Below are 57671 nucleotides of genomic sequence, written 5' to 3'. Positions count from 1 at the left end.
GAGCAACAGCAGTTGAAATAGCTGGAAAAGTTTATACTCCTCAAGAGATTTCAGCAAAAATATTAGGAAAATTAAAAGCAGATGCAGAAGAGTATTTAGGAAGTAGTGTTACAGATGCTGTTATTACAGTTCCTGCATATTTTAACGATGCACAAAGAAAAGCTACTCAAGAAGCTGGAACAATTGCAGGACTTAATGTTCTAAGAATTATAAATGAACCAACAGCTGCATCTTTAGCTTATGGACTTGATAAAAAAGGTGAAGAGAAAGTTTTAGTTTACGATTTAGGTGGAGGAACATTTGACGTTACAGTTCTTGAGATTGGAGATGGAACATTTGAAGTTCTAAGTACAGATGGAAATGCATTTTTAGGTGGAGATGATTTTGATAATAAAATTATTGATTGGTTAGCAGAAGAGTTTAAAGCTGAAAATGGTTTTGATGTTAAAAATGACAAAATGGCACTTCAAAGATTAAAAGATGCTGCTGAGAATGCAAAAAAAGAGTTAAGTAGTGCAGAATCAACAGAGATTAATCTACCATTTATCTCTATGGGAAATGCAGGTCCAATTCACTTAGTAAAATCATTAACAAGAGCAAAATTTGAAGCAATGACTGAGAAGTTAATAGATGAAACTTTAGCTCACATAAAAGTAGCTTTAAAAGAGGCAAATCTTGATAAAGGTGAAATTGATGAGATTATTATGGTTGGTGGAAGTACAAGATTACCAAAAGCAAATCAAGTTGTAAGAGATTTCTTTGGAAAAGATTTAAATAAAGGTGTAAACCCAGATGAAGTTGTTGCTGCTGGAGCTGCTGTACAAGCTGGAGTTTTAAGAGGGGATGTAAAAGATGTACTTTTACTTGATGTTACACCACTTTCATTAGGAATTGAGACTTTAGGTGGAGTTATGACAAAATTAATTGAAAAAGGTACAACAATTCCTGCAAAAAGATCTCAAGTATTTAGTACAGCTGATGATAATCAACCAGCAGTTTCTATTCATGTTTCTCAAGGAGAAAGAGAGTTTGCAAGGGACAATAAATCTTTAGGTATGTTTGAACTTTCTGATATTCCAGCAGCTCCTAGAGGTGTTCCACAAATTGAAGTAACATTTGATATAGATGCAAATGGAGTTTTAAATGTAAGTGCAAAGGATAAAGGAACAGGAAAAGAGAATAAAATTACAATTTCTGGAAGTTCTGGATTAAGTGATGATGAGATTGCAAAAATGGTTGCTGAAGCTGAAGCAAATAAAGAGACAGATGCAAAGAAAAAAGCTCTTATTGAAGTTAGAAATCAAGCAGATGCAATGCTTCATAGCACAAGAAAAACTTTAGAAGAGAATGAAAATGCAATAAGTGAAGATGAGAAAAAAGCTATTATTGATGCAGCAGCTGAGCTTGAAGAAGTTTTAAAAGATGAAAATGCTACAAAAGAGCAAATTGAAGAGAAATTGAAAGTTTTAACTGAAAAATCTCATAAATTAGCAGAAGCTATGTATAAAAAAGAGGATGAGCAAGGTCAAGCTCAAGATGGACAATCAAAAGCAAAAAAAGATGATGATGTAATTGATGCTGAGGTAGAGTAAAACTCTACTTCATGCAGACACTTATTCTTCTTTTTACTATTTTTATAGTAATATTACTTCTAATATATATCTTTTTTAAATCAAAACAAAATCGCCTTTTTTCACTTTTAAGTGGTACATGTCCTAGTTGCAAAGAGACAAAAAAAGTTTTTTTTGATAAAACTAGCAATACACACTTTACGCAAGAGATAATTAAACCTAGAGTTTTAAAAGATTATGGATGCTCTGGTGTAAAAGATGTTGAGTTTTTGTGTACAAGTTGTGGTTTAAAAGAGTTATATTCAATAAATTCTCAAATGGGATGTGGTATATGAAAAACTTAATAGTTTTAGGCTTACTTATTTTTTTAATGAACTCTTGTTCAAAAAAAGATGAAACTTTAAAACCAGAATACTCTTCAAATGCTCTTGAATCAAAATATGAAAAAGAGATTTTAAATGGAATGCAACAAGTTCCTTTCTCTCAAATAAAAGGTTTTTTTGAAGATGATCTAAATCATGCTTTAGAAGTATTTAGAAAAGATTGTCAAAAATCACAAAGGTATGAAGAGTTAAAAAATGTTTGCCAAAAAGCACAACAGACAAATGATGGAGCTATGTTTTTTGTATCAAATTTTTATGCATATAAGCTTTATAACAATGATTTTCATGATGAGGGAATGATAACAGGGTATTATGAGCCACTATTATATGGTAGTTTGAAGAAAACTCAAAGATATAAATATCCAGTTTACAAAATCCCTAAAGATTTAGTCTTATCAAATATAAATAGTTTACAAGAGTATAAATCTATTGGGAAAAGAGTTGGTAAAAAGATTATCCCTTACGATACAAGAGCCTCTATAGAAAAAAATCCAAACAACAAAAATCTTGAAGCAATTGCTTATGTGGATGATAAAATAGATCTATTTTTTTTACAAGTTCAAGGAAGTGGAAAAATACAACTTGATAGTGGAGAGATTCTAAATATTGGATATGCAGGACAAAACGGAAGAGCATATACAAGTATTGGAAGATATTTTATTGACAATGAGATAATCTCAAAAGAGGATATAAGTGTTCAAACTATAAAAGAGGAGTTGCTAAAAAAACCATCAACAATAGATAAAATTTTAAATTTAAATGAAAGTTATGTTTTTTTTAAAGTTGCAAATCAAGGAGCAACAGGAGCTCTAAATACTGTCTTAACTCCAAAAAGAAATATAGCAGTAGATAGAACATATATTCCTTTAGGAATGCCTGTATTTTTAAATACACAAAATCCTATCTCTAAAGAGCCTATAAATAAGCTTACAATAGCAGCTGATGTTGGTGGAGCAATAAAAGGTGAAATAAGAGCTGACCTTTTTTGGGGATTTGGAGCTGAAGCTTTAAATTATGCTGGAAGAATGAAAGAGAAAGGGAAGTTATATATTTTAAAACCAAAATACTAAAACTATTTTTTTAAATAGTTTTAGATTAGTTTTTTAGTTGATTAAACTCTATTATAAAATCAACTTCAATACCTAAATCTCTATTTTTCATTAAAATAGGTTTAGAAATAGTAATTGAGTATAGCTCACTATTTATATTTGTAAATAGATTAAATAACTCTTTTGGTTCTTGTATAATTATATTTACACTATAAGTAAAAACTTCAACTTTATTTGCATTGTATGTTTCAATATATTTTATGATTGAGTGTTCTGGCAAGAGTATTTTTAGTTGTTCATAAATACTATCTTTATCAAAAAGTTCATCTTGTAGATAATCTTTTGTAAATATTCCATATATTATATCTTTTAGTTCTATTTCACCTTTTGCTACAACAATTGCCTCAAAATCACTCTCTTGCTTTTCATCTAATTTTTTTGTCTCAATAGTTTGGTAAATACTACTTAAAGCTGTTTTTAATAGGTTTAAATTTTCACTATCTTTTGATTTAATCTTTAGCTCTAAAGTGTTACTTGTAAGAGTTAATTCATTTATAACAATACTTTGTGGGATATTTTTGAAAATAGCTTTAACTCTCTCTTCAATTTTACTGTTATTTAAAATATGGTCAGGGAGTTTTTCAAGTTGAATATTTTTTTTTGCTTCTATTAGATTTAAGTTTACAGCTAAAGATCTAAAATCTATCATATTATAAATTTTATATCCACCATAAAGCATTAAAGCAAATAGAATAAATACAAAAATATATCTTGAATCTCTTTTCTTCTTCTTTTTTCTAGGGACGATAAAGCTTTTTGAAATATTTGTATTTCTTGATAGAGTAAAAAGTTCATCGTGAATATCTACAGAGTAGTCATCTATTTTTAACATAAGCTCAAGGCTTAGGTTTGTTAATTGCTCTTTTGTAAGATTTCTTAAAGCAAATAAGAAAGAGATTTTTTGGATAAAAACCTCTTTTTGGCTCTCATGAAAGTTTTTTAAGATTTTTTGTAAAAGTTCATTTAATTCAAGATAGTAAAGCTCATCAAAAAGTTTTTGACCCTCTAAATTATCTTCATAAAAGTGAGTTCTTTTAACGGCATCGAAAGTTAATAGATCTACAACTTCATTATAAACTATCTTACTATTTTTATCTACTATTAAAATATAAGCTCTATCATTATAGATAAAAAAGAGTAACTCGTTTTTTGAATTTTGCTTTTGAATATGAGCATTCATTATGTGAAAAGCTGAATATATATAATCTACACCAGTTTTTCCAAAATAGTTTTGTGTTTCAAATAGTGTTGTTTTTAATACAACAATATCGTAAATTTCGTTGAAATTTATAATTTCACAATCTTTTACCTTTGGTGATATTGATTTTGGGATTAACTTTGTGGTGTCACTTAAAAGTAGAGTCGATATATAGCTTAAATCATTCTCATTTTGTAGATTATTTAATTTTTGAACAATATTATCAGGAAGAATATCACCATCTAGTAAAAATGTTGAGTTGTCTTCACTTTGTTCTTTGTTATTTATATATTTTTTATATTCAACTTTTAGATTATTATTCTGTTTTACAACATTAATAAACATAGTCTCTTTTTTAAACATTTTTTTTCCTAATTTATATTAAAGAGTGTTGCATCATCTTCTCTTTTATAAAAGATTTTGCAGTTTCAAGTTCCATATCTTCTACACTAAAAGGCTCACTTATGTAGAAATTAATTTTACCAAAAGGTTTTGGTAAAACAAATTTATCCCATGATTTAAATTGCCAATATTTGCTAGGTAAGGCATTGAAACATCTAATTTTTTTTCCACTCTTTTGTGAAATTATTACAACCCCATCTGCAATACTATATCGTGGACCTCTTGGACCATCAGGAGTAATTGCTACATCGTTACCAATTTTTAGCTCTTTTATTGCTCTTATTAAAACTTTTGATGCACCATTTGAGCTAGAACCACGAATTGCTCCACAATTAAAAAGCGAAGCGATTTTTGCAATCATCTCTCCATCTCTATTTTCACTAATCAAAGCTTTTATAACCCAACCTTTTCTAAAGTGATGATAGTTAAAGATTTGTGAAAGTAAATCACCATGCCACATACATAAAACAAATGGTTCTTTGTCATCTTTTGGATGGTGATAAATTTTTTTATTTGTTACATATATAAATTTTGCTATTAAATATAGTAAATAAGGAGCATATTTTTTCTTAAATTCTTTCCACATTATGCTACTATTTCACCTTTTAAAGAAGTTCTTGTAACTTCTGTAATTTTTACATCTACAAATTTCCCAAGTAGCTCATCACTCCCTTTTGTAAACACTAAAAAGTAGTTATCTGTGTATCCACTTACCTCTCCATTTGGTTTTAAACTCTCAACCAAAATATTTACAGTTTCTCCAAGCATATTTGGCATAGAGTTTTCTAAATATCTTTTGTGAAGTTCGATTAGCTCTTCAAGTCTTGCACTACCAACACTATCTTCAATCTCCTGTTCTTTTAGTTCAAGAGCTTTTGTATTTGGTCTTGGAGAGTATTTGAAGTTAAAAATTTGGTCAAACTTCACTTGATTTACAACATCTAAAGTATCTAAAAAGTCTTCATCTGTTTCCCCTGGGAAAGCTACAATAATATCTGTTGTAATTCTTAAATTTGGAATTAACTCTCTCATTTTAAAAGCTCGATTTAAAAACCACTCTTTTGTGTATCCTCTTTTCATAGCCTTTAAAATCTTTGTAGAGCCGCTTTGTAAAGGCATATGAATACATTTAGAAATTTTAGGATTTCTTGCAAACTCTTCTATAAACTCATCATCCATGTGAAGTGGATGTGGAGATGTAAATCTAATTCGTTTTAAACCATCTATTTTTGATATATCTTGAAGTAGTTTTGTAAAACTATATTTTTCTCTATTAGAGCTAAATCTTTTCCCATAAGAGTTTACATTTTGTCCTAAAAGTGCAACTTCAACAACACCATTATCAACTGCTTTTTGTATTTGTGCAACTATCATTTCAGGTGGAATAGATATTTCATCTCCTCTTGTACTAGGAACTATACAATATGTACACTCTTTGTCACAACCAACAGATATATTTACACTAGTTCTAAAGCTGTTATTTTTTGCTATTGCAAACTCATATGTAGAGTCATCGTTTTCAATACTTATCTCTACAGAGCCTTTTATATCAACAACATCTTTGATTTTTGAGATATTTCTAGCACCCAAAACAAAATCAACATAAGGTGCTCTTTTTATAATATCTTTTCCTAAATGTGAAGCAGTGCATCCACAAACTCCAATTTTAGCACCATCTTTTTTCTTTTTGTTAAATTGCCCAATTTCAGAAAATAGTTTCTGAACAGGTTTTTCTCTAACACTACAAGTGTTTATAATAATCAAATCAGCATCTTCAAGAGTATTTGTTGCTGTATAACCTTTATGTTTTTCAAGCTCTGCTTGAATATGCTTACTATCGGTGTCATTCATTTGACAGCCTAAAGTTTGTATAAATAGTTTTTTACTCATATTTTATGGCACTATAAATATTACAGTGCATGAACCTCATACATATACTCATCATCAGCTAATCCAAATTTAATCTCTCTAAAGTAGATATTAAATCCCTCTTTCTCTAAAGATTCAACTAAAGCCATCATATCTTTGTGAGAGTTGTCTCTATCAAAGTAAAATATTTTTTGAGTATCTTTTTTTAACTCATCTTTGATTTTTTCCAACTGTACTTTTTTTGGCTTTTCATTTAATTCATTTCTAGCAATTAATAGTTCCATTTTATTAAACCTTTTTTTTCAAATAATCGTATATTTTAGTGAAAAATTGCTTTAATTTCTATAAAAGGTATTTTTGATATACTATTGCCCTAAAACTTGCATTGAAAATCAAACTTACCATTTCAATGTTAAAAAAACTATAGGATACAATTATGGATAAAATAATAGATATTTTAGACTCAATAGCTTATGAAAAAGGTCTTAAAATTACAGATGTTGAAAATGCTCTAAAAGAGGCTTTGATTAAAACTGCTCAGAAAATGGTTGATTATACTTTGATATTCGATGCAAAAGTAGATAGAGCAAATAAAAAATTAACACTTTTCCAAAAAATAGAAGTTGTAGCAAATGATGATAAGAGATTATTTGAAGATTTACAAAATGAAGATGGGACTCAAATAAATAAAGAAAATTTTATAGCAATAGATGAAGCAAAAGCGATTAATAGTGATTTAGAGCTAGGAGACTCTTTGAGTTATGAGTTAGAGTTTGAAAATATGGGAAGAAATGCCGCAACTATTCTTTCTAGTAATTTTGAGTACAAGCTTCAAAGATTTGTTGAAGAAAATATTATGTCAAAATATAGAGAAAAAGTCGGAAAAACAGTATCAGGAGTTGTTACAAGAGTAGATAAGAATGATAGTACTTTTATTGAAATTGGTGAGATAAAAGGGATTCTTCAAAGAAAAAATAGAATAAAAGGTGAACACTTTAAAGTAGGAGATACTCTTCAAGCAGTTGTAAAATCTGTAAATATAGATAAAGGTTTAGGTTTGATGATTGAGTTATCGAGAACTAGTCCAAAATTCCTAGAAAACCTACTTACGATGGAAGTTCCAGAGCTTAAAGATGAGAAAATTATTATTCAAGCAAGTGCTAGAATTCCAGGAACTAGATCAAAAATAGCACTTATATCTACAAGTCCACAAATAGATGCTATTGGAGCAATTGTTGGAGTAAAAGGTGTACGAATAAATGCAGTTTCAAAAGAGTTAAATGGTGAAAATATCGACTGTATAGAGTATTCTACTGTTCCAGAAATGTTTATATCAAGAGCTTTAAGTCCAGCTTTAGTTAATAGTGTAAAAATAGAAGAGCATCCAAAAAATGGAGAAAAAGGTAAGGCAATTGTAATGATAAATAGTGAGCAAAAAAGCAAAGCCATAGGAAAAGCAGGGTTAAATATAAGATTGGCTTCTATGCTTACTAAATATGATATAGAAATAGTTGAGATTGAAACAGGTGCAACAGCTTCAAATTTTGAAACTAAAAAAGAAGATAAAATAGCAGATACATCAAGCCTTGAGGCACTATTTAAATAGTATGAAAAAGATATATTTTTATGATACATCAAAGAAAACAAAAGTTGAGTTTGTCTCTTTAAAAGATAATTTAGTAAAAATTTATGTTTGTGGACCAACTGTTTATGATAATTCTCATTTGGGACATGCACGAAGTGCTATAGCTTTTGATTTACTTCATAGAGTTTTAAAAGCAAATGGCTATGAAGTAATATTTGCAAAAAATTTTACAGATATTGATGATAAAATTATTAAAAAAATGAAAGAAGAGGGTAAAACTTTAGAAGAGATTACAAATTTTTATATAAAAAGATATAAAAATGATATGGAAATTCTAAATATTTTACCAAACAGTTTTGAGCCAAAAGCTACAGAAAATCTTGAATCTATGAAAGAGATGATAGAGAAATTACTTTTAAAAGATATTGCATATAAAACCGAAGATAGTATATATTTTGATGTTTCAAAAGATAACTCTTATGGCTCTTTATCACACCAAGCAAGTGATGAGAATAGTATAGCAAGAGTTGAAACAAACAATCAAAAAAGAAATAGCTCTGATTTTGCTCTTTGGAAATTTGAAAAAGCAAGTGAGGTCTCTTTCCCTTCAAATTTTGGAGCTGGAAGACCAGGTTGGCATATAGAGTGTAGTGCTATGATTGAAAAACATTTAGCTTATAAAGATGAGCCTTTTCAAATAGATATTCATTGTGGCGGGGCTGATTTACTTTTTCCACATCATGAAAATGAAGCTAGTCAGACAAGATGTGCAAGTGGACAAAATCTTGCAAAATATTGGATGCACAATGGCTTTGTAAATATAAATGGCGAAAAAATGAGTAAATCTTTAGGAAACTCATTTTTCTTAAAAGATGTTTTAAAATCTTATAGTGGAGAAGTTGTTAGATTTTATCTTCTTAGTACTTCATATAGAGCAAATATAAACTTCAATGAAGAGGATTTGCTAGCTAGTAAAAAAAGACTTGATAAACTCTATAGAGTTAAAAAAAGGGTTTATGGAGTAGCTGCTTCAAAAGTAAATGAGAAGTTTGAAACTATGATTTTGGAAGCATTAAATGATGATTTGAATACATCATTAGCACTTGCTTTTATTGATGAATTTATAAATAGTTCAAATGATAGTTTGGATAAAAATCCAAAAGATAAGCTTCTAAGACAAGAGATTGTTGCAAATATTGAGTTTATTGAAAAAATATTAGGATTTGGTGGAAGTGATGCTTATTTATACTTTCAATTTGGAGTTAGTCCAGAGCTTAAAAAACAAATAGAAGAGCTAATTTTACAAAGAGCAGAGGCAAAAAAAGAGAGAGATTTTGCAAAAGCAGATAGCATAAGAGATGAGTTGTCTTCTATAAATATATCAATTATGGATACTGCTTTGGGAGTTGTTTGGGAGTATAGATAGAGTTTTTTATTGAAAAGTTTATATTTTCTCTAACATAAGAAGATTTATAAAAAAATCTTCTTATACTCTTCTTCATTCCAAGCAACAATTAATTTATCACCAAACTCAATAACAGGTCTTTTAAAAAGCATAGGTTCATTTGCTAAATACTCTTTTTTTCCTTGTTCATCAAGATTTAACTCTTTTAAATTCATAGTTTTATATTTTGTACCTTTAGAGTTAAAAAGTATGTTTATATCAACTTTTTGTGACCATTTCTCAACAGTTTTTAAATCTACTTTTGTAGTCTTGAAGTCTATAAAATCAATTTCTATATTGTGATCTTTGAAGAATTTAAGAGCATTTCTCACACTTCCGCAAGTTTTTATTCCATAAACTTTTATCATAGGTTTACTCAATAATCTTTGGAACTATAAAGTAGTTATCTTCACTTTTTGGTGCATTTCTTAAAATACTATCTGAAATCTCTTTACTTGATATTGCAATATCTTCTCTAAAAGGAGTTCCACCTTTTACTGTGCTTGATGTTGCTTCAACATTTGAAACATCTATTTCATTTAGGTTGTTTACAAACTCAAGCATTTGAGAAATATCACTTTTTATTTTATCTTTTTTGTCATCTTCTATTTTCAAACTTGAAAGTTTTTCCAGTTTTGCTATTAAATTATCATCTACAATAATATTTGACATATTTTTCCTTTAAAAGGTTACCTTTTTAACGGTAACCAAAATATTTAAATACTACTTTTTAGTATTAAATAAAATTTAACTAAAAGTAGCAAAATCCTAAAGAGAACAACGAGTTGCTCTTAAAATTTTTTGACTATTTTATCAAAAAAAAGATTTATTTGCCTCTTTTAGCATAAAAATCTTTTTTAAACTCCACCCAATTATCTTTTAAAATAGCTTCTCTAGCCTTTTTCATCAAATCTAAATAGTAAAAGATATTATGTATTGAAGCTAGTCTAAAGTATGTTATTTCACCTGCTCTTAAAAGATGATTTAAATATGCTCTTGTAAAATTTTTACAAGTGTAGCAAGAGCAATTTTCATCTATTGGTCTAATATCCTCTTTAAACTCAGCTTTTTTTATATTTAACCTTCCAAAAGAGGTAAAAAGTGTACCATTTCTTGCATTTCTTGTTGGCATAACACAATCAAACATATCAACACCTCGTTCGATATTTTCTATTAAATCTTCAGGTGTTCCAACTCCCATTAAATATCTTGGTTTCTCTTTTGGCATAAATTGTGTTGTCCACTCTACAGTGTCGTACATATCAATATTTGGTTCACCAACACTTAATCCACCAATAGCAAAACCATCAAAATCACTCATAGCACAAAGTTGTGTTGCACTTAGTTTTCTAAACTCTTTACTAGTTCCTCCTTGGATAATAGCAAATATATTTTGCTCTGTTCCAATACCACGAGCTTTTTGTTCCATATGATAATCAATTGCTTCTTTTGCCCATTTTGTAGTTCTTTCAATAGATAATTTTATTCTTTCATCTGTATTTGGGAGGGCAACCAAATCATCTAAAATCATCATAATATCGCTATTTAGTTCATATTGAGTATCTAAAACACTTTTTGGTGTAAAATAGTGTCTACTTCCATCTATATGAGATTTAAACATTATCCCATTTTCATCTGGCTTTGAGTTATCACTTAGTGAAAATGCTTGAAATCCACCTGAATCAGTAAGAAATGAGTTTGGGAATTTTGAAAAACCGTGAAGGCCACCAAACTTTTTGATTAGCTTACTAGTAGGTCTTAAATATAAGTGATAAGTATTCCCTAAAATAATTTTAGCACCCATTTCTAGTAAATCATTAGCATCCAAAGCTTTTACAGTTCCTTGAGTACCAACAGGCATAAAAACGGGAGTTACTATAGTACTATGAGCTGTCTTAATTGTACATGCTCTTGCACCATTTGAAGTTGCATTAATTTGAAATTCCATAAATATTATAAACCTTTTTTTAATTAAGATTATATTCTATCTAAAATCTACTATTAAACTTTTTAAGATATAATTTCGCCCATGAAAAAGATATTAATTATACTAGATGGAATAGTTGCAAAGAAGCTTTTACAAAGGATTGTAGAGTCAAATACAGGTGATAATAGCTATGATGTTGTATATATGAATGATATTATTTTACCTATTCAAAAACCATCAAATTTTACATTTTATAAGTTTGACCCTACTTCAAACTCAAAATTATCAATGGTTTTAGATAAAAATATCCATAGTGAAGTTTTAATGGCACTTGGCTCAAAAGATGAGATGCTAAGTGTAATTAAAAATATTAGAGAATACAAAAAAAATCTTCAAATTACTATTTTGGATTATTGGGGAATAAATATAAAAGACCCAATGGTTAGTATCTATAGAGGAATTGATGTTTTAGCAAATGGAATGGTTGAAAGATTACCAAATGTACCAGTTTTGGCTCAAAATATTGGTTTAAAACAGGGTGAAATAATGGAGATAAAAATTCCATTTGGAAGCTCTTATGCTTATCGTTCTATTGACTCAATTGAGCAAAAGGACTGGAAAATATTTGGTCTATATAGAAATCAAAAACTAATAAATCTAAAACAATCTTCAGTTTTAAAACCAAATGATTTGATTTTGGTTATTGGAAAACCAACAGTTTTGATGAATATTTATAATGTTATAGGTAAGACTCAAGGTCAATTTCCTATGCCATTTGGTAGTAAAATATATCTATATTTAGATCTCTATTTAGAAGATGAAAAGAGTGTAAAAAAAGCTCTTGATGAGGCAAAATATCTAAATGAGAAACTAAAAAATTCTTTACTTATTGTAAAAGTTACAAGACCTTCAACTGTTGCAATTATGGAGCTTATTAAAACTGAATTGAGATATTTTCCTACAATAATTCTGCAAATAGATTATGCAAATTTAGGATTTAAAGAGATAATTAAAGAAGATAGTAGAAAGTATAATATTGGTTTACTTGTTTTGACAAAGGCTATGTTTAAAGATTTATATAAATTAAACTTTCTTTTAGAGTTAAAAATCCCAATTTTTAAAATAGGAGATGAGAGTTTAAAATCTTCAAAAAATGTGGGAGTTGTTTTAAATGATAGTGGAAGTTATGAACAGATTTCACCAATAATTTTTGATGTTGCAACTCAGTTAAAACTAAAAACTAAAATATTTGATTATGATCCAATAGGACAAAAAGATAATCAGCTAAGTTTACTAGACCACTATGAAAATTTAGCAAAAATATTTAATGAAAAAATTGAGATTATAAAAGGTGTTGAGAATCCAATACGAGAGTTAAAAAAACAAAAAGAGATGTTACAAATATTACCTTTAAAACAAAAAATGTTTAAAAAAAGGTCATTTGTGAAATTTTTCTATACAAATAGTGATTTAGTTGCTTTTGATATGAATAAATTTAATCAAATTTTAATTCCAATTTCTGAAGAACAGGTATAAAATGAATAAAGATGATTTAAACGAAGCTAGAACAAACCCAGATTTTTTAATCTATTTGGAAGCAGCAATGCAAAATTCAATAAAAAATCAAAATATAGAGATGATGTATGAAATTTTGGATACTATGCTCGTTTTAGATTTACAAGAAGATAAAATAGATAGACTTTATGATGAAATCTTAAAGGTTGCTAGTCTTAATCTTGAAGAAAAATTGAAGAAAAATGAGCTGTTAAAGCTTGAAAAAAATGACTTTTTAACTATTAGAGCTTTTTATGAACTTGCTATTGAAAAGTGGTCAAATAGTGATTTTGAACTATCAAAAGCACTATTTTTTACTCTAGCAAATAGTATTGATGATAATTTTTTGAAAAAAAATATGGAAGTTTTGCTTGTGAATTTATCAAAAGAGTTGGACTTTGAATATTTCTATGAAGAGTTTGTTGATAAAAATGAACTTGAAGCTAAAGAAGAGTATGGATATTTTATCACAAGTTTCAATTTTGAAGTAGATGATTTTTTAGAAAACAATCAAGAGTTTTTAAAAAAAGAGTATGAAAATTTAAAACATTTAATTGAAAAAAAGGAAATAAATTGAGAGTTCATTTTATTGGAATTGGGGGAATAGGGCTTTCAGCACTGGCTAGATTTTTAAACTTTGATGGACATAGTGTGAGTGGTAGTGATATGAAAAGCTCAGCTATCACAAAAGAGTTGGAAAAAGAGGGTATAAAAATATCTTGTCCACAAGATGCAAAAAATATTACACCAGATTTAGATTTGGTTATCTACTCAGCTGCAGTTACAGATGAAAATCCTGAGCTAATAGAAGCTAGACTTAATCAAATACGAACAATGAGCCGAAAAGAAGCACTACCTATAATTTTAGGAGATAAGAAAAACTACTGTGTAGCAGGTGCTCATGGGAAATCAACTACAACTGCTATTTTGGCTACAATTTTAGAAAGTAGTGCATTAATAGGAGCAATTCCAAAAGAGTTTGGCTCAAATTTTAGATATATTGATAAAACTGTAGCTTTTGAGGCAGATGAGAGTGATGCTTCTTTTTTACTTTCAAATCCATATTGTGCAATAGTAACAAATGCTGAGCCTGAACATATGGAGTATTATGCTTATGATTATGATAAATTTTATGACTCTTATGAAACTTTTTTATCTTTGGCAAAAGTAAAAGTAGTAAATGGTGAAGATAAAGATGTAAAAAAACTAAAAATAGAAAATGCTACATATTTATACCCGTCAAAAGATATAAAAAATCTATGTTACACTTTAAAAAATGGAGAACCTTGTACCAAATTCACACTAAAAGATTATGGAGAATTTGAAGTTTGGGGATTTGGATTTCATATAGCTTCAAATGCTTCATTGGCAATTCTTGCTGCACTAAATGAATTAAATATTGAAACTATTAGAGAAAATCTTAAGAAGTATAAAGGGATTAAAAAAAGATTTGATATTGTTCAATCAAATGAAAGATTTGTTGTAATTGATGATTATGCACATCATCCAACAGAGATTGAAGCAACTATGAAATCAGTTGAGTTATATGATAATCTTACAAATTTTAATAATAGAATAGTTCTTTGGCAACCTCATAAATATAGCAGAACTAGTGATAATCTTGAGGGGTTTAAAAAGTGTTTTAGAAGATGTGATGAACTTATAATACTACCACTTTGGACAGTTGCTGGTGAGAAAAGAATAGATATTGATTTTGAAAAAGAGTTTGCTTCATACAATCCTATTTTTGCTGATAGAGTGGTATCTTATGAGGGTAAAATAGAGCTTATTAAAGATGATAAAATTATAAAAACTTATGATGAAGGGATATTTTTAGGTGTTGGAGCTGGAGATATAACTTATCAATTAAGATACTAAAATAAAAAAGGAACTATAAAATAATTTATAGTTCCTTTAACTCAATACCAATAATCTGGATAACTTCTATTTTTGTGCAAGTTATTATAAAACAAACTAACAATTACCAGAATTATTGAACCTATTAATGTTGGAAATATTAAATAATCCCATGAAGCTCCCAATAAAAATATTATAATTGGATTTGATCCAGCTGGTGGATGCACTGTTCTTGTTGCTATCATAAGTGATATTGCAATTGCAAGTGCTAATGACATACTAATATAATCATTTCCAATAAAATGTAAGAATAATAGTCCTACTAATGATGATATAAAATGACCTAATATGACATTCCTTGGTTGTGAAAATGCACTTTTAGGAAAACCAAAAAGTAATACACAACTAGCTCCAAATGAACCCATTATTAATAAATTGTCATAAGTCTTTGTAAAATAACCAATAATAGCAATTGCTATAAAACTTCCAACAAATGCAAATAAAATCTCATTTAAAGTTGATTTGGGGACTAACTCAACTTTTTTACCTTTAAATTTTTGTAAATAACTATGCATAAAACTCCTTTTGCAAACAAATGATTGTTTGAATAATATATTAAAAAAAGAAGATTAGATTAAGATAACCAATTCTTTAACAATTTTTATAACTAATGTAATTCCAATATAGAATTTCTTACAATATTTAGATTTGCAGAGCAGTTTGGTATTATGTAATCAATTTCTACTTCTATTAATTTTGAATAATTAAAAGAATCAAATAAATCTAAATAGCTATTGATTAATTCTTTATTATCAATTACTTTTGCTCTTCCATTTACTTTAATTCTAATGTCTTTAGAAAAATCTATAAATAATAATCCAACGTGAGGATTTGATTCTATATCACCAATGGAGTGTAAAATACCATTTCCATTAAAATCAGGAAATATAAATTTATTTTTATTCAAAAATTTTATTAATATTTTTGATTGCGTACCTTTGAAATTTACATTAACTCTACCATCTTTACTAGATGTTGCAAGAAAGAAGTAGTTCATGCTTTCAATAAACTTTATCATTATATCGCTTGGAATTGTTGTATTCATATACTCAAATATATTTTCAACTTGTTTTGTTGTTTTGTATTTTTCTCTTATAAATATATGTTCTTGTGTAAATACTTCCATAAATCTCCTTTAAAAACAAACGATTGTTTGAATAATATATTAAAAAAAAAGATTAGATTAAACTAATCAATTTTTCACCTACTTGTAGATAATTTGAAGAATCATCATATAGATTCATCATCATAATAGAACCTTGAATTAATGCAACATACTCTCTAGCTAAAATTCTTGATTTAGATTCTTCGTACTTGTTTTTAAATATATTAAATAAAGCATTTTCCCAAGCAGTAAAATACTCTTTAATAACTTCTTTAAAATCTATATTTTCACTACTAACTTCTAAAGCTAAATTACCTAATAAACAACCGCCTTTACTATTTAAAAAATACTCATCTGTTTTTTTAACAATTAGTTTTATTTTTTCTTCATCTTTTAAATTCTTATCATATGCAATACTAAATATATTATCTACGAAATAGTTATGTATATATTTTAAAGATTCTATTCCAATTTCATCTTTACTCTTAAAATAGTGATAGATACTTCCTTTAATAAGTCCACAAGCATCTGCAATATTTGCCATAGAACAGTTATAATAACCTTTTAACTTAAAAAGCTTTATAGCTTCTTGTAAAATCTCTTCTTTTGATGTTTTTTTTATTGCCATTTAATTATCCAAACGATTGTTTGATAAAATAATAGTTAATATTTACTTAAAAGAAATTTAAAAATAAATCTAAACTACAAAAACTTTTCCATCTTTGATAGCTATTTTACCATCTAGCTCATACTCTAATATTTTATCTGGATATTTTAGAAGTACTTCATCATAAATTGGGTTACTTTTACAATACTCTAAAATCTCATCAAAGCTATTTTGGAATCCAAAAAGCCCAACTCCAACAATATCTTCTATAAACTCATCAATATCGTAAATTGCTTTTGCTAAGCCTTTTTTGATCAATTCGTTTGTAGCTAAACTCTCATTTATTCTATGTGGTAAAACAAAAATCTCTTTGTTTTGTTTAAGTGCAAACTCTACTGATGTCATACTTCCAGAGTTTAAATCAGCTTCACAAACAATTAATTTTTCACCCAATGCTACAACTATCTCATTTCTTAAAACAAAGGTATATTTCCTTGCTTTTTCGCCTTCTTTAAAATTTGAAATAATTAAACCGTTTTTCTCAATTTCAATTATTTGATTTTTATTAACCAATGGATACCTTATATCTAAACCATTTGCTACAACTGCGATTGTATTTTTTACACCAGCTCCACTATGAGCTATACTATCGACTCCCATAGCAGCACCACTTACTATACAAATATCATTTTGTGATAGTTTTGAAGCAAGTTTATATGTAAACTCTTTTGTATAAGATGAGGGTCTTCGTGTACCTACAATTGAGATTTTTCTTCTTTTTAAAAGCTCACTGTTTCCTATAAAATAAAGTTCTTGTGGATATTTTTTCATAGCATTAAGCTCTGAAATTTTAAAATCAAGTTGAGTTATCATAAAAAACCTTGATAATTTTTATTTTTATTTTAACTAAAATTTTATAAATATGGAAGTTTGTTTAAGAATATTGGTTCAACATCATTTAAAAGGTGTTTAGACTCTTTTAAGACCTTTATTGTAATATCGTATGGATGCCCAATAGCTACTGCATAACCATCTTTTTTAGCAACTTTTATAGCATCTTTTAGTTGATTCTGGATTGCTGTGAAATTTCTATCATTATCTAAAAAAGTGTCTCTTACAATATATGGCATTTGGTATTTTACAGAGAGCTCTTTTGCTACACTATTTGGTGTTGTTTTACTATCTACAAAGATAAAATTATACTTTTTTAAAGCACGAAAAAGCATATCCATAGATTCATAATTTTCTGTAAATACTGAACCTGTGTGGTTATTTGTATAAGTTGCATTTGGATACCAATCTCTTAATTTTTTTACTCTTTCTTCAATTTTTTCGTAGCTATGACTTATATTTAAAGTATCAACTTCACTATTTTTAAAGTTTTTTGAAGCTTGCATTGGAAAATGTATCATATAAAATGGTAGATTTTGTGCTATTTGAGCAGACTCTTTATGTTCATTTGTAGGAGGTAAAAAAGAGATGTTTATTGGATAACCAATATTTAAAATCTTATCTTTTTGAGATTTTGAGACAACATCATCTATAATAATTACTAGTTTGGGTTTAGCTTGTAAGTCATATTTATAGCTATCTTTTTTTGTTACTATGGGGTATTTTTCACTTGTCTTTGCTTCTTTTAACTCTTTTTTATCTTCAATTATCTCTTCTTCTATCTCTTTTGTAGGTTTTTGTTCGATAGTTTTTTCAACTTTTTTACTACTTTCAATCTCTTTTTGTTTCTCTAAAACTTCTTTTTTAATATCTTTTTCAAACTCAAGTTTTTCATCATCTTTCTTTTCTAATATATTATCTTTACTATTTGGATATATATTTTTAAGAACCTCTTCCATAACTTCATCATTTGAATATGTTTTTTGAGATTGTAGAATATTGTTTTTTTCTGAAGGTTTTACTACTTGATTATTTTTACTCAAGAAAAAATAAGCAAAAAGTAGGAGTATAAAAATAAGAGATAAAAGCACAATAAAATTTCTAGCAAGATTTTTCTTTCTTAGGCTTTTTTTTATAGGAGATATTTTTCGTTTTTTTCTTATTTTTTTTGTCATAAATATTAAGTTATTTTAAGAGCAGAAGCTCTTAAAATTTTTAGTTAGTCTCTTGGTTAACTATTTTTTTAGATGCAATCCATGGCATCATAGTTCTTAATTTAACACCTGTTTGCTCAATTAAAGAAGCTTTTGCATTTGCTCTTTCTGCATGCATTCTTGGGTATCCAGCTTGACCTTCAAGGATGAAATCTTTTGCAAATCTTCCATCTTGAATCTCTTTTAAAATCTCTTTCATAGCTTTTTTAGATTCACAGTTGATAACTCTTTTTCCAGATACATAATCACCATATTCAGCAGTATTTGAAATAGAGTATCTCATATCAGCAATTCCACCTTCATACATTAAATCAACAATTAATTTTAATTCATGTAAACACTCAAAATATGCAAGTTCTGGAGCATATCCAGCTTCTGTTAATGTTTCAAATCCAGCTTGAACTAAAGATACAGCACCACCACAAAGAACTGCTTGTTCTCCAAATAGGTCAGTTTCAGTTTCATCTTTGAAAGTTGTTTCAATAATTGCAGTTCTTCCACCACCAATTGCACTTGCATATGCTAAAGCAACTTGTTTTGTATCTCCTGAAGCATCTTGATGAACTGCAATTAAATCTGGAATTCCTCCACCTTTTACAAACTCACTTCTTACAGTGTGTCCTGGAGCTTTTGGAGCAATCATCATAATATTCATATTTGCATTTGGGATAATTCTTTTGTAGTGAATGTTAAATCCATGTCCAAATGCTAAATAAGCACCAGCTTTAAGATTTGGTTTAATCTCATTTTCATAAATCTCAGATTGACTCTCATCTGGTAAAAGTATCATAACTACATCAGCAATTTTTGTAGCTTCAGCTACTGTTAATACTTTAAATCCTTTAGCTTCAGCCTTTTTCCAAGAGCTTCCATCTTTTCTTAAACCAACAACAACTTCAACACCACTATCTCTTAAGTTTTCAGCATGTGCGTGTCCTTGTGAACCAAAACCAATCATTGCTACTTTTTTTGATTTGATTAACTCTATATTACAATCTTTGTCATAGAATACATTTATTGCCATTTATCTACCCTCTGTTTTTTAAAAATTTAGCAAGATTATACAAAAATATAGATAAATATTAGATTTAAAAGAAAAACTATATAATAGTGCAAATAAAAGGATAAGAGTTGTTAAAAGATATATTTACAAAAATTGAAAAGAAGATATTTGATTTTTCTCAAGATGAAAAAAGAGTAATTAATAGCTATATAAAAGATGAGATTATTATAAAAGTTGGTGAAGATTTTGAGATAAATTCAAAGTATAAAATAGGGATTTTAAAAATAGATAAAAATTTTGCTATTTTAGAAGATTTACTAAATCCTATAAAAAATATAAAAATAGAGTTAGATTATTTAAATGGAGCATTTAACAATGATTTAGTTTTGGCAAAAAGAGTTTTTAACCCAAGAAGTAAGATTAAAGCAAAAGTTACAAAAGTACTTGATGGGAAAAAAGCTGAAATTTTAGTATATGTTGAAGATAGTTCATTTTTTACATTAAAAGAGAATATAGAGTTAGCTAGTAAAAATACAAAAACTTATAAAAATGGTGATGTTTTAATAATAGACAACAAAGAGTTTAAAGAGATTAAGTTTATTGGGAATTTAGATGAGCCAAAGATAGATGAATTTATTAGTTTGTACATTTATGAAGAACTTTATAGAGATGAGCAAAAAATTGAAGTAGATGAGTTTATTGAAGATGAAAACCAAAGAGTTGATTTAAGAGAGCTGCCATTTTGTACAATAGATCCAAATAGTGCAAAAGATCATGATGATGCAATATATTTTGATGAAAAAGATAGCACTCTTTTTGTTGCAATTGCAGATGTTTCATATTTTGTAAAAGAGGGTAGTTCTTTAGATACTTTAGCATATAAGAAATCTTCAACTATATATTTACCAACTAGAACACTTCCTATGTTACCATCAATTTTAAGTGAAAACTTATGTTCCTTAAAAGAAGGTATAGATAGATATGCATATGTTTTTAAATTAAAACTGGACTTAAAAAATCTAAAAGTAAAAAGCAGTGAACTTTTTACTGCTATTATAAAAAACCATAGAAATTTCTCATATGGGAGAATTGATAGGGTTTTAGAAAATAATTTTGACCAATATAATGAAAATGAGAAGAGGATTTTTGACTATCTTCTTCCTCTTTATGAAGTTACAAAAAAGCTTAGAAAAGATAGACTTAAAAAGGGTTATGACTTTAGGTCTCAAGAAAATAGGTTAAAGCTAAAAAATCAACTTCTTCAAAGTGTTGAAATTGAAAAATCAACAGCTTCTCATCAGCTAATAGAGGAGTGTATGTTATTAGCAAATATTGAAGCTAGTAAAAAAGTTGGAACTTTAGGAATTTTTAGAGTTCATGAAGAGCCAAATTTTAAGGCTCTATCAAAGCTAATTGATGATGTAAATATTCTTGGAGTAAAAGCAAAAATCAAAGATGATGTTCACCAAACAATAGCTCATATTCAAGAAGAGGCAGATAAATTACTTCTAAGAGAAGAGATTGATGAGCTTATTATTCAAAGCCTTACACAAGCAAAATATTCCTCAAAAAATTTGGGGCATTTTGGTTTAGGTTTTAAATCATATTCACACTTTACAAGTCCTATTAGAAGATATTCTGATTTGATATTGCATAGAATTTTAAAGAGTAAGAAATTACCAAAAGAGATAGATGATATCTGTACACATATTTCAGAACAAGAGAGAAATATAGATAAACTTGTTTGGGATTTTGAAGATAGAACTTATGCAAGATGGGCAAAAGATAATATTGGAAATGAAATTAGAGTAAAAATAGTTGATGTAGAAAGAGCAAAAGCAGTTTGCATTGATAAAATGTTTGGGCTTAAAGTTGTAATTGAAAATTATAAAGGACAGAAACTATTTTCAAAACATAAAGTAAAAATAGTATCGAGTAATTTAGCAACTAAAATAATAGTTGCTAAAATATTATAAGCTTATACACTTATTCAAAGAGGCTAGATATGGTTCAACCTTTTCATTTGTAACATATTGACCAACTAGTTTCTCTTTTTCATTTATAAAAATTGGAGAAACTAGATTTATAATTGAGTGTTCAATTGGATCTTGTGAAACTAAAATAAAATGAGTAGAGAAATCATCTTTTGATTTTATTTTTAAAGCTTCTAAAGTTTTATTATCAATTTGAAAATCAAATGAAACTTTATTTAAAATATTTATATTTACAATAGATATTTTAGAACCATCTTCAAACTTTAAAAAAGCAACAAACTCATCTACCTTTTCAACATCAACTTTTGAAAAAGCTTCAAATCCTAAAATAGGAAGAACAATTTTATACATAACAAACCCCTTTTTAATTATTAAAATTAATAAAAATTATAATAAAAGTAAACTTAGGGTAATATTTTGCCTATGTATAAAAGTGAATTTGATAAATATTTAAAGGCAAACAAAAGATTTAGTTCTTATATGTTTTATGGTCAATCAACATTTTTGGTTGAGCAATACTCATATTTAGTTTCAAAGTTAATAGCAAAAGATGAAGAGATAGAGAAACTATATTTTGAAGAGTATAACTTTAAATATACAAAGGATAGACTTCTTCAGTCATCTTTATTTTCATCAAATAATGTAATTTTGGTGAAAATAGATAAAAAAATTCCAAAAAAAGAGCTAGATATTCTAGTTGAAGCTGCAAATACAAATAAAGATAGTACTCTTATTTTGGCTTGTATGGGAGATGTAGATTTTAAATCTATGGAGAGTAGTTTTAGTGCTAAACAAAATGCTTGTGCAGTTAGGTTTTTTGCTTTAATGACAAATGAAGCATTAGCTTTTTTACAAAATGAAGCAAAAAGATTAAAAATAGATTATGATGAGAGTGCATTAAATCATCTCTATTTTATGCATAAACAAGATATCTCTCTTAGTACAAATGATTTAAATAAATTGCTTATTTTAAATGAAAAAGTTACTACAAAACTTGTTGATTTACACTGTTTTGGAGTAGGAAGTGTAAATTTTGATGATTTCTTATATGATTTAATTGCTTTTAAAGATATAGGGAATGATTTAGCTCTTCTATTGGAAGAGGGTTTAAATGAGATTTTTATTTTAAATCAAATTAGCTCATTTATTCAACAACTATTTATGATTAGTTCTCATGCTAGAATTTTTTCTGTTGTAAACCCTATTGAGGTTTTGGGATACAATCCTCCAAAGCATATTTGGGAGAAAAAATCAAAATTAGCAATAAATATAAAACCAAAACAATTTTTGGGGATGTTAGAGTATATTTTAAATTTAGAACTAGCTATAAAAACAGAGAAAATAGATAATATAAATTTATATTTACAAGCAAGTTTAAGAAAATTTATAGTTTTATTTAGATAAAATCCCAAACTTTACAAATAAATATCCTTGCTGATGAAATGGAAATGTAAAGAAAATCGGCACAATCTATAAGGAGAACGAATGTCAAAATTAAAACATTATGAAACAATGTTTATTTTAAAGCCTACATTAACTGAAGAAGAGACTGTAGCACAACTTGATGGGGTTAAAGCTCTATTTGAAAAAAATGGTGCAGAGATAGTTGCAACTGAAAATATTGGTATTAAAGAGTTAGCATACGAAATCGAAAAATGTAAAAGAGGTTACTACTATGTAATCTATTTTAAAGCACCAGCAAACTCAATCGCAGAAATTGAGAGAAACTATAGAAACAACGAAGAGCTTATTAGATTTATGTTTATTAAATATGAAACTAAAAAAGAGGTTGGTTCTTGGACTAAAATGAGTGAAGAAGCTATAAAAAGAGCTTCAAAATAACATTTTAAAATAAGGAGCCTTTTATGTATAACAAAACAATTATGGTTGGAAATCTTACAAGAGATATTGAGTTAAAATACCTACCTAGCGGTTCAGCAGTTGCTAAAAGTTCAATTGCTTCATCATATAAATATAAATCACAAACAGGTGAACAAAAAGAAGAAGTTTGTTTTTTAGAGTTTAATATGTTTGGAAGAAGTGCAGAAGTTGCAAACCAATATTTAAAAAAAGGCTCTAAAGTTTTACTTGAGGGAAGATTAGTTCTTGAACAATGGACTGCACAAGATGGAAGTTCTAGAAGTAGACATAGTTTGAGAGTTGAAGAGATGAAAATGTTGGATAGTAAAGGTTCAAGCGAGAGTGGTTCTTATGGGAATAACTCTTATAATCAAGCTCCAAAAGAGCAATATGCTGAACCATCTTATAATCCAAATCAAGGTGCAGGGAGAGTAACTCAAGCAAGAGTTGAGCAAAATATTCCTGAAATTGATATTGATGACGAAATACCGTTTTAGAAAATAAGGAGTTAAAAATGGCTGAAAGAAGAAAATACGGAAAAAAATCTTGTAAATATACTGAAATGAAAGTAGATTTTATTGATTATAAAAATATTGAGCTTTTAAAAATTTCTATGAGTGAAAGAGGTAAAATTATGCCTAGAAGACTTACAGGAAATTCTAAAAACTCTCAAGAGATGGTAGAAAAAGCAATTAAAAGAGCAAGACATATGGCACTTGTTCCATATATAGTTGATACTCAAAATGTATCAGATAGTGCATATTCAAAATCATTTTTATAATATTCTTTTATGAAAATAGAAAAAGGCTAGAAGATTTTCTTCTAGCCTTTTTTATTATATAACCTTTTATAGATATTAGTTAGAGCTACTTGCTATTAAAACATCTTCCATCATTTTTGTAATATCACCATCTAAAATAGCTTCTACATTTGAGTATCCTATGTTACTTCTACTATCTTTTACTTGTTGATATGGTTGTAGTACATAAGATCTTATTTGATGTCCCCAACCAATTTCACTTTTATCTCCACTATCTTTTGAAGCTCTTTGTTTTTCCAGTTCAAGTTCATATAGTTTTGATTTTAACATTTTAAAAGCACTATCTTTATTTTTATGTTGAGATCTATCATTTTGACATTGAACAACAATACCTGTTTTTATATGAGTAATTCTAATTGCACTTTCAGTCTTATTTACATGTTGCCCACCAGCACCACTTGCACGATATGTATCAATTCTAATATCTTTATCTTCAATTACAATATCAATATTATCGTCAATTTCTGGGCTTACCATAACTGATGTAAAAGATGTATGTCTTTTTGCATTTGAATCAAATGGAGAGATACGAACTAATCTATGAATTCCATTTTCAGTTTTTAAATATCCATAGGCATTTTCACCTCTAATAATAAAACTCACATCTTTTATACCAGCTTCATCTCCAGCTTGATAATCCAATACTTCAACTTTAAAATCATTTCTTTCTGCCCATCTTAAATACATTCTATATAGTATTGAAGCCCAATCTTGGCTCTCTGTTCCACCAGCTCCTGGATGTATTGTAACAATTGCATTTAAAGCATCATCAGGATTTGAGAGCATTACAGATATTTCAGTAGATTTTATCAAAGCCTCTAAATCACTAGCTTCTTCATAAAGTAGTTCCATAGTATCTTCATCTTTTTCACTATTTGCCATCTCATAAAGCTCATTTGTTCCATTTAAAGACTCAAAGGCTTTATTGAATTTATTTAATTTACCTAAGATTCTATTTTTCTCAATACCAATTTTTGTGGCAGTTTCAACATCACTCCAAAAATCTTGACTAGCTTCTAGCTCTACTATCTCTTGTAATCTTTGATTTAATAAATCAGGTTTTAAAATACCTTTTATGTTGTTTAGTTTTGTGTTAAGTAGTTTTAATAGTTCGCTATATTCATAAGCATCCATCTAGTTTTGTCCTTTTGTTTTTTATATTTTGAAGTTTTAAATAGTTGAGTAGATAGATAAAATATAATTTTAAAGAGCAGATGCCCTTTAAAATTATTGAATACTATCTAAATAAGTTTTTATACCTTTTATGCTTTTGTTATTTAAATAATTAATATGTGCAGGTCCATAAATAGAGCTTCTTTTCTCTTCACTAATTCCTAGCTCATAATCTTTTAATGCTTGTTCCATATCTTTTTGGCTTAAATTTTTAAGCTTTGAATCACCTTTTGTTTTATCACCTTTTTCTCCATGACAACTTTGACATTGAGTTGTGTATAAATCTCTAGCTTCTGATAACATAGCTTGATTCTCTTTTATTATAAGAGCTTCCTCTTCCGCTTCTTGTTTTGCTTCAAGCTTAGCAATTATGTTTGCTTCCATTTGCTCTTGGCTGATTCCAGATGGTGCAACTCCAGCTATAGCTTTACCGTGGTCTTGAGTCTTCAAAATATAGATATAACTAGAACCATTTATTTTAATATCATCAACAAGCCAGCCTTTTTTCTTCATATCATTTATAGAGAATTTCCCACCACAAGCTCCACCTTCTAATGGTACACTCTCAATAGTAGACATAGATGGATGATTTTCTTTAAAACACATAGTCGTATCTGCTAAAAGATAAGTTCCAGACAATAAAGCACAAGCAACAATAATTTTTCTCAAGATAAAATCCTTTTTTTAAAAATGAAGGATTTTACCATAAAGTTACTAAATTTTTTTAAGAAGAGAGGCTTACAATACAATTTTTTAAGATATTTGGTTTTGATATTTTTAATTTTATATTTTTTACACAATAGCTATCTTCAAGGAGTTTATTAATTGTTATTATAGCATCTTCAAGAAGTTCAAATTTATTCTCTTTCATAGTTTTCTTTACAAGATTTACAACTTCTGCATAATCAATAAAATTGTTTTCACTAAAACTATAATCAAAACTAAGATTGATTATAACCCTTTGTTTTTTTTTTCTTTCAAAATCCAAAATTCCAACAATACATTTAAAAGTAAGGTTTTCTACCTCTATTGTCATACTACTTTTTTCTCCTCACCTTTTAAGAGTCTTATAATATTTGGAATATGTTTATATACAATAATAAATGCAATTATGTACATAGGTGCGTTTGAACCAATATCTAAACCATTATTTATAAAAATAGAGCTAATGATTACTGCAATTAGAGCTAAAAGAGATGATAAAGATGATATTTTTAAAAGCTTTGCAAAAATAAACCAAACAATAGCACCAATAAGTGTAGATATAGGAATTAAAACAATATAAACTCCAAGTCCAGTTGCTACTCCTTTTCCCCCATCAAGTCCTAAATAGATAGAGTAGCAGTGTCCTAAAACACTTAAAACTGCCATAGTCCAAAGAGTTTCAGCACTTAAATTAAAAATAAACATTCCAACTAATAGTAAAATTGTACCCTTAAGAGCATCTAAAATAACTGTTGCTATTCCTAGTTTCTTTGCTAAAGTAGGGTTTGTTTTTTTTACCACTCTTAAAACATTTGTTGCACCAATACTTCTGCTTCCATCATTTTTTATATCAACTCCAGCAAAAGTTTTTGCCAAAATTAGACCAAAAGGGATAGAGCCTATAAGATAAGCTAAAAGATAAAAAACTATATTTTCATTTGTAAAAAAATCCATTAATAACCTTTGTTGTTTATAATTAAATGAGATTATAACTAAATTTTTGATATATTCCCACTTAATAAAATTTTTAGAAGGTAATATTATTGAACTATAAAGAAGAGATTTTAAAATTAAAACAAGAGTTAGATGTTGTATTAGTGGCACATTTCTACCAAAGAGATGAGGTTTTTGAATTAGCTGATATAACAGGAGATAGTCTTGAGTTGGCAAAAAAAGTTATGGAGAGTAACAAAGAATTTGTCGTATTTTGCGGAGTTGGATTTATGGGAGAGAGTGCAAAAATTTTAAATCCGCAAAAAAGAGTTTTGATGCCACGAATTGCTTGTTGTGCGATGGCTAGAATGATAGATGAGGGATATTTCTTAGAAAATTTAAAAAAGATGAATGAAGCTGGAATTTCAAATGATGACATTTTACCAATTACATATATAAACTCAAGTGCTAGTGTAAAAGCAAGAGTAGGAGAGATGGGTGGAATGGTTTGTACATCTTCAAATGCTTATAAAATTATTGAAAAAGGTTTAAAATCTGGTAAAAAAATATTTTTTGTACCAGATCGTTGTTTAGGACAAAACTTTGCAAAAAGCTTAGGATTAAAATCAGCAGTTATTGGAGATGGAAGCGATTTAAAAGAGGCAGATATTATTTGTTATAATGGATTTTGTAGTGTGCATCAACAGTTCAATATTGATGATATAGATTTTTATAGAGAAAAGTATCCAGATATTTTGGTTGCAGTTCATCCAGAGTGTGATCCAGCTGTTTGTGATAAGGCAGATTTTGTTGGTTCAACGTCACAACTAATAAAATTTATAAAAGAGTTACCAATAGAACAAAAAGTTGTTGTTGGAACAGAGTTTAATATGGTAAATAGATTAAGAGAGAAAAATACATATATTTTAAGTTCAACAAAGCCAGAGTGCCCAACTATGAATGAAACAACTTTAGAACATGTTTATTTAACTCTAAAATCGATAAAAGATAATAAAATTAGTGAATTAACAGAGATAAAAGTAGATGAAAAAACAAGATATTGGGCAAAAATAGCATTAGAGAGGATGTTTGAAATATGATACATATTAAAAAATTTGTTAAATATGCAATTAATGAGGATAATGGAAGAGGAGATCTCTTTTACGATATAGCTCCTATTGGAAAATTTACAGCAAAAATAATTTCAAAAAGTGATGGAATACTAGCAGGTGTTAAATATGCAGAGATTTTAGCTCAAACAGAAAAAATAAAAATAGAGTTTCTAAAAAATGATGGGGATATTATAAAAGCTGGAGATATTTTAGCAAAGCTTGAAGGTAGAGCTTCAAAGCTTCTTTCAAGTGAGAGAACTTTTTTAAATATGCTTCAACATGCAAGTGGAATAGCTACTATGGCAAATAGGTTTGTAAAAAAACTTGAAGGTTTTGATGTTGTACTTTTAGATACACGAAAAACAAGACCTCATTTAAGAGATTTTGAAAAATATGCTTCAAGAGTTGGTGGAGCAATAAACCATAGATTAGGGCTTGATGATTGTTTGATGTTAAAAGATACACACCTTAGAACTATAGAAAATCTTAAAGAGTTTGTACAAAAAGCTAGAAAAAGAATATCTTGGGTTACAAAAATAGAGATAGAGTGTGAAACTTTTGCTCAAGTAGAAAAAGCTATGGATGCAGGGGCTGATATTATTATGTGTGATAATATGACTTTTGAACAAATTAAAGAGGTAGTAGCATTTAGAAATAAAAACTATTCTCATATTTTGTTAGAAGCTAGTGGGAATATAAATCTAAATACGATTCAAGATTATGCAAAAACAGGGGTTGATGCGGTTAGTAGTGGAAGTATAATTCATCAAGCGACTTGGCTTGATTTTTCAATGAGAGTTGATTGATTTTGAAAAAAGATTTTATTTTAAGCAATAAAATAGATATGAGTTTGTACTCAAAGGCTTTGGAGCTTATAAAAAGAAGTAGGTATATTTTAATAATTACTCATGTAAACCCAGACCCTGATTCTATTGGAAGTGCTTTAGCATTTTCAAACTTATTTGCAGAGAATAAGATCAAACATAAAGTTTTTAATATTAGTTCAGATTTACCAAAAAATTTAGATTTTTTAAATAGATTTGATAAAATTACAAATATTTTGCCACCTTTTTATGATTTGGCTATTAGTGTTGATTGTGGAACTTATAAGAGATTGGGGTTTGATTTACCCAAAGAGGTACCACTTATAAATTTTGATCACCATGTTTCAAATAATAATTTTGGAGAGATAAATTTAGTAGATCCATATAAAAGTAGTACAGCTGAGATTGTTTTTGAGTTCTTTAAGTATAATGGTTTAAATATATCAAAATATAGTGCGGAGTCTCTTTATTGCGGAATATATGATGATACTTTGGCATTTTCTTTAGGAAGATGTGATGAAGAGACTTTTAAAAAAGTGAACTTTTTAGTTGAGAGTGGAGCTAGTCCATCATTTATTGCAAATAAGCTTTTAAGAAGAGATAGTTTAGCAAAATATAGGATTATTCCAAAAGTTTTAGATAGCTTAGAACTTTATAAAGAGGGAGAAATAGCAACAATTTATGCTCTTTCTGAGTGGTTTAAAAGTACAGGTGCACATTCCAGAGATTGCGAAGATGCTCTTGATATGATTATGAGCATGGAGATAGTAAAAGTTGCATTTTTTATAAGAGTTATAAATGGAGCTTGTAGAGTATCTTTGAGATCTAAAAATGATATTGATGTTTCAAAAATAGCTTCTATTTTTGATGGTGGTGGGCATTTTAATGCATCAGGTTGTACATTAGAAATAAAAGATGTTGAAGAAGCAAAAAATTTAGTGTTAAAGGAAGTTATAAAATATTATGGATAGAAAAAGTGGATTATTATATATAAGTATTGCAGTTATGCTAGTTGTTGTTATTATTTTAGGTGTTATTTTAACTTTAGATAGAGATGAACCTACTATTTATGTTCAAACAGAAGTTAATCAAAAAAATATTTATTGGAATTTACAAACTCCAATTAAGGTAGAAGTTTCAGATAAAAGTAAACTAAAATCTTTTCAAGCTATTTTAATTGATAATCAAAAAGAGACTATTTTAGAAAGTGAATTAGTAAATCAAGATGAGGCTACTGGGATTTTAACTTTTGAAATAAAACCTTTAAAATCAGTAGAGGGATTTAAAGCTACAGAAGCTATTTTAAGGGTAAAAGCAAAAGATAGTAGTAGCTGGAATTTTTTTGATGGAAATGAAACAATTAAAGATACAGATTTAATAATAGATAGAAGGCCTCCACAAACTAGTGTTATTTCAAACTCATATATGATAAAGCAAGGTGGTAGTGGGATATTAATAGCAGAAATAAATGATGAAAATTTAAAAGATTATTATGTAACATTTAATGATGAAGTTATTTTTGAATTATTCCCATTTCACAAGAAAAATTTTTATATATCAATTATTACATGGCCAATAGATTTAATAGATTTTAAGGGAGTAAAGGTTGTTGCTATTGATATGGCTGGGAATAAGTCATCTACAAAAGTTCCTTTTTATTATGATAGATTTAAAGAAAAAGTTGATAACTTAAGTATTAGTGATGATTTCATATATGGTGTTAGTAAAAATGTTTTAGAGTTAAGTAATATGGATATTCCAACAACACCACAAGAGATTTTTGTAAAAGCAAATAAAGATTTAAGATCAAAAAATCTAACAACTATGAGGAATGTTGTAATAAAGAACTTTGCGGATAGCCAAAATATGCCTTTTGATGTTAAAACTTTTATAAGAATGACAAATGCAAAGACTTTTGCAATGTTTGGTGAGAGAAGACACTACTCTTATAAGAATGAAAAAATAGATGAAGCTTGGCATTTAGGAATGGATTGGGCTAGTGTAAAAAGAGCAAGTATTGTTACAACTAATCCAGGGAAAGTTATATTTAGAGGATATTTGGGAATTTATGGAGAGAGTATTATTATTGATCATGGTTTGGGCTTAGCTTCATTATATGCACATACAAGCAGTCAAAGTGTTGATGTAGGTGATATGGTTAGTGCTGGACAAGAGATAGGAAATACTGGTTCAACTGGTGCTGTTTTTGGAGATCATTTACATTTTGGAATTTTGGTTCAAGGTATAGAGGCAAATCCTAATGAGTGGTTAGATGCAAATTGGATGAAACTAAATCTTACAAACACAATAAATAGTGCAATAAAAATTATAGATGGAAACAAGAGATGAAACAAAGAACAATAAAAAAAGATATTGAAATTGTTGGAATAGGGCTTCACAAAGGAGTTCCAGTAAAAATGAGATTAGAGCCAATGCCTTCTAATAGTGGAATTATAATATATAGAAGCGATGTAGCTGTCACTATTCCACTTAAAAAAGAGTTTGTTGTGGATACAAAAATGGCAACTGTTTTAGGGAAGGATGGTGTTATTGTCTCAACTATTGAGCATCTTTTAAGTGCAATTTATGCTTATGGGATTGATAACTTACGAATTGTTTTAGATAATGATGAGATTCCAATTTTAGATGGAAGTGCAAGTGGATATTGTATGCTTATTGAAGAGGCTGGAATAGCTGAGCAAGAAGAGAGTAAAAAAGCAATAAAAATTAAAAAAGAGGTTGTTGTAACAACAGAAGATGGGAAAAGAGTAAGCTTAAAACCATCAAATAGAATAGTTTATGATTTTGAGATTAAATTTAATCATCCAGCCATTGGAAACCAAAAATTTCACTTTGATTACTCAATTGAAGATTATAAAGAGAGTATTGCAAAGGCTAGAACATTTGGGTTTTTACATGAGGTTCAATATTTAAGAAGCATAGGATTAGCTCTTGGTGGAAGTATGGAAAACGCTATAGTTTTAGATGAAACAAAGATTTTAAATCCAGAGGGTTTAAGATATGATGATGAGTTTGTAAGACATAAAATTCTTGATGCAATTGGAGATATGGCGCTTTTAGAATATACAATGATAGGTGAGTACGAAGCAGTTGCTGGAAGCCATCATTTAAATCATCTTTTGACAAAAAAACTATATGAAGATAAAGATAATTATGAAATCATTGATTTAGAAGAGGCAAGTAGTGAAGCAAAAGTATTTGAATTGGCATTTGCAAAACAGTTGAGTGCAGAGTAAAAATTTGATAGAAGTTTTAGTTATAACTATTTCTAACCCAATTTTAATTGGAGTTTATAAAGATAAAGAGCTTATTAAAGAGATTGAGATAGTTGGTCTTACTTCTGATAAATTACCAGTATTATTTAAAGATTTATTAGATGAGTATGATATAAAAACTATAATTTATGTAAATACTCCTGGTTCTTTTATGTCTATAAAAATTGCATATATATTTTTAAAAACTATAACTATGATAAAAAATATTGAGTTTTTAGCAGCAAATGGATTCCTTTTTAATAAAAATTCACCAATAAAAGCTTTGGGAAAAAAATATTTTATAAATGAAAATGGAGATATTAAAGTAGATTTTTTGCCAAATATGTGTAAAATTTCGGATTTTGAATTACCAAAGAGTTTAGAAAGTATAACTTTTTCTAAAGATACTTTGCCAATATATAATTTACCAGCTGTATAAAGGCTTTATCTTTGAATGCTTTTAGGTTTTTGCTACTTTTTAATCCTTGCTATAAAAAGTAGAGATAAAAGAAACGGTTCCTTTTTAAATTGGAACCATTTAAAAAGGAGAATATTTGAGAATTAGTGTACCAGCAACTAGTGCCAATTTAGGGCCTGGATTTGACTGTTTAGGAATAGCTTTAAATCTAAAGAACCAAGTAATAATAAGACCATCAAAATTCCATAGTGTATCTTTAAAAGGTGAGGGTTCAAATAATCCAGCTTTAAAAGATAATAATATGTTTATCTCTATTTTTAACGACTTTTACTATAATTTAACACAAAAAAAGAGACATTTTAGATTTGAGTTCTTTAATGAAATTCCACTTTCAAGAGGACTGGGAAGCTCTTCGGCTGTTATTGTTTCAGCAATTGCTAGTGCTTATGCAATTGAAGGAATAAAAGTAGAAAAAGCAAGGCTTTTAAATCTATCTTTAGCATATGAAAGTCATCCTGATAATATTACACCAGCTGTTATGGGAGGTTTTAATGTGGCAAGTGTGCATGAAAATGAGGTAAAATTTATAACTAAATCAATTCCTAAAACTTTAAAAGCAGTTGTTGTTATACCAAATAGACCAATTTCAACTACATTATCAAGAAAAACACTTCCATATAAATACTCAAAAGAGGATACAATTTTTAATATATCTCACTCATCACTTTTAACAGCTGCATTTATGAGTGAAAATTGGGATATGTTAAAATATGCTAGTGCTGATGTTGTTCATCAACAATTTAGGATGAAACATATGCCAGAGCTTTTTGAAGTACAAAAGACTGCTTTGAAAAATGGTGCTTTAATGAGTACTCTTTCTGGTTCAGGATCTACATTCTTTTCAATAGCTTATAGTGAAGATAGCCAAAAACTAGAACTTGCATTAAAAGAGAAATTTCCACACTTTAGAGTAATGAGTGTAGATTTTGATAACAATGGTGTAAAAATTGAAATATAATTATTTTATATTATTAAGAAAAAATTAGGTATAATATTTGGCTAATTTGAAAACAATCTTAAGAACCTGCATTTTTTGCAGAGGAAAATTTGAGCAAAGCGAACTTTTAAGATATAAGTGTTCAGAAAATAGATTATTGATTTATGATAATCAAGGTAGAAGTTTTTATATTTGTAAACCCTGTAAAGAGGAGTTTAGAAGTATGAAAAATGTGAAGAAATTTGAAAAAGCACTAAGAAGAGAGTGCAAAAATATAGGTAACTATGTTATACAACTTGAGGAGATTTTATTAGATGTCAGATAAAGTAAGAGTTTTTGAAATTGCAGAAGAAGCTGCATCGACAAGTGCTGAGGTTATGCAAAAGGCGAAAGAGCTAGGAATAGAGTTAAAAACTGCACAAGCTACTGTCTCTTTTGAAGATGCAGAAGCAATTACACAATATATAATGACTGGAAAGAGTTCTAGGATTAAAGAAACACAAGAGAAAAAAGCGGTAAAGCCAAAAAAAGAGAAAGAGATAAAAACTGAATCAGAAAAAGCTGAAGATAAAAAAGAGAAAGAAGATAATAATTTAGAAAAATTAGAGATCAAAAAACCAGCTATTTCAAAACCTCTTTTAAAAACAGAAGAAAATATATCTATTCAAGATGATGAAGATAATGTAATAAATCCTGTAAAAGTTGTTCCAAAGAGAAAGGGTCTTGTAATAATTAAGAAAAAAAGACCAGAAGAACAAGAGGTAAAAGTAATAAATGAGAACTTTGAAGCTAAAAAAACTCAAAAAACTTTAAGTGATATTTTTGGTGAAAATGAAGAGAGAGTTTTTGAAGAGAAAAACTTATCAAGAGAAGATAATCAAAGAAATCAAAAAGTAAAAAAAGAGAAGAAAAAAACTCCTATAAAAGCTCAAGACCATGGTAAAAAACTAGAAGTTACAAATAATAGTGAAGAGTTTAAAAGTAGTGATGACTCACTTTTAGGAGATGAAGTTGTTCTACTTGATATGGATTTACAAGATAATTTCAAAATTTTTGATGAACCAAAACCTATAAATACTACAAACCACTCAAGAAGTTCAAAACCGGCAGCTTTTGGAAATACTCCAACAGGTCTTAAAAGAGGAAAGAGAAAGAAAAGAGTTGTAAGAACTCAAGAGAAAGAGGATATTTCTTCTATTGTAATTCCTGAAGATATTAGAGTTTATGAATTTGCAGAAGCTTGTGGAAAAACTCCAGCTGAAGTTATTACTGTACTATTTCATTTGGGAATGATGGTTACAAAAAATGACTTTTTAAAACAAGATGAGTTAGAGATTTTGGGTGAAGAGTTTGGAATTGAAGTAACTGTAAAAGATGCGCTTGAAGATGTAAACTATGAGGAAACTTATGATGAAGAGATTGATAAATCTTCATTTGTAACTAGACCTCCAGTGGTTACAATTATGGGACATGTTGATCATGGTAAAACTTCACTTCTAGATAGAATTAGAAGCTCAAAGGTAGCTTCAGGTGAAGCAGGAGGAATTACACAACATATAAACTCTTATACAATTACTAAAAATGGACAAAAAATCACATTTGTAGATACTCCAGGACACGAAGCATTTTCTGCTATGAGAACTAGAGGTGCAAATGTTACAGATATTATTATAATTGTTGTTGCTGCTGATGATGGTGTAAAAGCTCAAACAGAAGAGGTTATTTCTCATGCAAAAGCTAGTGGTTGTCCAATTATTGTAGCTATGAATAAGATGGATAAAGAGAGTGCTAATCCAGATATGGTAAAAGCTCAGATGGCTGAAAGAAACCTAACTCCTGTTGATTGGGGTGGAGATATTGAATTTATTGGAGTATCAGCAAGAACTGGAGATGGTGTTGATGAGTTACTTGAAAATATTCTAATCCAAGCTGAGCTACTTGAACTACAAGCAGATCCAACTGCAAAAGCAAAGGCTACAGTTATTGAAGCAAGTTTAGAAAAAGGAAGAGGACCTGTTGCAAATATAATAGTACAAAATGGAACTTTAAGAGTAGGAGATAATATTGTTTGTGATACTACTTTTGGAAGAGTAAAAGCTATTACAAATGATATGGGAGAGATTGTAAAAGAGCTAGGTCTTAGTGAAACTGGGACAGTTTTAGGTTTAAATGAAGTACCTACAACAGGTTCTAGTTTAGTTGCTATGGATAGTGAAAAAGAGGTTCGTGATATTGCTACAACAAGAGCTGAGCATGCAAGAGCAAAAGAGCTATCAAAATCTACAAAAGTATCACTTGAAGAGATGAGTGGATTAATAGCTGAAGGTAAAATAAAACAACTACCAGTTATTATAAAAGCTGATGTTGGCGGATCTCTTGAGGCAATTAAAGGCTCTTTAGAGAAAATTGCAAATGATGAAGTAAAAGTAAAAGTTATTCACTCTGCTGTTGGTGGTATTACTGAATCAGATATCGTTCTTGCAAGTGCTAGTGAAGGTTGTATAATCTTAGGATTTAATGTACGACCAACAGGTGCTATAAAAGCAAAAGCAAAATCTGATGGAGTTGAGATAAATACATATTCAATTATATATGATTTACTTGATGATGTAAAAAGTGCCTTATCTGGTATGATGAATGCTATTATAAGAGAAGAAAATACTGGACAAGCAGAAGTTAGAGATACATTTGTTGTTCCAAAAATTGGAACAGTTGCTGGATGTTTAGTAACAGATGGAAAAGTAATTCGTGGTGGACATGCTAGAATTATTAGAGATGGAGTTGTAACATACACTGGAAAAATATCATCACTAAAAAGATTTAAAGATGATGCAAAAGAGGTTGCAAGTGGATATGAGTGTGGAATTATGTTTGATAAATTCAATGATATAAAAGTTGGAGATTATATTGAGACATTTATTCAAATAGAAGAGAAAGTAAAAATTGACGACTGATGAAAAGTATAAATCTTCAAAGAACAGAATCCTTACTGATGGAGCTTATACCTCAAGCTCTATCACAATTATCAAATAGTAAAATAAACTCTTTACCAATAACAGGTGTTAATTGTAAAAATGGAAAATATGATGCAGTTGTGTATTTTGATGGTAGTGATTTTGATAAAAATGAGGTAAAAGAGGTAATAGAATCTCTAAAAAAAGCAAATGGAAGAATAAAAAGTGATGTATTGGCAAGTACAGGATGGTATAAATGTCCAAATTTTAAGTTTGAACTTGATACATCTTTGGAAAAATCAAAACATATAGAAGATTTGTTTGCACAAATAAAAAAAGATAAAACAAAAAGTGAAGAAGAATGAATTTAGAAGAACAAATTAAACTAATAGTTGAAAATAGTGGTTTAAAGCTATATGATATTGTTACAACAAAAGAGCATGAAAATAATATTTTTAGAGTTGTTGTTACAAGTAAAGATGGTGTAAATCTTGATAAATGTGCCGAAATCTCAAGATTAATATCTCCTTTATTAGATATAGATGAGCCAATGGGTGGTAAATATCATCTTGAAGTGAGTTCACCAGGAATTGAGAGAAAATTAAAGAAAAAAGAGCATTTTATTGCAAGTATTGGTGAACTTGTAAAGATTAAAAACTTTGCAACAGATGTTTATAGTGGTGAACTTTTAAGTGCCGATGATGAAAAAATAGTGATAAAAACAGAGTTTGGTGAAGAAGAGATAACTTATGATAATATCTTAAGTGCTGCAACTTATTTTGAGTGGTAAAAGAAGTTAGAAATGAAAATTGATGATAATTTCTATATGAAATTAGCCATTGATGAAGCCTGGAAGTTCCAACTTTTAACCTATCCAAATCCTGCTGTTGGTTGTGTTGTTGTAAAAGCTGGAAAGTTACTTGCTATTGAAGCACATAAAGAAGCTGGGCTTTCTCATGCTGAGGTAAATGCGCTAAAAACAGCCTTTCTTACACAAGAACCAAATAGCCTTTTAAAAGTTTTAGAAAAAAGTAGCGAAATTCACGACTTTTTAATCAAAAATCATAATGGTTTCTTTGAAGATTGTGAAATATATACAACTTTAGAGCCTTGTAATCACCATGGTAAAACTCCATCTTGTGCAAAACTTCTATCTATTTTAAAGCCTAAAAGGTTGATTATTGGTTTAATTGACACAAATAAAATAGCAAGTGGTGGAATAAAAACTTTAGAAAGTGAAAATATAGATGTTACAACAAAGGTTTTAGAAAAAGAGTGTGAGAATCTTCTACTTCCTTTTAAATCATGGCAAAATAAAACTTCTATATTTTTCAAAATGGCTCAAACTCTAAATGGGTCTATAGATGGTCAAATTAGCTCACAAAGAGCAAAACTATATGTACATACTTTAAGAGATAAAATAGACCTTCTTATGATTGGTGGAAATAGCGTAAGAGTTGATAAACCAATACTAGATACTAGATATGTAAAAGGAAGAGAGCCAGATGTTTTTATATATAGTAAAAACAAGGCTTTTTCTCAAGCTATTCCCCTTTTTAAAGTTCCAAATAGAAAAGTAATTATTAGTGATGATTTGTTTAAATTGCTTGATTATAAGTTTGTTATGGTTGAGGGAGTTTATACTCTTCTTGATATTTTAAAAGATAAGTTAGATTTTGTAGTTTTAATAATAAGTCCAAAGATTAGAAATGGAGTAAATTCTGTAAATGAACTAAATATTGATTTTGAGATACTACACGAAAACTATTTAGGGGATGAAAAGATAGTCTTTTTAAAAAGAAGAGCTTAATTAAATAAAGATAAAACATTTAAGTCTTGTAAAATAGGAATAGAATAAGAAATATTAGTTATAAAGTAGTGTAGAATTACACTACTTTTAAAGAGAGATTGTTATTTTACTTTTTCTAAGTATTCACCAGTTCTTGTATCAACTCTAATAGTCTCACCCTCTAAAATATGAAAAGGGATTTGAATAACAGCACCACTTTCTAAAGTAGCAGGTTTTCTTCCACCTTGTGAATCACCTTTGAAGTTTGGTGGTGTTTCTACAATTTTAAGTTCTACAACCATAGGAGGTTCAACTGTTATAGCTTTTCCGTTAAAATACATCATATCTACTTGCATTCCATCAATTATCCAATCAAATGCTTCCCCAACTTGTTCATAAGTCAAACCTTCTTGCTCATAAGTTGTTGTATCCATAAATTGTAAAAGTTCACCATCATCATATAAAAATTGCATCTGTTTTTGTTGTAAATTTGGAGTTTCACATTTATCTCCAGCATGGAAAGTTTTCTCAATTGTTTTTCCATTTAAAAATGATTTTATTTTTGCTCTTACAAATGCAGCACCTTTCCCAGGTTTTACATGTTGATACTCCACAATTTTATATGGAATTCCCTCAACTTCAATTTTAAGACCTTTTTTTAATTCACTCATACCAATTGCCATTTTTTCTCCTTAAATCTCAGCATAAGCAACACTAATTGATGCTTCAAGTCCATCAAGTTCACTTATTACTTTTGAATTTGCTTTTTCATCTATTAAGATAACTGCTAAAGCAGTATTCTCTTTTCCACGGCTTAATCTAAAGTCAGAGATATTTATACTATTTTTTGCTAATAGTGTTCCAACTTGTCCAATAACTCCTGGAATATCTTTATTTTTCATTAAAATCATCTTACCTTTTGGTTCAACATCTATTTTGTAACCATCTATATCTACAACTCTTTGTACACTATCTTCAAATACTGTTCCAGAGATAGTTTTTACACCTTTTGAAGTAGTTATTTTTATAGTAACTTTATTTTTATATCCACTATTATTTGTTAGTTTTTTAGTAGTTAGCTCTATGTTTTTCTCTTTTGCAATAAAGTTTGCATTTACATAGTTTACACTACTGCTACTTGCACTTGCACTTAAAACTCCAACACTAGCGAATGTTTGTAGAGAATCAACAAATTCAGCTAACTCTCCCTCTGCACTAACATCAATAGCTCTAATTTCGCTTTTGCTAATTTGTGCTAATAAAAATGCCATTTTTTGAGTAAGTTCAATATATGGTTTTACAAAGTTAGGGATTTTACTCTCATCAATTGGAAGATTTAGTGCATTTGGATAAGCTACTCCTCTTGCACTCTCTATTGCATTATTTGCACTTTGAACAGAAATCTCTTTTTGACTCTCTTTAGTGTTTGCTCCTAAGTGAGCAGTTACAGTTACATTTGGTAAATCAAGAAGTGGATGAGAAGTTGCTGGTTCTTTTTTGAATACATCTATTCCAGCCATTGCTATTTTTCCACTTTTTAAGTTTTCTACAAGAGCCTCTTCGTTATATAATCCACCTCTTGCACAGTTGATTAAAATTACTCCATCTTTCATTTTTTTAATCTCATCGAAACTTATCATATCGATAGTCTCTTTATTTTTTGGAGTATGGATTGTAATAATATCACAAGCTAATATATCATCAAAATTTGTAGTATAAGTAATACCTAAGTCTGTAGCTTTTGTACTAGGAATAAATGGGTCATAAGTAATAACATCCATCTCAAAAGCTTTTGCTCTTAGAGCTACTCTATGACCAATATTACCAAAACCAATAACACCTAGTTTTTTACCATAAAGTTCATTTCCATACCAATCTTCTCTTTTCCAAACTCTATCAATTTTTAGTTGATTATGAGCATATGGAAATTTTCTCATACAAGATAGCATATGAGCCATTGTAAGCTCAACCGCTGCAATAGTGTTTGCAGTTGGAACATTCATAGCAATTATTCCTCTTTTGCTACAACCTTCAATATCAACATTATCATATCCAACACCAGCTCTTATAATTGCTTTTAAGTTAACTGCTGCGTTTAAGAACTTCTCATCAACATCTGTTGAAGATCTAGTAATTGCAACATCTGCATCTTTTATAATATCTAATAGTTTTACCTTATCAACATTGGCTGCAAATATATAATTTATATCTTCTGTTTTTTCTAAAATTTTTAATCCAGCTTCGTGAATATGGTCACAAACTACAATTGTTTTTTTACTCATTAAAATATTCCTACTTTTTGAATTGGTCTTTTATAGCATCACCCAAAGTCATAGACATATCATCATTTACAGACTTTAGCATATCTCTTTCTTGTTGTTGTTCTAATCTTTTTATAGATAATCTAACTCTATTCTTTTTAGTGTCAATATTTATAACAACAGCTTCAATCTCATCACCAATTGTAGCTTCATCAATATTTAATGGTCCAAAATCTTCAGTTCTTACAAGTCCATCTAAATTGTTTTCAAGTTTTATAAATAGACCAAAATCTTTTTTATCTTTTATAGCACCTTTTACAATATCACCAATTTTATATTTATCTTGGAAATCTTTTGCAGGAGAAGTTGCTATCTCTTTGATTGAAAGAGATATATTCTCTTTTTCTCTATCAATTTTTATAATTTTAACTTCAACTTCATCACCTTTTTTGAAAAGGTTTTTACATTTGCTATTTGGCTCCCAACTAGACTCTTCATTGTGAAGTAAACCATCAACATCACCTAAAGTAACAAATGCACCAAATTCAGTTAGAGTTGCAATTTTTCCTTTTAGAATGTCTCCAACTTTGTGAGAGTTTACAAATTTATTAAATGGTTTTTCTTGAAGATTTTTTAAACTAACTCTTAATCTTTTTTGGTCAAAGTTTAGTTCAATTACTTCAACATTGATCTCATCTCCAATATTTAAAATCTCTTTTGGATTTTTGATATTTTTATTCCATGAAAGTTCTGAAATATGTAAAAGACCTTCAATATCATTTCCTAAATCAACAAAAGCACCATAAGACTCAAAATTTGAAACAGTTACAGTAATTGTATCACCAACTTCTAATCTATCTCTTATCTCTTCCCAAGGATTTGATAAAGCAGCTTTTATTGAAAGGCTTAAGTGTTGTTTATTTTTATCATAAGATAGAACTACAACAGATACTGTGTCACCTTCTGCATAGTAGTTTGCTGGATTTACTGGACCTTTATATGATATTTCATTGTAGTTTACAAGACCATCTATTCCACCTAAATCAACAAACATTCCATAAGATGTGATTTTTTTAATAACACCATTTACTGGTACATTATTCTCTAGAATTTCAGCAATTTTACTATCTTTTATAGATTTACTCTCTTCAATTAGTTTTTTTCTTGAAACTATAATAGAGCTTTGATTTTTGTTTACTTTAATAACTTTTGCTTTTACAGTTTTCCCAATTGCTCCAATAGTTTTCATATAAGATTGCGCTAGTGGCATAAAGTATTCACAACCAGTTGAATCCTCAAGAGTAAAACCACCTCTTTGTTTAACAGATACTATTTTAGCTTCAATAGTAACATCTTCAAAGTTTTCACCGTGAGTAGCTATAAAGTTATTAAACTTCTCTTTTTGAAGTACTTTTTTATGTGAAATATTAGGTCTTTCCCCTCTATTCCCCATAAGCATAACAGGAATAGTGTCTCCAACTTTATACTTTACTTCACCATTTGTTGTAATTTCAGATATTGACAATAAACCTTCAATTTTTTGTCCAACATCAATTAAAACTCTCTCATCATTTATATCAACAATTACACCATCAACCACAGAGTTGTTCTCTGCTTGCTCAAAAGACTCATTTAGCATTTGCTCAAAGTCAAAGTCTTCACCTAAATCTATATCTTCCATACGCATTTTGTACCTTCTTTGTTTACCAGATTATTTTAAAATAGCAAGATTGTACAAAAAAATCACTTAAATTATGGTTTAAAGCTCTTTATTTTATCTATAACTTTTTGTATAACCCAATCAGGAGTGCTAGCCCCAGCCGTTATTCCACAGTAATTTTTATTAATAAACCAAGAACTTTCAAGCTCATTTTCGTTTTCTATTAAATAAGAGTTTTTACAATTTTCAAGGCAAATAGAGTGAAGTTGTTTTGTATTTGATGAACTTTTCCCACCAATTACAATCATAATATCAGCTTTTTTTGAAATATCTCTAGCTGCATCTTGGTTTTCAAATGTTGCATCACAAATTGTATTAAAAACTCGTACCTCTTTATTTTTTAAAATAAGAGCATTTACAATTTCAAGATAGGTCTCTTTTTTCTTTGTGGTTTGTGCAACACAAGCAATTTTATTATTTTTAAATTTTACATTTTTTAAATCTTCAGGACATAAAATTACATGAACATCATCTAAATCTGAAGCATAAGATTTAACACCTTTTACTTCGGGGTGCTCAATATCTCCAAAAATTAAGATACTATAGCCATCTTTTGACATATTTTTTACTATATTTTGTGGAGTTGTTACAAATGGACAAGTAGCATTTATAACTTTTTTAACTCCTTTTTTTAGCTCTTTTAAATCATTTTTTGGAATACCATGAGTTCTTATAATAACAGTATCATCTGGTTTTACATCACTTAATTGAGAGTATAATCCTACATTAAAATCTTTTTTTAATCTATTTATTTCATCTTCATTATGAATAAGTGGTCCCATTGTTGCACTGTTTTCGTATTTTTGTGCAATCTCAATAGCTCTTTTTACACCAAAACAAAAACCATAGCTACTTGCTAGTTCAATTTTCAAAATCTCTCCTTAATACAAAGAGTCTAAAATCTCTTTAAAGTTTGGAAAAGATGAGTTTATACATTCCACATCATCTATTTTCATATCACAATTTAGTCCAGCTATTGCAAAACTCATAGCAATTCTATGATCTCCATAAGAGTCTATAGTTGCACTATTTAATTTACCACCTTTTATTTCATAACCATCTTCAAACTCTGTAAAATCAACTCCACAAAGTGCCAAATTATCTACAACAGCTTTTATACGGTCACTCTCTTTTACTCTTAGCTCTTTTGCATTTTTTACTTTTGATTTTCCATTTGCTAAACTCATAGCAATACTAAGCGCTGGAAGTTCATCTATTAGCCATGAAATATTATCAACTACTTCAACACCATTTAACTCATCTCCAATGATTTCAATATCACCAATAGGCTCATAAATATTCTCTTTTTCAATAAAGTTTACTACTGCTCCCATTTTTTTCAAAACAACATAAGCTTCAATTCTTGTTGGGTTTAAAGATGCATTTTTTATTACAACTCTAGAACCTTTTGAAATAGCAGCTGCAACAGCAAAGAAAAATCCACTAGAAGGATCTGCTGGGACAGTTATATTTAAAGGTTTTAAATGTGATGTGAGAGGTTTTATATTTATAAAGCCTTCGTTATCAGTAAAAATTTCTGCTCCCATACCTTTTAGCATTCGTTCTGTATGATCTCTTGTTAGTTCTTCTTCTTTGTATTTACTAATATTTGTTGCTCTAAGTGCTGCCAAAATCATAGCTGATTTGACTTGAGCTGAAGCTATAGGAGAGATATAAGTAAATGGTTTTAGATTTTTTTCTCCTCTAATAAATAGAGGTGCTTTATTTCCATTCTCTCTTCCATCTATGTTAGCTCCAATATTTCTTAAAGGGTTTGCTACTCTATTCATAGGTCTGCTTCGTAAGTATTTATCTCCACTTAGAATAAAACTTCCATCAACGCTTGCTAATAATCCACAAAAAAGCCTCATTGCAGTTCCTGAATTTCCACAATCAAGAACATCATCAGGTTCGCTTAAATTATCAATAGGAGTTATTTCAACACTATTTCCAACTCTTTTTATTTTTGCACCTAATTGCTCTACAATTTTTAGAGTATTTAAAGTATCTTCAGCAGTTAAATAGTTTTTAATATACGAAGTTTTATTTGAAAATAGTGAAAACATAGCACATCTATGAGATATTGATTTATCACTTGCAATATTTTCTATAACAATATCAAAAGGTTTATTCAATCTTTTTATACTAAAACTTGACATCTTTTTTTCCTATCTTAAAGTAATATTTAATTTCTCTTTTAAAGCATCTAAAATTGAGTTTATAACTCGATTTATATCATCATCTTCAAGTGTTTTTTCATCACTTTGAAGAGTAAATCTGATAGTTAAACTTTCAAAATCACCTAATTTTTCATCACTATAGATATCGATTAAGTTATATTGTTTAATTAAATTAATATTTAGTGAATTTATAACTTTTTTAATCTCTTTAAACTCTAAAGATTTTGGAGCAATTATGCTTAAATCTTTTCTTGAGGCTTGGAACTTTGAGTAAGAAGAGACTTTTATTAAGTCATTTTTTATGGCAATAAAATCAATCTCTGCAAAAAAAGTATCACTCAAATCAAAATCATTTGCAACACTTGGGTGAAGCTTTGAGATAAATCCTACAATTTTCCCATCTATTAAAATATTTGCACTTTGATATGGGTGAATAAATTTATTATTAATGTTTATAATAGGTTCTAGTTCAAATTCACCAATTGTATTTAAAACATTTTTTGCAAATGAGAAGAAATCAATATTTTTTGGTTTTCCAGCATTGCTTACATCTTCAATAGTTGAAGCTCCACTATGAACAAAGGCTATTTTCTTACTTTCTACTCTATTTTCATCAAAGATAGTTCCTATTTCAAAAAAACTAGCACTTTTTGTACCTATTTTAAAGTTATTTGAACAGGCTTCAATTAAGTTTAAAAGTAGGGTAGTTCTATATGTATTTAGCTCTTTTACGATTGGATTAATAAGCTCTAATTCATCTTTTACAGTTTTAAAACCATATTTTTCTAAATTTTCTTTTGAAGAAAAAACATATGTTAGTGTTTCAAAAAATCCATTTTCAATAGCTTTATATCTTAGTTTATTTCTTTTTTGTAAATCAAGAGAAGTTTTGTTTACTCTATTTACTTCATCTATAGCCAAAGGTTTTGAAATGATATTGTCAATTCCAACCATTCTTATAACTTCTTCAGCAATATCGGCAATATTTTTAATATCGTGTCTATAGTGAGGAACTTTAATTAATAAAATATCATCAACAGACTCTTTTATCTCAAACTCTAAAGATGTTAAAATTCTCTCTATCTCAATTTTTTCAATATCCTGTCCTATAATAGAGTTTATACTTTTTACACTGATACTAAGAGTTGTTTTCTCAATATCTTCTAAAAACTCTTTTGCTCCAGAGTATATAGTTGCTCCCATTTTAGAAGCAAAACTAGAGAAATAGTTAACTCCATAGTTTATATCAGGATTACTACCTCTTGATGCTTTATAAAATAAATCTCCTGTTTTTATCTTTGTATCAAAAACTCTTTTTGAGAGAATTTCAGGATCTATATAAGATGCTTCAAGCAAAAAATCATTTGATTTTTCATCAAAATCTTTTTGTTCTATACATAATAAGCTAAGGCAGTTTGCGTTTGAATATGAGCAATCAAATCCTTTATCATCTTTTCTTAAATCTAAAACACTAAGCTCGTTTTTTAGTATAAAATCTTCTCTAGGATATGCATTTAAAAGAACACCTATAGAGTGAGTTGCATAAAAAAGAGAGTTTTTAATATGATGATTTTCTTTAAATTTACCAATTAAAGATACTCTTATATTTGTTACTAAATCTAGCTTAAGAGCTGAAAAGTCTATAGCTTTGTATGCTAAAAAAGTATCAATATTTGAACTATTTATCTCAAATATTTGACCAATACTAAGTTCATGGTCATTTGTATTTTTATCAAGCTCCATTAGAGGCAAATCATAAAAAGCTGCTAATTCTCTAGCAACTCCTAAAATACTTAAGCAATCTCCTCTATTTGGAGTAAGACCTATTTCTATAATATCATCATTTAAAATTGGGTAATCTTTTAACTCTTTTCCTAGTTCTATCTCACCAATTGAGCTATCTAAAATCATAATTCCATCATTTAATTTTGGAAGACCTAGCTCTGTTGAAGAGCAAATCATTCCATTTGATTCAACTCCTCTTAATTTTGCTGCTTTTATTTTAAAATCATCTCCTAGAATAGCTCCAATAGTAGCAACTGCAACTATTTGTCCAGCCTCTACATTTGCTGCGCCACAAACAATTTGAGTAGTCTCATATCCTAAATCAACCTGGCAAACATTTAATTTATCAGCATCTGGATGCTTCTCTTTGCTTAAAACTTTTCCAATAACAACTTTTGAAGCAATTTGTTGTTTTTCTAAACTATCAACTTCTAAACCAATACTATTTAATGTTTTACAAATTTCATCTGTACTTATTTGTGAAATATTTATAAATTCTTCTAACCATCTTCTTGTAATTATCATTTAAATTGTCCTAATAATCTTGTATCACTCTCAAATAGAGATCTTAAATCACCAATGCTGTGAATTAACATAGCAAATCTCTCTACTCCTAAACCAAATGCATAACCTGATTTATCTTTATATCCAACTGCATCAAAAACATTTTGATCTACAACTCCACATCCTAAAACTTCAAGCCATCCAGTTTGTGAACATACACGACAACCATTACCTTTACAAAATACACAAGAGATATCAACTTCAGCACTAGGCTCTGTAAATGGGAAATATGATGGTCTAAATCGTACTTCAACTTCACCAAAAATATGTTGTAAGAATTCAACCATTACATGTTTTAAATTTGCAAATGAGATTTTATCAGCACAATCTACCACTAAGCCTTCAATTTGATGAAACATAGGAGTATGAGTAATATCAAAATCTCTTCTAAAAACAGTTCCTGGTGCAATCATTCTTATAGGTGCTTTTTGACTAAGCATTGTTCTAATTTGTACAGGAGAAGTGTGAGTTCTTAAAAGTGTATAATCTTTGTTGTAGAAAGTATCAGCCATGTCTCGTGCTGGATGGTATTCTGGAAGATTTAGTGCTTGAAAATTATGAAAATCATCTTCAACTAAAGGTCCCTCTTCAACTGCAAAATTTAGATTTTGAAAGTATGTAATAATTTTATTCATAGTTTCAGCAACTGGATGAGTTGCACCACTTGTAATTTCATTATTAAATCTTGTAACATCAATTTTTTCATTTTGTAATTTTTTATCTAAAGCTATAGCTTCTAGCTCTATTTTTTTACTATCTAAAGCTTTTGTTACTTGTTCTTTTTGTTTATTTAAATTTTCTGCAAATGATTTTTTATCCTCCGCAGGAATATCCTTCATTTTTGCAAATTCTACAGTTAAAACTCCCTTTTTACCAAGGGTATCAACTCTTAAACTCTCCAGTTCTTCAAGTGTTGAAGCAGATTCTATTTTCTTTATCCAAAGTTCCAATTTTTATTCCTAATCTCTAATTTATTTTTTATAAAATATATATTCTAATCTCTCAAAGTTGCGATTATATCTAATTTTTTATTAGAGTTTGGTTATAATTTATTAGAAAAAATTAAGGAGAAAATATGTGTATTTTTTGCAAAATAATAAATAAAGAGATACCTAGTAATATTGTATTAGAAGATGAAAATTTTTTAGCCTTTCATGATATAAATCCTACAAGAAAAATACATGTATTAGTTATTCCAAAAGCTCACTATAACTCATTTGAAGATACACCATCGTCAATTATGAATGCTTTAAGTGATTTTATAAAAAAAGTTACAAAAGAGCTAAAAATTGATAAAAGTGGATATAGAATGATTACAAATATTGGAGAAGATGGTGGGCAGGAGGTTGCTCATCTTCATTTTCATATAATTGGTGGTGAAAAAGTTGGAAGATTGGTTCGTGATAAAAATGATTTAGGATAAACGAGAGTTTATCCTTTATTAATTATTCAGAGAAAGAGCCTAAATTCATAATTTTTTGATATTTCTTCTCTTGTCTCTCTTTAGGAGTTAATTGTTTAAGCTCCTCTATAGAGTCTAAAAAATACTCTTTTAGTGCCATTACTGCTTCATCTTTTTTTCTGTGGGCACCTATTAAAGGCTCATTTACAATATCATCTATTAAATTTTGATGCTTAAGATTTTCAGCAGTAATTTTTAAAGCTTGAGCTGCAGTTTCAACTTTTGTTGGATCATTCCATAAAATAGCACTACAACCTTCAGGTGAAATAACTGCATATACAGAGTATCTCATCATGGCTAATTTATCCGCAATAGAAATAGCTAGAGCACCACCACTTCCACCTTCTCCAATTACAACAGATACAGTTGGAGTTGTTAGGTTTGCAAATTCATAAAGATTTTTTGCAATAGCTTCGCTTTGATTTCTTTCTTCAGCTCCAAGACCTGGGTATGCACCTGGAGTATCAACTAACATAAGAATTGGAATTTGAAATTTTTCTGCCATTTGTGCTGCTCTTAAAGCTTTTCTATAACCTTCAGGGCTAGGCATTCCAAAGTTTCTTTTTAATTTTTCCTTTGTTCCACGACCCTTTTGTTCACCAATTATTAAAGTTTGTTGTTCTCCAATAAAACCTAAATAACAAACAATGGCACTATCATCTACAAAATGTCTATCACCATGAATTTCATAGGCATTTGATAAAAGAGCATTAATATAATCAAGAGCATAAGGACGGTCTGGGTGTCGTGCTAGTTGAAGTTTTTGATAATCATTTAGGTTTTTAAAAGTTTTTTCAACTTCTTTATCTAGTTTTTTATTCAATATTTCCACAGCAGGTTCATCTGCTCTTGTTTTTGCGATTATTATATCATCTTCTATTTTTTTTATTTTTTCTTCAAATTCTAAGTAAGTAGCCAATATTTTTCCTTAAATAAAAGGGTGAAATCACCCTTTAAGGTTTAAATTTATTTTGTAAATTTTTTAAAAATTACAGAACCATTTGTTCCACCAAAACCAAAATTATTACTCATAACAGTTGTAAGTTCAACTCTTCTAGCAATATTTGGAACAACATCTAAATCACACTCTGGGTCTTGGTTCTCAACATTTATTGTTGGAGGAATAACTCCCTCATTTAGAGCTTTTATCGCCATAATAGATTCAATAGCACCAGCTGCTCCTAAACAGTGACCAATTTGACCTTTTGTAGATGATACAGGAGGACAGTTCTCTTTTCCACCAAACAACTCTTTTATTGCAGCTGTTTCATTTTTGTCTCCAACAGGAGTTGAAGTTCCATGAGTATTTATATAGTCTATTTTTGGATATTTGCCAGTTATGTTTTTTGCCATCTCAAAAGCTGCTTTCATCGCTCTTAGTGGACCATCTATAACAGGTGAAGTTATATGATTTGCATCACCACTTTCCCCAAATCCAATAATCTCACAATAAATTTTTGCATTTCTAGCTAGTGCACTATCTAAAGTTTCTACAACTAAAGCTCCAGCACCTTCACCCATTACAAAACCATCTCTGTCTATATCAAAAGGTCTTGAAGATTTTTTTGGATCGTCATTTCTTGTAGATAGTGCTTTCATCGCAGCAAACCCACCAACTCCAGCGCCACAAACAGCACTTTCAGCCCCAACAACTAAAATTCTATCAGCACCACCTAAAACAATTGTTTTTACAGCATCATTTAAAGCATGAGTTGAAGCAGCACAAGCAGTTACATGACCTAAAGATGGACCTTTTAAATTATGTTCAATAGAGATAAAACCACTTAACATATTTGCTAAAGATGATGGTATAAAAAATGGAGATATTTTTCTTGAACCTTTTGTATCACAAATAGTTGAGTTTTTTTGAATTGTTGATAAACCACCAATTCCTGACCCAGAAATAATTCCAAATCTAGGAGCTATATTCTCATCTACTTTTTTATTTTCAGATGTAACAAATCCACTATCAATCATCGCTTCTAATGCTGCTTTAATTCCCAACTGAATAAATCTATCAGCTTTTTTAACCTCTTTTTTATCCATTACAGTTTCAGGGTCGAAATTTTTAACCTCTCCTGCAATTTGCACTGAAAAATCGCTTGTATCAAAAAGTGTAATTTTATCAATCCCACAAACACCATTTACAACGGCTTCAAAAGATTCGTTCACACTATGTCCAGTAGAATTTATAGTACCTAAACCTGTAATAACAACTCTTTTCATCTAATAATGCTCCAATATTTTATTTAAACTATTCAATTTTCTATTTAAATTTAAAAACTCAACAACTAAAATAATAGACAAAAGAGAGTCTCTTTTATCTAAATATATAAAGAAAACTATTTATTGTTTTCAATGTATGCTATTGCATCACCAACAGTTAAGATTTTTTCAGCTTCTTCATCAGGGATTTCGATATCAAACTTTTCCTCTAAAGCCATTACAAGCTCTACTACATCTAGAGAATCTGCTCCTAAATCTTCGATGAATTTCGAACCTTCTTTAACTTCAGCTGGATCGCAATCTAATTGATCAACTACAACAGCTTTTACATCATCTAATAATGCCATTTTAATTCCTTTAATAAAATTGTCACAAAATTATAGCAAAAAAGTTTTAAAAACTTTTTAATTTGTAGAAATTATAGTTTAAAGATAAACTTTAAACATATAATCCACCATTAACTTTTAGTATTTCACCAGTAATATATGATGAGTGATCACTTAGCAAGAATGCCACAGCATCAGCTATTTCACTTGGATTCCCAAATCTTGAAAGTGGAATATTTTTCTCATATTGTGCTTTTACTTCATCTTTTAATAAATCTGTCATATCCGTTTGAATAAATCCAGGAGTTATTGCATTGTATCTAAGATTTCTACTTGCAGCCTCTTTTGCAAATGATTTAGTCATTGCATTTAATCCACCTTTACTTGCACTATAGTTTGCTTGACCAGGATTTCCCATCTCTCCAACAATTGAAGAGATATTTACAACTGAACCAAAACCTTTTTTTCCTCTTTGTTTTAAAAACTCTCTACAACCAATGAAGGCTGATGTTAAGTTTGCATCAATTACAGATGTAAAATCTTCAACACTCATTTTAAGAGCTAGTTTGTCTTTTGTAATTCCAGCATTGTTTACTAAATATGCTAGTTCTCCATCACTTTCAATAATAGTTTTAATAGCAGCAATAAATTGATCCTCAATAGAAACATCAGCCTTTATAATTGCAGCTACTCCTCCAGCATTTTCAATTTGCTCTTTAATATATTCAGCCTCTTCTATTTTACTTCTATAATTTATCCAAACTTTTAAGCCATAAGATGCTAAATTTTTTGCAATTTCTGCACCAATCCCTTTACTTGCACCTGTTATTAAAACATTTTTTCCACTAAATTTCATATTTTGTCCTTTTATTTTTTTACATATAAAGTTTATTATATCAATAATTTGATTATATTAAACTCCTCTTTTATTATTCCAAATTCTAATATGTAATCTATCAGAGTATTTAAATCCATGTTTAATAGCTAGATTTACAACTTTTTCAGAGTTTGTATCAATAGTTTTAGAACTATCACCTAATGGCATTAGATATACTTCAGATTTTGGAATATCTTTTAAAATATCTTCAATTTCAGATATTGCATTTTCTAAAAAATCATCACCAATTACAAATTTAAGATAAGACTCTTTTGTATTTTCTAAAATTTTTGTTAATGTAGTTTTATTAACTCTCTTTTTTAGAGGTTCTAAAGAGTTACTTAATTTTACACTCATTGAAAATAGAATATTTTTTTGATACTCCTCTTTAAAATCTATATTTAAAGAAGCATTTGTCTCGATTGTAAGTTTATGATTTTTTTCAATATAGTATTTAATTAAATTCTGAAACTCTTTATTATTCCAATATAAAAGTGGTTCGCCACCTGTTATTACAATATCAACTCTATTTTTATAAGAATAATTTTCAAGAAGTTTATCAACTTCATGTATTATTTCAAGATGATTTTCGTAACTTCTCCAACTATCCTTAAACTCCATATCAACTGCATAGTAAGAGTCACAAGCACATTTTTTTTTACCGCTTGGTGTTTCATAAAAAACATTAAAACCTACACATTTAAAATTACATTTACCAAATCTAATAAAAATGGAGAGGTTCCCTACTAATTTTCCCTCTCCTTGAATTGTTGGTCCAAAAATCTCATTAATTTCCAGCATAAAATGTACTTTTACTTTTTGGAGTCTCTAAAAATTCAACCTTTGATACTTTTATATCTAATTTACTCATCTTTTCTTGAACAATTTTTAGAAGCCAAGCAGATATATTTTCACTAGTAGGTACAAAATCTACAATAATGTAACTCTCATACAACTCTAAAAGTTCATTTTTATAATCTTTTAAATTTACAGTTTTATAACCTTCTTTAAATTTTATTAAATATTTTTTATCAATATTTGGTAAAAGAGTCGAAAAAAGTGGATCATTTATATCTAATATAAATTTATGATCAATAATATCATCTAAAAACTTTTTAAACCAATTTAAATGTTTAAAATCTGTAACCATTCCACTTTGTAAACTATCTGATTTTAAATACACAATTACTTTACCTTGGTGACCGTGAAGGTGTCTACACATAAGACAGCTATCAAGAGAAAACTCAATATTTAATGATTGTGACCAAACTCTATGTCCATAACAAAAATCAAACTCTTTTGAAATTTCCCACATATTAACTCTCCTTATAAGGTATAGGATCTTTTTGATTTGCCTCTTTAAATCCATTTAATCTGAGTCTGCAAGAGTCACAAACTCCACAAGCACTTTCTTCTTCCTTGTAACATGACCAAGTAAGTTCTAAAGGTACATTTAGTTTTATTGCTTCTTGAACAATTTGAGCTTTACTTAGATTAACTAATGGAGTAATAATTTTAATATTTGTATTATCTTTTGTTCCTTCATTTATTGCATTTTGAATAGAGCTAATAAAACTATTTGTACAATCAGGATAACCAGAGCTATCCTCTTGTACAACTCCGATATAGATAGCATTTGCATTTTCTTTCTCTGCTATTGCACTAGCAATACTTAAAAAGATTCCATTCCTAAAAGGAACATAAGTAACTGGTATAATCCCTTTTTCAAGCCCATCTACTGGTACATCTATTGACTTATCAGTTAATGCACTAGCACCAATTTGAGCAAAAAATGGAATATCTATCTCATATTTATTTAAAACATTTAGCTTTTTGCAAATATCTCTAAATGCTATTAACTCTCTATTTTCTGTTCTTTGTCCATAGTTAAAATGGACCGCAATTAGCTCATAACCACTATTTTTTGCTATATATGAACTAAGAGTTGAGTCCATACCACCACTTAAAATTACAACTGCTTTATTATTTGAATTATTAATCATAAATAAAAAGATCCTTATAGTTTAAAAAATGTATGAAATATTGAAAATATAAACTTATCATAAGTTGGATATAATAGCAAAATTTTTTAAAAGTGAGATAAATTTTATGGACATTATGCAAGACGCAATATCGACACATATTTATGCTATATATATTTTTTTAGCAATTATGCTTTTTAACCTATACTCTGTTGTAACAAAAAAAGATTTTATCTCTTTGGCAAAAAGATTAAAATTTATGACACCAATTTACCATTTAGCAAATGCAATAGTAATCTATACTGGTACAATAGTTGCCTTTTATTCTCATCATTTCAGTTTTACAATAGCTTTGATGATACCAGCTTCAATATTTTTACTTGTAATTGAGATAAAAAGGTATAAAAAGCAAAGAGTAATAAAAGTTGCAGATATAGAACTTCAAGAAGAGTTTTTTATTTATGCAAAAAAGGTTTATACTATTGAAATTGCAATTTTAGTAGCTATTTATATAGTTAGTAAAGTATTTTAATGCAGTATATTTATGATAAGAATGCAAAAAATGAGTTTTTAAAAGTTGAAAATGAGAACTATAACTATATAATAAAAGCAAGACGGCATAAAATAGGAGATGAGATATATTTTAGAAATTTAGAAGATGATATTTTATATTTATACAAAATATCTCAAATTGATAAAAAAAGCTTGTTTCTAACTCTTTTAAAAGAAGAAAAAAGAGTTGTTGAAAATAGTAAAAAACTTCATCTTGCTTGGTCTGTTGTTGATCCAAAAACTATTTATGAAAATATCTCTAGCTTAAATGAGCTAGGAGTTGATAAAATTACATTTGTTTATAGTGATTTTTCACAAAAAAATTTTAAAATAAATTTTGATAAACTTGAAAAGATTTTGATAAACTCTTCTTCTCAATGTGGAAGAAGCAGTATTATTAAACTTAATATCTATAAAAGTATAGATGAGTTTTTAAAAGATTTTCCAGATACATATATTTTAAATTTTTCAATGAATATGATTGATACTAAAAAAGATAAAATTAATACTTTACTTATTGGAACTGAAGGGGGTTTTTCTAAAAGAGAGATAGAACTTTTTAATGATAGCCTTATTGTTGGATTTGATTCAAATCTAATACTTAAATCTGAAACTGCTATTATATCTGCTAGTGCAAAGATTATTTTATAAGATTTAAAAGCAGTAAATAAAAAAAGCTAGAAGTAAAAACTCCTAGCTTAAATTTTTTAAGATATATTCTTAGTGAATATCTCTCCATTGGCTTGCTTTCCATAAGAATGCAAATATTGCAAAAATCACTAGATAGATTAAGAATTTTGGTCCTAACTCTTCTCTTTGTGCTTTTTTAGAATCTCCAACTTCTTCAAGGTATTTTATAACTTGAGCTTGAGACTCTTGGTTTAAACCAACTCTAGGCATTGCTGTACCTTCAAGTAGTTTTTGTGGATCATTTATAAATTTACCTAAAGAATCCTCTCCTCTACTAATAATATATTGAGATAAATCAGGTGGAAGTTTTCCCATATATTTTGTAATATCATCAGCTGGTGAGAAAGCACCCATAGTTCTTTTTTGCATATCAGCATATTTTAAACCATGACATCTTTGACAAGCATCAACAAATACCTCTTTATTTGTCATCTCTTTTGGAGCAATTGATTGTAAGTAAGCAACCATATCAGCTATCTCTTGTGGAGTGTTCATTAGTTCATAAGCTGGCATTGGATGAACTCTTCCATCTGTAAACTTATGAGAAACCTTTGAACCTAAAGCTGGATTTTTAATAAATGCTACTAAGTACTCTTTTGAATATATTTTTCCAGAACTTCCTAAATCAGGAGTTGAAACACCATAAGCACCAGCTGCTGTTGCATCATCCATAATTTTTGGAAAACCTTTTGATTCAATACTATGACAAGCTGTACAGTTTGCTGTTACTAATGCTTCACCATTTGCAACATTTGGTGTTGCTGCTATTGCTTCTTTATTTGCATCCCAAAACTCATTTATAGTTTTTTCAAAAGTTTGAGCTGCTTCTAAATCAGTTTTTGCACCTTTTATAGCTTTTTCATCTGCTTTTTTTTCAGCTTCAGCTAAAGCTTTAGTAGCCTTTTCAACTGCCTCTTTTGAAGTAGCTCTATCAGCTTCTTCAAAGTTGTAGTTTACAGGATCAACTTGTGGATGCATTTGTGAGTGAGCAAATGGCTCAACTCCCCAGTAAGTAATAAGAGTTAATACTACTACTACTGCTAAAATTTTTAATTCTCTCATCTTTTATCCTCTTCTTTTTTGATCAAGTTTTGTAATAACTGGAAGTAGAACAAATAGTAGTATAAATGCTACTGCAGCAAAGAAACCTACCCAAGCATTTGTACCTGTTGGAGGGAGTTTTCCATAAACAGTTAATACTATTAAATCTACAACTAATAACCAGAACCAAATAAAAAATAGTGGTCTTTTGTGAGCTGGTAAAATTTTGCTATCTCTATCTAGCCAAGGTAAAACAAAGAATATACCATTCGCAAATGCAAATGCTATTAGACCAATATCAAATGCTTTAATTCCTGCAATATCAAAGAAGAAACCTCTTAATACTTCATATGACCATAAGAAATACCACTCAGGGTAGATATGAGCAGGTGTTACCATTGGATCTGCTGGATCAAAGTTTACTGGATCCATCGCAAAGCTATAATGGAAGAATACTAAATAGAAATAGAATATTAGGAATACTCCAAGAACTGCTAAATCTTTTGAGATAAAGATAGGCCAGAAAGGAATAACTTTTGACTCTTTTTTGTTTCCACTTAAATATTTTTCAGCTTCAGCATCAAAATCAATATCTTCAGAAGATTGATTATTTACGTGAGGAATTCTTAATGTGTAGAAGTGTAAACCAATAAGACCCATAATAACTATTGGAAGTAAGAATACATGAAGCATAAAGAATCTTGTAAGTGTTGCATCAGCAACATTAAAATCTCCTCTAATCCAAACAACTAGTGCATCTCCAATAACAGGAACTCCACCAAATAAGTTTGTAATAACCATAGCAGCCCAATAAGACATTTGTCCCCAAGGAAGCATATAACCAGAGAAACCAGCAGCACTAAATGTAACAAATAGTAACATTCCTGAGATCCAAATCATCTCTCTTCCTTGCTTATATGAACCATAATAAATTCCAGTAAGCATATGAATATAGATAATCAAGAAAACAACTGATGCTGCAACACCATGAATATGTCTAAATAACCAACCAAATGCAACTTCTTGCATAATTGTATAGTTTACACTATCAAATGCAAGTTTAATATCTGGTTTGTAGTACATCATTAAAAATAGTCCAGAGATAATTAAAATACCAAATGTAGTCGCAAGTAATACACCCATTGCCCATAGGAAATTAATATCTTTTGGAATCCAATATTCAGTCATCATAACCTTATTAAATGTTTTAATATTTAATCTTTGGTCTAACCACTCGCCAACAGAGTTAGCTTTTTCAAATTGTGCCATCTATTGCCTCCTTATGCTTTTAGTGTTTGTGCAATTTTTTGATACTCAGGTCCTTCGTTTCCTAGAACAATCGTATTCTCTTTTACTTCAAATGGAGGTAAAT

Annotated in this window: 63 protein-coding genes (2 of these 63 running past the window's edge); 28 read left to right on the top strand and 35 right to left on the bottom strand. The window is 28.7% G+C overall.

Annotation, left to right across the window (positions count from 1 at the left end):
- The 3 genes in view from dnaK to mltA are tightly spaced (at most 11 nt apart) and all read left to right on the top strand, a layout consistent with a single transcriptional unit that may run on beyond the window.
- Positions 1–1592: the 3' portion of a molecular chaperone DnaK gene (gene dnaK, locus ATR_RS08900; RefSeq protein WP_115429070.1), read on the top strand. Its footprint begins 292 nt before the window's first position; 1592 of the gene's 1884 nt are visible here — the last part of the coding sequence; its start codon lies beyond the left edge, outside the window; its stop codon occupies positions 1590–1592.
- An 11-nt stretch (positions 1593–1603) separates the two neighbouring features.
- Entirely contained in the window at positions 1604–1906 is a 303-nt protein-coding gene (locus ATR_RS08895) for a hypothetical protein (RefSeq protein ID WP_115429069.1), read from the top strand.
- Positions 1903–3024, top strand: coding sequence for a murein transglycosylase A (gene mltA, locus ATR_RS08890; RefSeq protein ID WP_115429068.1), 1122 nt, complete (start codon positions 1903–1905; stop codon positions 3022–3024). Before ATR_RS08895 ends, mltA begins: the two co-directional genes overlap by 4 nt.
- Before the next feature lie 25 nt (positions 3025–3049).
- Here the strand turns inward: mltA and ATR_RS08885 are convergent, their stop codons facing one another.
- Genes ATR_RS08885 through ATR_RS08870 form a run of 4 tightly spaced genes read right to left on the bottom strand, consistent with a single transcriptional unit; the run spans position 3050 to position 6816 of the window.
- Positions 3050–4624 carry a hypothetical protein gene (locus tag ATR_RS08885; protein WP_115429067.1) on the bottom strand — a complete coding sequence of 525 codons (1575 nt, stop codon included), beginning with the start codon at positions 4622–4624 and terminating at the stop codon, positions 3050–3052.
- A 13-nt stretch (positions 4625–4637) separates the two neighbouring features.
- A complete protein-coding gene (locus ATR_RS08880; protein ID WP_115429066.1) occupies positions 4638–5249 on the bottom strand; it encodes a lysophospholipid acyltransferase family protein in 612 nt (203 codons plus the stop codon).
- A complete protein-coding gene (gene miaB, locus ATR_RS08875) occupies positions 5249–6553 on the bottom strand; it encodes a tRNA (N6-isopentenyl adenosine(37)-C2)-methylthiotransferase MiaB (protein ID WP_115429065.1) in 1305 nt (434 codons plus the stop codon). Before miaB ends, ATR_RS08880 begins: the two co-directional genes overlap by 1 nt.
- Before the next feature lie 20 nt (positions 6554–6573).
- The gene (locus ATR_RS08870) at positions 6574–6816 is read right to left on the bottom strand and encodes an HP0268 family nuclease (RefSeq protein WP_115429064.1); all 243 of its coding nucleotides are present in this window, start codon (positions 6814–6816) and stop codon (positions 6574–6576) included.
- A 152-nt stretch (positions 6817–6968) separates the two neighbouring features.
- Between ATR_RS08870 and nusA the strand changes: the two genes are divergently transcribed.
- Positions 6969–8138 (top strand): transcription termination factor NusA, encoded by a 1170-nt coding sequence (gene nusA / locus ATR_RS08865; protein WP_115429063.1) that lies wholly within the window; start codon positions 6969–6971, stop codon positions 8136–8138.
- Between the two features lie 10 nt (positions 8139–8148).
- On the top strand, positions 8149–9543 hold the full coding sequence (gene cysS, locus ATR_RS08860; protein ID WP_371273098.1) for a cysteine--tRNA ligase: 1395 nt from the start codon (positions 8149–8151) through the stop codon (positions 9541–9543).
- Positions 9544–9587: 44 nt separating this feature from the next.
- Here cysS and ATR_RS08855 read toward each other — a convergent pair whose 3' ends face one another.
- The 3 genes from ATR_RS08855 to tgt all read right to left on the bottom strand — a co-directional run bounded on the left by ATR_RS08855 (position 9588) and on the right by tgt (position 11509).
- Positions 9588–9929 (bottom strand): arsenate reductase family protein, encoded by a 342-nt coding sequence (locus tag ATR_RS08855; RefSeq protein ID WP_115429499.1) that lies wholly within the window; start codon positions 9927–9929, stop codon positions 9588–9590.
- A 4-nt stretch (positions 9930–9933) separates the two neighbouring features.
- Entirely contained in the window at positions 9934–10224 is a 291-nt protein-coding gene (gene gatC, locus ATR_RS08850; protein ID WP_115429497.1) for an Asp-tRNA(Asn)/Glu-tRNA(Gln) amidotransferase subunit GatC, read from the bottom strand.
- A gap of 163 nt (positions 10225–10387) precedes the next feature.
- Positions 10388–11509: a tRNA guanosine(34) transglycosylase Tgt gene (gene tgt, locus ATR_RS08845; RefSeq protein WP_115429061.1), complete on the bottom strand. Its 1122-nt coding sequence runs from the start codon at positions 11507–11509 to the stop codon at positions 10388–10390.
- A gap of 81 nt (positions 11510–11590) precedes the next feature.
- On the opposite strand from tgt, the gene ATR_RS08840 reads away from it, so the two are divergent.
- From ATR_RS08840 to murC, 3 genes are read left to right on the top strand one after another with little or no spacing between them, the layout of a single operon-like run.
- A complete protein-coding gene (locus ATR_RS08840; protein ID WP_115429060.1) occupies positions 11591–13024 on the top strand; it encodes a COG3400 family protein in 1434 nt (477 codons plus the stop codon).
- Position 13025: 1 nt separating this feature from the next.
- Entirely contained in the window at positions 13026–13619 is a 594-nt protein-coding gene (locus ATR_RS08835; RefSeq protein ID WP_115429059.1) for a hypothetical protein, read from the top strand.
- Entirely contained in the window at positions 13616–14920 is a 1305-nt protein-coding gene (gene murC / locus ATR_RS08830; RefSeq protein WP_115429058.1) for a UDP-N-acetylmuramate--L-alanine ligase, read from the top strand. The genes ATR_RS08835 and murC overlap by 4 nt, the downstream gene beginning before the upstream one ends.
- Positions 14921–14961: 41 nt before the next feature.
- On the opposite strand, the gene ATR_RS08825 is transcribed toward murC, so the two are convergent.
- The 6 genes from ATR_RS08825 to ilvC all read right to left on the bottom strand — a co-directional run bounded on the left by ATR_RS08825 (position 14962) and on the right by ilvC (position 19800).
- Complete coding sequence (locus ATR_RS08825; RefSeq protein ID WP_115429057.1) at positions 14962–15474, bottom strand: HPP family protein; 513 nt, start codon at positions 15472–15474, stop codon at positions 14962–14964.
- Positions 15475–15566: 92 nt separating this feature from the next.
- The gene (locus tag ATR_RS08820; protein WP_115429056.1) at positions 15567–16085 is read right to left on the bottom strand and encodes a pyridoxamine 5'-phosphate oxidase family protein; all 519 of its coding nucleotides are present in this window, start codon (positions 16083–16085) and stop codon (positions 15567–15569) included.
- Positions 16086–16137: 52 nt separating this feature from the next.
- Positions 16138–16692: a TetR/AcrR family transcriptional regulator gene (locus ATR_RS08815; protein ID WP_115429055.1), complete on the bottom strand. Its 555-nt coding sequence runs from the start codon at positions 16690–16692 to the stop codon at positions 16138–16140.
- 69 nt (positions 16693–16761) lie between these two features.
- Positions 16762–17544, bottom strand: a complete 783-nt coding sequence (locus tag ATR_RS08810; RefSeq protein ID WP_115429054.1) for a DNA-processing protein DprA — start codon at positions 17542–17544, stop codon at positions 16762–16764.
- Between the two features lie 41 nt (positions 17545–17585).
- Positions 17586–18737, bottom strand: coding sequence for a divergent polysaccharide deacetylase family protein (locus tag ATR_RS08805; RefSeq protein ID WP_115429053.1), 1152 nt, complete (start codon positions 18735–18737; stop codon positions 17586–17588).
- Between the two features lie 40 nt (positions 18738–18777).
- On the bottom strand, positions 18778–19800 hold the full coding sequence (ilvC, locus tag ATR_RS08800; protein WP_115429052.1) for a ketol-acid reductoisomerase: 1023 nt from the start codon (positions 19798–19800) through the stop codon (positions 18778–18780).
- Positions 19801–19907: 107 nt separating this feature from the next.
- Here ilvC and ATR_RS08795 point away from each other — a divergent pair, with 107 nt between their 5' ends.
- The gene (locus ATR_RS08795) at positions 19908–21755 is read left to right on the top strand and encodes an RNB domain-containing ribonuclease (RefSeq protein ID WP_115429051.1); all 1848 of its coding nucleotides are present in this window, start codon (positions 19908–19910) and stop codon (positions 21753–21755) included.
- Here ATR_RS08795 and fliW read toward each other — a convergent pair.
- Positions 21750–22124, bottom strand: coding sequence for a flagellar assembly protein FliW (gene fliW / locus ATR_RS08790; protein ID WP_115429050.1), 375 nt, complete (start codon positions 22122–22124; stop codon positions 21750–21752). The genes ATR_RS08795 and fliW overlap by 6 nt on opposite strands.
- Before the next feature lie 72 nt (positions 22125–22196).
- Here fliW and holA point away from each other — a divergent pair, with 72 nt between their 5' ends.
- From holA to rpsR, 4 genes are all read left to right on the top strand, one after another.
- The gene (holA, locus tag ATR_RS08785; protein ID WP_115429495.1) at positions 22197–23177 is read left to right on the top strand and encodes a DNA polymerase III subunit delta; all 981 of its coding nucleotides are present in this window, start codon (positions 22197–22199) and stop codon (positions 23175–23177) included.
- 81 nt (positions 23178–23258) lie between these two features.
- Positions 23259–23615 (top strand): 30S ribosomal protein S6, encoded by a 357-nt coding sequence (gene rpsF, locus ATR_RS08780; RefSeq protein ID WP_115429049.1) that lies wholly within the window; start codon positions 23259–23261, stop codon positions 23613–23615.
- Positions 23616–23638: 23 nt separating this feature from the next.
- Entirely contained in the window at positions 23639–24130 is a 492-nt protein-coding gene (gene ssb, locus ATR_RS08775; protein WP_115429048.1) for a single-stranded DNA-binding protein, read from the top strand.
- A gap of 17 nt (positions 24131–24147) precedes the next feature.
- A complete protein-coding gene (gene rpsR / locus ATR_RS08770; protein WP_066156531.1) occupies positions 24148–24414 on the top strand; it encodes a 30S ribosomal protein S18 in 267 nt (88 codons plus the stop codon).
- Between the two features lie 75 nt (positions 24415–24489).
- Here rpsR and prfB read toward each other — a convergent pair whose 3' ends face one another.
- The 4 genes from prfB to plsY all read right to left on the bottom strand — a co-directional run bounded on the left by prfB (position 24490) and on the right by plsY (position 27285).
- Complete coding sequence (gene prfB / locus ATR_RS08765) at positions 24490–25587, bottom strand: peptide chain release factor 2 (RefSeq protein WP_115429047.1); 1098 nt, start codon at positions 25585–25587, stop codon at positions 24490–24492.
- Positions 25588–25680: 93 nt separating this feature from the next.
- On the bottom strand, positions 25681–26295 hold the full coding sequence (locus ATR_RS08760; protein ID WP_164966716.1) for a c-type cytochrome: 615 nt from the start codon (positions 26293–26295) through the stop codon (positions 25681–25683).
- 55 nt (positions 26296–26350) lie between these two features.
- Positions 26351–26662 carry a dihydroneopterin aldolase gene (locus tag ATR_RS08755; protein ID WP_115429046.1) on the bottom strand — a complete coding sequence of 104 codons (312 nt, stop codon included), beginning with the start codon at positions 26660–26662 and terminating at the stop codon, positions 26351–26353.
- Positions 26659–27285 (bottom strand): glycerol-3-phosphate 1-O-acyltransferase PlsY, encoded by a 627-nt coding sequence (gene plsY / locus ATR_RS08750; protein ID WP_115429045.1) that lies wholly within the window; start codon positions 27283–27285, stop codon positions 26659–26661. The genes ATR_RS08755 and plsY overlap by 4 nt, the downstream gene beginning before the upstream one ends.
- Before the next feature lie 89 nt (positions 27286–27374).
- Here plsY and nadA point away from each other — a divergent pair, with 89 nt between their 5' ends.
- The 12 genes from nadA (at position 27375) to ribD (ending at position 38654) form a co-directional block, all read left to right on the top strand.
- The gene (gene nadA, locus ATR_RS08745) at positions 27375–28364 is read left to right on the top strand and encodes a quinolinate synthase NadA (RefSeq protein ID WP_115429044.1); all 990 of its coding nucleotides are present in this window, start codon (positions 27375–27377) and stop codon (positions 28362–28364) included.
- Positions 28361–29182 carry a carboxylating nicotinate-nucleotide diphosphorylase gene (gene nadC / locus ATR_RS08740; RefSeq protein ID WP_115429043.1) on the top strand — a complete coding sequence of 274 codons (822 nt, stop codon included), beginning with the start codon at positions 28361–28363 and terminating at the stop codon, positions 29180–29182. The genes nadA and nadC overlap by 4 nt, the downstream gene beginning before the upstream one ends.
- A gap of 2 nt (positions 29183–29184) precedes the next feature.
- The gene (locus tag ATR_RS08735; RefSeq protein ID WP_115429493.1) at positions 29185–30171 is read left to right on the top strand and encodes a DHH family phosphoesterase; all 987 of its coding nucleotides are present in this window, start codon (positions 29185–29187) and stop codon (positions 30169–30171) included.
- On the top strand, positions 30164–31549 hold the full coding sequence (locus tag ATR_RS08730; RefSeq protein WP_115429042.1) for a M23 family metallopeptidase: 1386 nt from the start codon (positions 30164–30166) through the stop codon (positions 31547–31549). Before ATR_RS08735 ends, ATR_RS08730 begins: the two co-directional genes overlap by 8 nt.
- Positions 31546–32457: a UDP-3-O-acyl-N-acetylglucosamine deacetylase gene (lpxC, locus tag ATR_RS08725; RefSeq protein WP_115429041.1), complete on the top strand. Its 912-nt coding sequence runs from the start codon at positions 31546–31548 to the stop codon at positions 32455–32457. Before ATR_RS08730 ends, lpxC begins: the two co-directional genes overlap by 4 nt.
- Positions 32447–32914 (top strand): hypothetical protein, encoded by a 468-nt coding sequence (locus ATR_RS08720; protein WP_228254225.1) that lies wholly within the window; start codon positions 32447–32449, stop codon positions 32912–32914. The genes lpxC and ATR_RS08720 overlap by 11 nt, the downstream gene beginning before the upstream one ends.
- A 115-nt stretch (positions 32915–33029) precedes the next feature.
- The gene (gene thrB, locus ATR_RS08715) at positions 33030–33911 is read left to right on the top strand and encodes a homoserine kinase (RefSeq protein ID WP_115429039.1); all 882 of its coding nucleotides are present in this window, start codon (positions 33030–33032) and stop codon (positions 33909–33911) included.
- Between the two features lie 37 nt (positions 33912–33948).
- Complete coding sequence (locus tag ATR_RS08710) at positions 33949–34215, top strand: DUF448 domain-containing protein (protein WP_115429038.1); 267 nt, start codon at positions 33949–33951, stop codon at positions 34213–34215.
- Positions 34205–36844 (top strand): translation initiation factor IF-2, encoded by a 2640-nt coding sequence (gene infB, locus ATR_RS08705; protein WP_115429037.1) that lies wholly within the window; start codon positions 34205–34207, stop codon positions 36842–36844. The genes ATR_RS08710 and infB overlap by 11 nt, the downstream gene beginning before the upstream one ends.
- Positions 36844–37209, top strand: a complete 366-nt coding sequence (gene rbfA / locus ATR_RS08700; RefSeq protein WP_115429036.1) for a 30S ribosome-binding factor RbfA — start codon at positions 36844–36846, stop codon at positions 37207–37209. Before infB ends, rbfA begins: the two co-directional genes overlap by 1 nt.
- On the top strand, positions 37206–37634 hold the full coding sequence (gene rimP, locus ATR_RS08695; protein WP_115429035.1) for a ribosome maturation factor RimP: 429 nt from the start codon (positions 37206–37208) through the stop codon (positions 37632–37634). Before rbfA ends, rimP begins: the two co-directional genes overlap by 4 nt.
- A 12-nt stretch (positions 37635–37646) precedes the next feature.
- Positions 37647–38654 carry a bifunctional diaminohydroxyphosphoribosylaminopyrimidine deaminase/5-amino-6-(5-phosphoribosylamino)uracil reductase RibD gene (gene ribD, locus ATR_RS08690; protein WP_115429034.1) on the top strand — a complete coding sequence of 336 codons (1008 nt, stop codon included), beginning with the start codon at positions 37647–37649 and terminating at the stop codon, positions 38652–38654.
- Between the two features lie 101 nt (positions 38655–38755).
- On the opposite strand, the gene efp is transcribed toward ribD, so the two are convergent.
- The 7 genes from efp to pheS form a co-directional block, all read right to left on the bottom strand.
- Positions 38756–39316, bottom strand: a complete 561-nt coding sequence (efp, locus tag ATR_RS08685; RefSeq protein ID WP_115429033.1) for an elongation factor P — start codon at positions 39314–39316, stop codon at positions 38756–38758.
- A 9-nt stretch (positions 39317–39325) separates the two neighbouring features.
- Complete coding sequence (gene serA, locus ATR_RS08680) at positions 39326–40915, bottom strand: phosphoglycerate dehydrogenase (protein ID WP_115429032.1); 1590 nt, start codon at positions 40913–40915, stop codon at positions 39326–39328.
- Positions 40916–40925: 10 nt separating this feature from the next.
- Complete coding sequence (locus ATR_RS08675) at positions 40926–42581, bottom strand: 30S ribosomal protein S1 (protein WP_115429031.1); 1656 nt, start codon at positions 42579–42581, stop codon at positions 40926–40928.
- A gap of 65 nt (positions 42582–42646) precedes the next feature.
- Positions 42647–43486, bottom strand: a complete 840-nt coding sequence (locus tag ATR_RS08670) for a 4-hydroxy-3-methylbut-2-enyl diphosphate reductase (protein WP_115429030.1) — start codon at positions 43484–43486, stop codon at positions 42647–42649.
- Between the two features lie 9 nt (positions 43487–43495).
- Positions 43496–44773, bottom strand: a complete 1278-nt coding sequence (gene aroA, locus ATR_RS08665; RefSeq protein ID WP_115429029.1) for a 3-phosphoshikimate 1-carboxyvinyltransferase — start codon at positions 44771–44773, stop codon at positions 43496–43498.
- 9 nt (positions 44774–44782) lie between these two features.
- Positions 44783–47104, bottom strand: coding sequence for a phenylalanine--tRNA ligase subunit beta (gene pheT, locus ATR_RS08660; protein ID WP_115429028.1), 2322 nt, complete (start codon positions 47102–47104; stop codon positions 44783–44785).
- Positions 47101–48093, bottom strand: a complete 993-nt coding sequence (pheS, locus tag ATR_RS08655; protein ID WP_115429027.1) for a phenylalanine--tRNA ligase subunit alpha — start codon at positions 48091–48093, stop codon at positions 47101–47103. The genes pheT and pheS overlap by 4 nt, the downstream gene beginning before the upstream one ends.
- A gap of 125 nt (positions 48094–48218) precedes the next feature.
- Between pheS and ATR_RS08650 the strand changes: the two genes are divergently transcribed.
- Positions 48219–48566, top strand: coding sequence for a histidine triad nucleotide-binding protein (locus tag ATR_RS08650; protein WP_115429026.1), 348 nt, complete (start codon positions 48219–48221; stop codon positions 48564–48566).
- A gap of 22 nt (positions 48567–48588) precedes the next feature.
- Here the strand turns inward: ATR_RS08650 and accA are convergent, their stop codons facing one another.
- From accA to queC, 7 genes are all read right to left on the bottom strand, one after another.
- Positions 48589–49524 (bottom strand): acetyl-CoA carboxylase carboxyl transferase subunit alpha, encoded by a 936-nt coding sequence (gene accA / locus ATR_RS08645; RefSeq protein ID WP_115429025.1) that lies wholly within the window; start codon positions 49522–49524, stop codon positions 48589–48591.
- A 47-nt stretch (positions 49525–49571) separates the two neighbouring features.
- Complete coding sequence (locus ATR_RS08640; RefSeq protein WP_115429024.1) at positions 49572–50831, bottom strand: beta-ketoacyl-ACP synthase II; 1260 nt, start codon at positions 50829–50831, stop codon at positions 49572–49574.
- A 116-nt stretch (positions 50832–50947) separates the two neighbouring features.
- Positions 50948–51178 carry an acyl carrier protein gene (acpP, locus tag ATR_RS08635; protein ID WP_115429023.1) on the bottom strand — a complete coding sequence of 77 codons (231 nt, stop codon included), beginning with the start codon at positions 51176–51178 and terminating at the stop codon, positions 50948–50950.
- A gap of 91 nt (positions 51179–51269) precedes the next feature.
- A complete protein-coding gene (gene fabG / locus ATR_RS08630) occupies positions 51270–52013 on the bottom strand; it encodes a 3-oxoacyl-ACP reductase FabG (RefSeq protein ID WP_115429022.1) in 744 nt (247 codons plus the stop codon).
- Between the two features lie 57 nt (positions 52014–52070).
- Positions 52071–52835, bottom strand: coding sequence for a 7-carboxy-7-deazaguanine synthase QueE (locus ATR_RS08625; protein WP_115429021.1), 765 nt, complete (start codon positions 52833–52835; stop codon positions 52071–52073).
- A complete protein-coding gene (locus ATR_RS08620; protein WP_115429020.1) occupies positions 52822–53349 on the bottom strand; it encodes a 6-carboxytetrahydropterin synthase in 528 nt (175 codons plus the stop codon). The genes ATR_RS08625 and ATR_RS08620 overlap by 14 nt, the downstream gene beginning before the upstream one ends.
- A 1-nt stretch (position 53350) precedes the next feature.
- Complete coding sequence (gene queC / locus ATR_RS08615; RefSeq protein ID WP_115429019.1) at positions 53351–54037, bottom strand: 7-cyano-7-deazaguanine synthase QueC; 687 nt, start codon at positions 54035–54037, stop codon at positions 53351–53353.
- A 115-nt stretch (positions 54038–54152) separates the two neighbouring features.
- Here queC and ATR_RS08610 point away from each other — a divergent pair, with 115 nt between their 5' ends.
- Together ATR_RS08610 and ATR_RS08605 are read left to right on the top strand one after the other, a co-directional pair.
- The gene (locus tag ATR_RS08610; RefSeq protein WP_228254224.1) at positions 54153–54548 is read left to right on the top strand and encodes a hypothetical protein; all 396 of its coding nucleotides are present in this window, start codon (positions 54153–54155) and stop codon (positions 54546–54548) included.
- Positions 54548–55219 (top strand): 16S rRNA (uracil(1498)-N(3))-methyltransferase, encoded by a 672-nt coding sequence (locus tag ATR_RS08605; protein WP_115429018.1) that lies wholly within the window; start codon positions 54548–54550, stop codon positions 55217–55219. The genes ATR_RS08610 and ATR_RS08605 overlap by 1 nt, the downstream gene beginning before the upstream one ends.
- A gap of 69 nt (positions 55220–55288) precedes the next feature.
- Here the strand turns inward: ATR_RS08605 and ATR_RS08600 are convergent, their stop codons facing one another.
- The 3 genes in view from ATR_RS08600 to ATR_RS08590 are tightly spaced (at most 11 nt apart) and all read right to left on the bottom strand, a layout consistent with a single transcriptional unit that may run on beyond the window.
- The gene (locus tag ATR_RS08600) at positions 55289–56320 is read right to left on the bottom strand and encodes a c-type cytochrome (protein WP_115429017.1); all 1032 of its coding nucleotides are present in this window, start codon (positions 56318–56320) and stop codon (positions 55289–55291) included.
- Positions 56321–56323: 3 nt separating this feature from the next.
- Positions 56324–57568, bottom strand: a complete 1245-nt coding sequence (locus ATR_RS08595) for a cytochrome b (RefSeq protein ID WP_115429016.1) — start codon at positions 57566–57568, stop codon at positions 56324–56326.
- Positions 57569–57579: 11 nt separating this feature from the next.
- Positions 57580–57671, bottom strand: the end of a protein-coding gene (locus ATR_RS08590) for a Rieske 2Fe-2S domain-containing protein (RefSeq protein WP_115429015.1). The gene runs 409 nt beyond the window's last position; only the last 92 of its 501 coding nucleotides appear in the window; its start codon lies beyond the right edge, outside the window — the gene reads right to left on this strand; the stop codon is at positions 57580–57582.

Source organism: Aliarcobacter trophiarum LMG 25534, assembly GCF_003355515.1.
GTDB lineage: Bacteria > Campylobacterota > Campylobacteria > Campylobacterales > Arcobacteraceae > Aliarcobacter > Aliarcobacter trophiarum.
Note: the sequence above shows the minus strand (reverse complement) of the source record. Positions and strands in the feature narration are given on the sequence as shown.

Bases quoted from the DNA above. Each gene is read 5' to 3' on its own strand.
- ATR_RS08895 (WP_115429069.1), top strand. From the start codon at position 1,604: ATGCAGACACTTATTCTTCTTTTTACTATTTTTATAGTAATATTACTT.
- mltA (WP_115429068.1), top strand. From the start codon at position 1,903: ATGAAAAACTTAATAGTTTTAGGCTTACTTATTTTTTTAATGAACTCT.
- ATR_RS08885 (WP_115429067.1), bottom strand. From the start codon at position 4,624: ATGTTTAAAAAAGAGACTATGTTTATTAATGTTGTAAAACAGAATAAT.
- ATR_RS08880 (WP_115429066.1), bottom strand. From the start codon at position 5,249: ATGTGGAAAGAATTTAAGAAAAAATATGCTCCTTATTTACTATATTTA.
- miaB (WP_115429065.1), bottom strand. From the start codon at position 6,553: ATGAGTAAAAAACTATTTATACAAACTTTAGGCTGTCAAATGAATGAC.
- ATR_RS08870 (WP_115429064.1), bottom strand. From the start codon at position 6,816: ATGGAACTATTAATTGCTAGAAATGAATTAAATGAAAAGCCAAAAAAA.
- nusA (WP_115429063.1), top strand. From the start codon at position 6,969: ATGGATAAAATAATAGATATTTTAGACTCAATAGCTTATGAAAAAGGT.
- ATR_RS08855 (WP_115429499.1), bottom strand. From the start codon at position 9,929: ATGATAAAAGTTTATGGAATAAAAACTTGCGGAAGTGTGAGAAATGCT.
- tgt (WP_115429061.1), bottom strand. From the start codon at position 11,509: ATGGAATTTCAAATTAATGCAACTTCAAATGGTGCAAGAGCATGTACA.
- ATR_RS08840 (WP_115429060.1), top strand. From the start codon at position 11,591: ATGAAAAAGATATTAATTATACTAGATGGAATAGTTGCAAAGAAGCTT.
- ATR_RS08835 (WP_115429059.1), top strand. From the start codon at position 13,026: ATGAATAAAGATGATTTAAACGAAGCTAGAACAAACCCAGATTTTTTA.
- ATR_RS08825 (WP_115429057.1), bottom strand. From the start codon at position 15,474: ATGCATAGTTATTTACAAAAATTTAAAGGTAAAAAAGTTGAGTTAGTC.
- ATR_RS08820 (WP_115429056.1), bottom strand. From the start codon at position 16,085: ATGGAAGTATTTACACAAGAACATATATTTATAAGAGAAAAATACAAA.
- ATR_RS08815 (WP_115429055.1), bottom strand. From the start codon at position 16,692: ATGGCAATAAAAAAAACATCAAAAGAAGAGATTTTACAAGAAGCTATA.
- ATR_RS08810 (WP_115429054.1), bottom strand. From the start codon at position 17,544: ATGATAACTCAACTTGATTTTAAAATTTCAGAGCTTAATGCTATGAAA.
- ATR_RS08805 (WP_115429053.1), bottom strand. From the start codon at position 18,737: ATGACAAAAAAAATAAGAAAAAAACGAAAAATATCTCCTATAAAAAAA.
- ilvC (WP_115429052.1), bottom strand. From the start codon at position 19,800: ATGGCAATAAATGTATTCTATGACAAAGATTGTAATATAGAGTTAATC.
- fliW (WP_115429050.1), bottom strand. From the start codon at position 22,124: ATGTATAAAATTGTTCTTCCTATTTTAGGATTTGAAGCTTTTTCAAAA.
- holA (WP_115429495.1), top strand. From the start codon at position 22,197: ATGTATAAAAGTGAATTTGATAAATATTTAAAGGCAAACAAAAGATTT.
- rpsF (WP_115429049.1), top strand. From the start codon at position 23,259: ATGTCAAAATTAAAACATTATGAAACAATGTTTATTTTAAAGCCTACA.
- ssb (WP_115429048.1), top strand. From the start codon at position 23,639: ATGTATAACAAAACAATTATGGTTGGAAATCTTACAAGAGATATTGAG.
- rpsR (WP_066156531.1), top strand. From the start codon at position 24,148: ATGGCTGAAAGAAGAAAATACGGAAAAAAATCTTGTAAATATACTGAA.
- prfB (WP_115429047.1), bottom strand. From the start codon at position 25,587: ATGGATGCTTATGAATATAGCGAACTATTAAAACTACTTAACACAAAA.
- ATR_RS08755 (WP_115429046.1), bottom strand. From the start codon at position 26,662: ATGACAATAGAGGTAGAAAACCTTACTTTTAAATGTATTGTTGGAATT.
- plsY (WP_115429045.1), bottom strand. From the start codon at position 27,285: ATGGATTTTTTTACAAATGAAAATATAGTTTTTTATCTTTTAGCTTAT.
- nadC (WP_115429043.1), top strand. From the start codon at position 28,361: ATGATACATATTAAAAAATTTGTTAAATATGCAATTAATGAGGATAAT.
- ATR_RS08730 (WP_115429042.1), top strand. From the start codon at position 30,164: ATGGATAGAAAAAGTGGATTATTATATATAAGTATTGCAGTTATGCTA.
- lpxC (WP_115429041.1), top strand. From the start codon at position 31,546: ATGAAACAAAGAACAATAAAAAAAGATATTGAAATTGTTGGAATAGGG.
- infB (WP_115429037.1), top strand. From the start codon at position 34,205: ATGTCAGATAAAGTAAGAGTTTTTGAAATTGCAGAAGAAGCTGCATCG.
- rbfA (WP_115429036.1), top strand. From the start codon at position 36,844: ATGAAAAGTATAAATCTTCAAAGAACAGAATCCTTACTGATGGAGCTT.
- rimP (WP_115429035.1), top strand. From the start codon at position 37,206: ATGAATTTAGAAGAACAAATTAAACTAATAGTTGAAAATAGTGGTTTA.
- ribD (WP_115429034.1), top strand. From the start codon at position 37,647: ATGAAAATTGATGATAATTTCTATATGAAATTAGCCATTGATGAAGCC.
- efp (WP_115429033.1), bottom strand. From the start codon at position 39,316: ATGGCAATTGGTATGAGTGAATTAAAAAAAGGTCTTAAAATTGAAGTT.
- serA (WP_115429032.1), bottom strand. From the start codon at position 40,915: ATGAGTAAAAAAACAATTGTAGTTTGTGACCATATTCACGAAGCTGGA.
- ATR_RS08675 (WP_115429031.1), bottom strand. From the start codon at position 42,581: ATGCGTATGGAAGATATAGATTTAGGTGAAGACTTTGACTTTGAGCAA.
- aroA (WP_115429029.1), bottom strand. From the start codon at position 44,773: ATGTCAAGTTTTAGTATAAAAAGATTGAATAAACCTTTTGATATTGTT.
- pheT (WP_115429028.1), bottom strand. From the start codon at position 47,104: ATGATAATTACAAGAAGATGGTTAGAAGAATTTATAAATATTTCACAA.
- ATR_RS08650 (WP_115429026.1), top strand. From the start codon at position 48,219: ATGTGTATTTTTTGCAAAATAATAAATAAAGAGATACCTAGTAATATT.
- ATR_RS08640 (WP_115429024.1), bottom strand. From the start codon at position 50,831: ATGAAAAGAGTTGTTATTACAGGTTTAGGTACTATAAATTCTACTGGA.
- acpP (WP_115429023.1), bottom strand. From the start codon at position 51,178: ATGGCATTATTAGATGATGTAAAAGCTGTTGTAGTTGATCAATTAGAT.
- fabG (WP_115429022.1), bottom strand. From the start codon at position 52,013: ATGAAATTTAGTGGAAAAAATGTTTTAATAACAGGTGCAAGTAAAGGG.
- ATR_RS08625 (WP_115429021.1), bottom strand. From the start codon at position 52,835: ATGCTGGAAATTAATGAGATTTTTGGACCAACAATTCAAGGAGAGGGA.
- ATR_RS08620 (WP_115429020.1), bottom strand. From the start codon at position 53,349: ATGTGGGAAATTTCAAAAGAGTTTGATTTTTGTTATGGACATAGAGTT.
- queC (WP_115429019.1), bottom strand. From the start codon at position 54,037: ATGATTAATAATTCAAATAATAAAGCAGTTGTAATTTTAAGTGGTGGT.
- ATR_RS08610 (WP_228254224.1), top strand. From the start codon at position 54,153: ATGCAAGACGCAATATCGACACATATTTATGCTATATATATTTTTTTA.
- ATR_RS08605 (WP_115429018.1), top strand. From the start codon at position 54,548: ATGCAGTATATTTATGATAAGAATGCAAAAAATGAGTTTTTAAAAGTT.
- ATR_RS08600 (WP_115429017.1), bottom strand. From the start codon at position 56,320: ATGAGAGAATTAAAAATTTTAGCAGTAGTAGTAGTATTAACTCTTATT.
- ATR_RS08595 (WP_115429016.1), bottom strand. From the start codon at position 57,568: ATGGCACAATTTGAAAAAGCTAACTCTGTTGGCGAGTGGTTAGACCAA.